The organism is Halobacillus sp. BAB-2008 (genome assembly GCF_000328325.1).
In the GTDB taxonomy this organism is placed as follows: domain Bacteria; phylum Bacillota; class Bacilli; order Bacillales; family Halobacillaceae; genus Halobacillus.
Genome location: NZ_ANPF01000071.1, coordinates 1 through 55700 on the forward strand (window position 1 = coordinate 1; position 55700 = coordinate 55700).

At 46.8% G+C, this 55700-nt stretch carries 67 protein-coding genes, 1 tRNA gene and 1 other annotated feature (1 of these 69 running past the window's edge); of the genes, 24 read left to right on the plus strand and 44 right to left on the minus strand.

Translation table 11 applies throughout. The features are described from left to right. Positions 1-450 precede the first annotated feature (450 nt). Positions 451-618, plus strand: a complete 168-nt coding sequence (locus D479_RS20295) for a hypothetical protein (RefSeq protein ID WP_081594843.1) — start codon at positions 451-453, stop codon at positions 616-618. A gap of 84 nt (positions 619-702) precedes the next feature. On the opposite strand, the gene D479_RS15240 is transcribed toward D479_RS20295, so the two are convergent. Continuing rightward, positions 703-775 (minus strand) — tRNA-Val (locus D479_RS15240). Between the two features lie 251 nt (positions 776-1026). Between D479_RS15240 and D479_RS15245 the strand changes: the two genes are divergently transcribed. The 4 genes from D479_RS15245 to D479_RS15260 all read left to right on the plus strand — a co-directional run bounded on the left by D479_RS15245 (position 1027) and on the right by D479_RS15260 (position 3530). After that, positions 1027-1755: an alpha/beta hydrolase-fold protein gene (locus D479_RS15245; RefSeq protein ID WP_008638700.1), complete on the plus strand. Its 729-nt coding sequence runs from the start codon at positions 1027-1029 to the stop codon at positions 1753-1755. A gap of 38 nt (positions 1756-1793) precedes the next feature. Then, the gene (locus D479_RS15250; protein ID WP_008638702.1) at positions 1794-2309 is read left to right on the plus strand and encodes a YjcG family protein; all 516 of its coding nucleotides are present in this window, start codon (positions 1794-1796) and stop codon (positions 2307-2309) included. A gap of 9 nt (positions 2310-2318) precedes the next feature. Then, complete coding sequence (locus tag D479_RS15255; RefSeq protein ID WP_008638703.1) at positions 2319-2738, plus strand: GNAT family N-acetyltransferase; 420 nt, start codon at positions 2319-2321, stop codon at positions 2736-2738. Positions 2739-2852: 114 nt separating this feature from the next. Next, on the plus strand, positions 2853-3530 hold the full coding sequence (locus D479_RS15260; protein ID WP_008638704.1) for a DUF421 domain-containing protein: 678 nt from the start codon (positions 2853-2855) through the stop codon (positions 3528-3530). Here D479_RS15260 and D479_RS15265 read toward each other — a convergent pair. The 5 genes from D479_RS15265 to D479_RS15285 all read right to left on the minus strand — a co-directional run bounded on the left by D479_RS15265 (position 3510) and on the right by D479_RS15285 (position 5637). Then, entirely contained in the window at positions 3510-4421 is a 912-nt protein-coding gene (locus D479_RS15265; RefSeq protein ID WP_008638705.1) for an MBL fold metallo-hydrolase, read from the minus strand. The two genes, D479_RS15260 and D479_RS15265, sit on opposite strands and share 21 nt — an antisense overlap. A 22-nt stretch (positions 4422-4443) precedes the next feature. Continuing rightward, positions 4444-4731, minus strand: coding sequence for a hypothetical protein (locus D479_RS15270; RefSeq protein WP_008638706.1), 288 nt, complete (start codon positions 4729-4731; stop codon positions 4444-4446). A 47-nt stretch (positions 4732-4778) separates the two neighbouring features. Continuing rightward, complete coding sequence (locus D479_RS20800) at positions 4779-4943, minus strand: hypothetical protein (RefSeq protein WP_193743891.1); 165 nt, start codon at positions 4941-4943, stop codon at positions 4779-4781. A 50-nt stretch (positions 4944-4993) separates the two neighbouring features. Next, entirely contained in the window at positions 4994-5320 is a 327-nt protein-coding gene (locus D479_RS15280) for a DUF1360 domain-containing protein (RefSeq protein WP_008638708.1), read from the minus strand. A 68-nt stretch (positions 5321-5388) separates the two neighbouring features. Next, complete coding sequence (locus D479_RS15285; protein WP_008638709.1) at positions 5389-5637, minus strand: hypothetical protein; 249 nt, start codon at positions 5635-5637, stop codon at positions 5389-5391. Positions 5638-5827: 190 nt separating this feature from the next. Between D479_RS15285 and D479_RS15290 the strand changes: the two genes are divergently transcribed. Continuing rightward, positions 5828-6331 carry a CotY/CotZ family spore coat protein gene (locus D479_RS15290; protein WP_008638711.1) on the plus strand — a complete coding sequence of 168 codons (504 nt, stop codon included), beginning with the start codon at positions 5828-5830 and terminating at the stop codon, positions 6329-6331. Positions 6332-6370: 39 nt separating this feature from the next. Here the strand turns inward: D479_RS15290 and D479_RS15295 are convergent, their stop codons facing one another. From D479_RS15295 to mgtE, 4 genes are all read right to left on the minus strand, one after another. Beyond that, on the minus strand, positions 6371-6910 hold the full coding sequence (locus tag D479_RS15295; protein WP_008638713.1) for a CotO family spore coat protein: 540 nt from the start codon (positions 6908-6910) through the stop codon (positions 6371-6373). 152 nt (positions 6911-7062) lie between these two features. After that, positions 7063-7842 carry an enoyl-ACP reductase FabI gene (gene fabI, locus D479_RS15300; RefSeq protein ID WP_008638716.1) on the minus strand — a complete coding sequence of 260 codons (780 nt, stop codon included), beginning with the start codon at positions 7840-7842 and terminating at the stop codon, positions 7063-7065. 115 nt (positions 7843-7957) lie between these two features. Further along, the gene (locus D479_RS15305) at positions 7958-9820 is read right to left on the minus strand and encodes a monovalent cation:proton antiporter family protein (RefSeq protein WP_008638718.1); all 1863 of its coding nucleotides are present in this window, start codon (positions 9818-9820) and stop codon (positions 7958-7960) included. Between the two features lie 114 nt (positions 9821-9934). Continuing rightward, positions 9935-11299 (minus strand): magnesium transporter, encoded by a 1365-nt coding sequence (gene mgtE, locus D479_RS15310; RefSeq protein ID WP_008638720.1) that lies wholly within the window; start codon positions 11297-11299, stop codon positions 9935-9937. A gap of 248 nt (positions 11300-11547) precedes the next feature. Here mgtE and prpE point away from each other — a divergent pair, with 248 nt between their 5' ends. Continuing rightward, on the plus strand, positions 11548-12279 hold the full coding sequence (prpE, locus tag D479_RS15315; RefSeq protein ID WP_008638722.1) for a bis(5'-nucleosyl)-tetraphosphatase PrpE: 732 nt from the start codon (positions 11548-11550) through the stop codon (positions 12277-12279). Positions 12280-12336: 57 nt separating this feature from the next. Here prpE and D479_RS15320 read toward each other — a convergent pair whose 3' ends face one another. Genes D479_RS15320 through D479_RS15330 form a run of 3 tightly spaced genes read right to left on the minus strand, consistent with a single transcriptional unit; the run spans position 12337 to position 14673 of the window. Continuing rightward, the gene (locus D479_RS15320) at positions 12337-13224 is read right to left on the minus strand and encodes an RluA family pseudouridine synthase (RefSeq protein WP_152413406.1); all 888 of its coding nucleotides are present in this window, start codon (positions 13222-13224) and stop codon (positions 12337-12339) included. Continuing rightward, the gene (locus D479_RS15325) at positions 13214-14020 is read right to left on the minus strand and encodes an NAD kinase (RefSeq protein WP_008638727.1); all 807 of its coding nucleotides are present in this window, start codon (positions 14018-14020) and stop codon (positions 13214-13216) included. Before D479_RS15325 ends, D479_RS15320 begins: the two co-directional genes overlap by 11 nt. A gap of 14 nt (positions 14021-14034) precedes the next feature. Continuing rightward, positions 14035-14673, minus strand: coding sequence for a GTP pyrophosphokinase family protein (locus D479_RS15330; RefSeq protein ID WP_008638730.1), 639 nt, complete (start codon positions 14671-14673; stop codon positions 14035-14037). A gap of 132 nt (positions 14674-14805) precedes the next feature. Between D479_RS15330 and D479_RS15335 the strand changes: the two genes are divergently transcribed. The 4 genes from D479_RS15335 to D479_RS15350 all read left to right on the plus strand — a co-directional run bounded on the left by D479_RS15335 (position 14806) and on the right by D479_RS15350 (position 16997). Continuing rightward, positions 14806-15387 (plus strand): CYTH domain-containing protein, encoded by a 582-nt coding sequence (locus D479_RS15335; protein ID WP_008638731.1) that lies wholly within the window; start codon positions 14806-14808, stop codon positions 15385-15387. Positions 15388-15447: 60 nt separating this feature from the next. Next, positions 15448-15846 carry a globin gene (locus D479_RS15340; protein ID WP_008638732.1) on the plus strand — a complete coding sequence of 133 codons (399 nt, stop codon included), beginning with the start codon at positions 15448-15450 and terminating at the stop codon, positions 15844-15846. Beyond that, a complete protein-coding gene (locus D479_RS15345) occupies positions 15843-16730 on the plus strand; it encodes a ClpXP adapter SpxH family protein (RefSeq protein ID WP_008638733.1) in 888 nt (295 codons plus the stop codon). The genes D479_RS15340 and D479_RS15345 overlap by 4 nt, the downstream gene beginning before the upstream one ends. An 87-nt stretch (positions 16731-16817) precedes the next feature. Next, positions 16818-16997, plus strand: a complete 180-nt coding sequence (locus D479_RS15350; RefSeq protein ID WP_008638734.1) for a hypothetical protein — start codon at positions 16818-16820, stop codon at positions 16995-16997. Positions 16998-17058: 61 nt separating this feature from the next. On the opposite strand, the gene pepF is transcribed toward D479_RS15350, so the two are convergent. From pepF to mecA, 3 genes are all read right to left on the minus strand, one after another. After that, the gene (gene pepF, locus D479_RS15355) at positions 17059-18879 is read right to left on the minus strand and encodes an oligoendopeptidase F (RefSeq protein ID WP_039871602.1); all 1821 of its coding nucleotides are present in this window, start codon (positions 18877-18879) and stop codon (positions 17059-17061) included. 73 nt (positions 18880-18952) lie between these two features. Continuing rightward, complete coding sequence (locus D479_RS15360) at positions 18953-20080, minus strand: competence protein CoiA family protein (protein WP_008638736.1); 1128 nt, start codon at positions 20078-20080, stop codon at positions 18953-18955. Between the two features lie 95 nt (positions 20081-20175). Continuing rightward, the gene (gene mecA, locus D479_RS15365) at positions 20176-20868 is read right to left on the minus strand and encodes an adaptor protein MecA (RefSeq protein ID WP_008638737.1); all 693 of its coding nucleotides are present in this window, start codon (positions 20866-20868) and stop codon (positions 20176-20178) included. A 299-nt stretch (positions 20869-21167) separates the two neighbouring features. On the opposite strand from mecA, the gene D479_RS15370 reads away from it, so the two are divergent. Continuing rightward, positions 21168-21833 carry a TerC family protein gene (locus D479_RS15370; RefSeq protein ID WP_008638740.1) on the plus strand — a complete coding sequence of 222 codons (666 nt, stop codon included), beginning with the start codon at positions 21168-21170 and terminating at the stop codon, positions 21831-21833. A 69-nt stretch (positions 21834-21902) separates the two neighbouring features. Here D479_RS15370 and spxA read toward each other — a convergent pair whose 3' ends face one another. From spxA to D479_RS15410, 8 genes are all read right to left on the minus strand, one after another. Beyond that, entirely contained in the window at positions 21903-22298 is a 396-nt protein-coding gene (spxA, locus tag D479_RS15375) for a transcriptional regulator SpxA (protein ID WP_008638741.1), read from the minus strand. Between the two features lie 286 nt (positions 22299-22584). Next, positions 22585-23175 carry a GNAT family N-acetyltransferase gene (locus D479_RS15380; RefSeq protein WP_008638742.1) on the minus strand — a complete coding sequence of 197 codons (591 nt, stop codon included), beginning with the start codon at positions 23173-23175 and terminating at the stop codon, positions 22585-22587. Positions 23176-23370: 195 nt separating this feature from the next. Further along, positions 23371-24594: a putative glycoside hydrolase gene (locus tag D479_RS15385; RefSeq protein WP_008638743.1), complete on the minus strand. Its 1224-nt coding sequence runs from the start codon at positions 24592-24594 to the stop codon at positions 23371-23373. A 166-nt stretch (positions 24595-24760) separates the two neighbouring features. Beyond that, the gene (locus D479_RS15390) at positions 24761-25702 is read right to left on the minus strand and encodes an ATP-binding cassette domain-containing protein (protein ID WP_008638745.1); all 942 of its coding nucleotides are present in this window, start codon (positions 25700-25702) and stop codon (positions 24761-24763) included. Continuing rightward, a complete protein-coding gene (locus D479_RS15395) occupies positions 25699-26757 on the minus strand; it encodes an ABC transporter ATP-binding protein (protein ID WP_008638747.1) in 1059 nt (352 codons plus the stop codon). The genes D479_RS15390 and D479_RS15395 overlap by 4 nt, the downstream gene beginning before the upstream one ends. 16 nt (positions 26758-26773) lie before the next feature. Then, on the minus strand, positions 26774-27907 hold the full coding sequence (gene opp3C, locus D479_RS15400) for an oligopeptide ABC transporter permease (protein WP_008638749.1): 1134 nt from the start codon (positions 27905-27907) through the stop codon (positions 26774-26776). 5 nt (positions 27908-27912) lie between these two features. Then, positions 27913-28839, minus strand: a complete 927-nt coding sequence (gene opp3b, locus D479_RS15405) for an oligopeptide ABC transporter permease (protein WP_008638751.1) — start codon at positions 28837-28839, stop codon at positions 27913-27915. Between the two features lie 183 nt (positions 28840-29022). Further along, the gene (locus D479_RS15410) at positions 29023-30702 is read right to left on the minus strand and encodes a peptide ABC transporter substrate-binding protein (RefSeq protein ID WP_008638753.1); all 1680 of its coding nucleotides are present in this window, start codon (positions 30700-30702) and stop codon (positions 29023-29025) included. 394 nt (positions 30703-31096) lie between these two features. On the opposite strand from D479_RS15410, the gene D479_RS15415 reads away from it, so the two are divergent. Both D479_RS15415 and trpS read left to right on the plus strand, forming a co-directional pair. Continuing rightward, entirely contained in the window at positions 31097-31468 is a 372-nt protein-coding gene (locus tag D479_RS15415) for a DUF3899 domain-containing protein (RefSeq protein WP_008638755.1), read from the plus strand. A gap of 54 nt (positions 31469-31522) precedes the next feature. Next, positions 31523-31719 (plus strand) — a binding site (T-box leader). A 60-nt stretch (positions 31720-31779) separates the two neighbouring features. Further along, a complete protein-coding gene (gene trpS, locus D479_RS15420) occupies positions 31780-32778 on the plus strand; it encodes a tryptophan--tRNA ligase (RefSeq protein WP_008638757.1) in 999 nt (332 codons plus the stop codon). 30 nt (positions 32779-32808) lie between these two features. Here trpS and D479_RS15425 read toward each other — a convergent pair whose 3' ends face one another. Together D479_RS15425 and D479_RS15430 are read right to left on the minus strand one after the other, a co-directional pair. Beyond that, a complete protein-coding gene (locus D479_RS15425; RefSeq protein WP_008638759.1) occupies positions 32809-33570 on the minus strand; it encodes a YjbA family protein in 762 nt (253 codons plus the stop codon). A 91-nt stretch (positions 33571-33661) separates the two neighbouring features. Beyond that, positions 33662-33862: a hypothetical protein gene (locus D479_RS15430; protein WP_008638761.1), complete on the minus strand. Its 201-nt coding sequence runs from the start codon at positions 33860-33862 to the stop codon at positions 33662-33664. A gap of 157 nt (positions 33863-34019) precedes the next feature. Here D479_RS15430 and D479_RS15435 point away from each other — a divergent pair, with 157 nt between their 5' ends. Further along, a complete protein-coding gene (locus D479_RS15435) occupies positions 34020-35033 on the plus strand; it encodes an LCP family protein (RefSeq protein ID WP_026578362.1) in 1014 nt (337 codons plus the stop codon). A 124-nt stretch (positions 35034-35157) separates the two neighbouring features. On the opposite strand, the gene fabF is transcribed toward D479_RS15435, so the two are convergent. Together fabF and D479_RS15445 are read right to left on the minus strand one after the other, a co-directional pair. Continuing rightward, positions 35158-36399, minus strand: coding sequence for a beta-ketoacyl-ACP synthase II (gene fabF, locus D479_RS15440; protein WP_008638763.1), 1242 nt, complete (start codon positions 36397-36399; stop codon positions 35158-35160). Between the two features lie 21 nt (positions 36400-36420). Then, positions 36421-37359, minus strand: a complete 939-nt coding sequence (locus D479_RS15445) for a beta-ketoacyl-ACP synthase III (protein WP_008638764.1) — start codon at positions 37357-37359, stop codon at positions 36421-36423. A 173-nt stretch (positions 37360-37532) separates the two neighbouring features. On the opposite strand from D479_RS15445, the gene D479_RS15450 reads away from it, so the two are divergent. After that, positions 37533-37724, plus strand: a complete 192-nt coding sequence (locus tag D479_RS15450; protein WP_008638765.1) for a hypothetical protein — start codon at positions 37533-37535, stop codon at positions 37722-37724. Positions 37725-37924: 200 nt separating this feature from the next. On the opposite strand, the gene D479_RS15455 is transcribed toward D479_RS15450, so the two are convergent. Both D479_RS15455 and D479_RS15460 read right to left on the minus strand, forming a co-directional pair. Further along, positions 37925-38875 (minus strand): BMP family ABC transporter substrate-binding protein, encoded by a 951-nt coding sequence (locus D479_RS15455; protein WP_008638766.1) that lies wholly within the window; start codon positions 38873-38875, stop codon positions 37925-37927. A 98-nt stretch (positions 38876-38973) separates the two neighbouring features. After that, positions 38974-39468: a hypothetical protein gene (locus D479_RS15460; RefSeq protein ID WP_008638768.1), complete on the minus strand. Its 495-nt coding sequence runs from the start codon at positions 39466-39468 to the stop codon at positions 38974-38976. 132 nt (positions 39469-39600) lie between these two features. Here D479_RS15460 and D479_RS20300 point away from each other — a divergent pair, with 132 nt between their 5' ends. Continuing rightward, positions 39601-39774, plus strand: a complete 174-nt coding sequence (locus tag D479_RS20300) for a YjzD family protein (protein ID WP_008638770.1) — start codon at positions 39601-39603, stop codon at positions 39772-39774. 150 nt (positions 39775-39924) lie between these two features. Then, on the plus strand, positions 39925-40734 hold the full coding sequence (locus tag D479_RS15465; RefSeq protein WP_008638772.1) for an undecaprenyl-diphosphate phosphatase: 810 nt from the start codon (positions 39925-39927) through the stop codon (positions 40732-40734). A 74-nt stretch (positions 40735-40808) separates the two neighbouring features. On the opposite strand, the gene moaD is transcribed toward D479_RS15465, so the two are convergent. The 5 genes from moaD to D479_RS15490 all read right to left on the minus strand — a co-directional run bounded on the left by moaD (position 40809) and on the right by D479_RS15490 (position 43250). Continuing rightward, positions 40809-41042, minus strand: a complete 234-nt coding sequence (moaD, locus tag D479_RS15470; protein WP_008638774.1) for a molybdopterin converting factor subunit 1 — start codon at positions 41040-41042, stop codon at positions 40809-40811. Then, positions 41039-41500: a molybdenum cofactor biosynthesis protein MoaE gene (locus D479_RS15475; protein WP_008638776.1), complete on the minus strand. Its 462-nt coding sequence runs from the start codon at positions 41498-41500 to the stop codon at positions 41039-41041. The genes moaD and D479_RS15475 overlap by 4 nt, the downstream gene beginning before the upstream one ends. Continuing rightward, positions 41500-42018 (minus strand): molybdopterin-guanine dinucleotide biosynthesis protein B, encoded by a 519-nt coding sequence (mobB, locus tag D479_RS15480; protein WP_008638778.1) that lies wholly within the window; start codon positions 42016-42018, stop codon positions 41500-41502. Before mobB ends, D479_RS15475 begins: the two co-directional genes overlap by 1 nt. 78 nt (positions 42019-42096) lie before the next feature. Then, positions 42097-42411, minus strand: a complete 315-nt coding sequence (locus tag D479_RS15485; RefSeq protein ID WP_008638780.1) for a metal-sulfur cluster assembly factor — start codon at positions 42409-42411, stop codon at positions 42097-42099. A gap of 74 nt (positions 42412-42485) precedes the next feature. After that, a complete protein-coding gene (locus tag D479_RS15490; protein ID WP_008638782.1) occupies positions 42486-43250 on the minus strand; it encodes an alpha/beta fold hydrolase in 765 nt (254 codons plus the stop codon). Positions 43251-43430: 180 nt separating this feature from the next. On the opposite strand from D479_RS15490, the gene D479_RS15495 reads away from it, so the two are divergent. From D479_RS15495 to D479_RS15500, 3 genes are all read left to right on the plus strand, one after another. Next, the gene (locus tag D479_RS15495; protein ID WP_008638784.1) at positions 43431-44246 is read left to right on the plus strand and encodes a Cof-type HAD-IIB family hydrolase; all 816 of its coding nucleotides are present in this window, start codon (positions 43431-43433) and stop codon (positions 44244-44246) included. Positions 44247-44339: 93 nt separating this feature from the next. Continuing rightward, complete coding sequence (locus D479_RS20805) at positions 44340-44486, plus strand: hypothetical protein (RefSeq protein WP_008638785.1); 147 nt, start codon at positions 44340-44342, stop codon at positions 44484-44486. Positions 44487-44488: 2 nt separating this feature from the next. After that, positions 44489-44692, plus strand: a complete 204-nt coding sequence (locus D479_RS15500; protein WP_008638787.1) for a DUF3813 domain-containing protein — start codon at positions 44489-44491, stop codon at positions 44690-44692. Between the two features lie 149 nt (positions 44693-44841). Here the strand turns inward: D479_RS15500 and D479_RS15505 are convergent, their stop codons facing one another. Continuing rightward, positions 44842-45270, minus strand: coding sequence for a hypothetical protein (locus D479_RS15505; RefSeq protein WP_035388518.1), 429 nt, complete (start codon positions 45268-45270; stop codon positions 44842-44844). Positions 45271-45286: 16 nt separating this feature from the next. Next, positions 45287-46114, minus strand: coding sequence for a DUF2785 domain-containing protein (locus tag D479_RS15510; protein ID WP_008638791.1), 828 nt, complete (start codon positions 46112-46114; stop codon positions 45287-45289). Between the two features lie 129 nt (positions 46115-46243). Here D479_RS15510 and D479_RS15515 point away from each other — a divergent pair, with 129 nt between their 5' ends. After that, positions 46244-46507 carry a NifU N-terminal domain-containing protein gene (locus D479_RS15515; RefSeq protein WP_008638793.1) on the plus strand — a complete coding sequence of 88 codons (264 nt, stop codon included), beginning with the start codon at positions 46244-46246 and terminating at the stop codon, positions 46505-46507. Positions 46508-46551: 44 nt separating this feature from the next. On the opposite strand, the gene D479_RS19980 is transcribed toward D479_RS15515, so the two are convergent. Together D479_RS19980 and D479_RS15530 are read right to left on the minus strand one after the other, a co-directional pair. Next, positions 46552-47484 (minus strand): BsuPI-related putative proteinase inhibitor, encoded by a 933-nt coding sequence (locus tag D479_RS19980; protein WP_008638795.1) that lies wholly within the window; start codon positions 47482-47484, stop codon positions 46552-46554. 62 nt (positions 47485-47546) lie between these two features. Then, a complete protein-coding gene (locus D479_RS15530) occupies positions 47547-48398 on the minus strand; it encodes a YitT family protein (RefSeq protein ID WP_008638797.1) in 852 nt (283 codons plus the stop codon). 188 nt (positions 48399-48586) lie between these two features. On the opposite strand from D479_RS15530, the gene D479_RS15535 reads away from it, so the two are divergent. Then, complete coding sequence (locus D479_RS15535) at positions 48587-49447, plus strand: DegV family protein (protein ID WP_008638799.1); 861 nt, start codon at positions 48587-48589, stop codon at positions 49445-49447. Between the two features lie 76 nt (positions 49448-49523). Here the strand turns inward: D479_RS15535 and D479_RS15540 are convergent, their stop codons facing one another. From D479_RS15540 to D479_RS15555, 4 genes are all read right to left on the minus strand, one after another. After that, complete coding sequence (locus tag D479_RS15540) at positions 49524-49727, minus strand: hypothetical protein (RefSeq protein WP_039871604.1); 204 nt, start codon at positions 49725-49727, stop codon at positions 49524-49526. Between the two features lie 67 nt (positions 49728-49794). Beyond that, positions 49795-51177 (minus strand): alpha-amylase family glycosyl hydrolase, encoded by a 1383-nt coding sequence (locus D479_RS15545; RefSeq protein WP_008638802.1) that lies wholly within the window; start codon positions 51175-51177, stop codon positions 49795-49797. A gap of 103 nt (positions 51178-51280) precedes the next feature. Then, the gene (gene asnB, locus D479_RS15550; protein ID WP_039871606.1) at positions 51281-53122 is read right to left on the minus strand and encodes an asparagine synthase (glutamine-hydrolyzing); all 1842 of its coding nucleotides are present in this window, start codon (positions 53120-53122) and stop codon (positions 51281-51283) included. Positions 53123-53399: 277 nt separating this feature from the next. After that, on the minus strand, positions 53400-53759 hold the full coding sequence (locus D479_RS15555; RefSeq protein WP_008638804.1) for a YisL family protein: 360 nt from the start codon (positions 53757-53759) through the stop codon (positions 53400-53402). Positions 53760-53977: 218 nt separating this feature from the next. On the opposite strand from D479_RS15555, the gene D479_RS15560 reads away from it, so the two are divergent. After that, positions 53978-55174 carry an ornithine--oxo-acid transaminase gene (locus D479_RS15560; RefSeq protein WP_008638805.1) on the plus strand — a complete coding sequence of 399 codons (1197 nt, stop codon included), beginning with the start codon at positions 53978-53980 and terminating at the stop codon, positions 55172-55174. 188 nt (positions 55175-55362) lie between these two features. Here D479_RS15560 and D479_RS19985 read toward each other — a convergent pair whose 3' ends face one another. After that, positions 55363-55700, minus strand: partial view of a GDYXXLXY domain-containing protein gene (locus D479_RS19985; RefSeq protein ID WP_008638806.1) — the 3' portion only. Its footprint extends 163 nt past the window's final position; 338 of the gene's 501 nt are visible here — the last part of the coding sequence; its start codon lies off the right edge, out of view; the stop codon is at positions 55363-55365.

Below are 55700 nucleotides of genomic sequence, written 5' to 3' on the forward strand. Positions count from 1 at the left end.
AGGGGAGAAATAAAAAAATGGAGAGAAAAATGTACAAAATTGTAAAAAGAATAAGAGTATTTAATGAAGCGAATCAAAGAAGGAACTAAGAACCGCACGGGGCTTTTAAAAGAAATAGTATTAACGGAATATAAGGGAAACTAACAATCCTTCGGGATTTTGTTCGTCCCTATCGTACCCGACCAAAAAACAAGCTACTGTCAGGTATGAAACACACTGTGTCAGCTTCTGTAATGATTATAGTAAAGAAGCTAAACATGGAAAACCTACGACTAAAAATGAAGGTGGAAGAATACTGGAACGAACCTAATCACTCATGGCTATTTTGCAATGAGGATGGCACGCACTTCTACCCTACGACTCCTACCACCTGGTGACGTAGATTTATGAAAAGAAAGAATATACGTTACATTCGCTTACAAGATCGATCTTCGGCACACTTCAGCAACGATGCTCATTAACCAAGGAGTAAACGTAAAAGTCATTTTAGAAAGGTTAGGATATGCGGATATAAGAATTACGATGGCTACTTACGGTCATGTGTTAGAGGCAGCTGATCAAGGAGCGGCTAATAAGATGGATAGTGTTTTTTCGAAGAGCAAGGAAGGGGTAATTTAAAATTTCGGCCACAGGTGCTGAAATAAATAGAAATGACGCAGCCTCTCCTTTTGAGAAACTGCGCCATTCCAGCACTTTGTAAGATGATTCCGATTGGGCTCGAACCAACGACCTCCACCCTGTCAAGGTGGCGCTCTCCCAGCTGAGCTACGGAATCGTATGTAGTATTTTGTCGGCGTTTCCTGCTGACAAGTAATAATATACTATGGATCGAGAAAGATGTCAACGGATATTAAAAATATTTTTAACAAAATGTAAATTCCCTTCTTTTCCTCCATTAAATCCTCCTTTCTCTTCCATTCAACTTTTTACACAATAGTATGATAAAATAAGTGAGAACACGTTTACATTGGATATAGGAAGGGAAATTTTTTGTGAATTTCCCTGTTGTGAGGAGGTGGCTGGAATTTGGGTAGGGAAGGATCCATGACAGAGTATGAAATAGAAAGTGTCTACTTACAGGAGACGATGAAGCTGAAGGTGTACAAGCCGAAGAATTTCTCCTCCTTGTATAAATACCATTTCTGTATCATGCAGGATGGAAACGACTACTTCCAAATGGGACGGGCGGCGACACTCAGTGATAAGCTGCACCGCGACAACCGGATAGAGAATACGATTTTCATCGGCATCCATTATCAGGATAAGTACGACCGCCGTGAAAAGTATCATCCGGACGGTTCACGTCAGGGCGATTATGTGAATTTTCTCATTCGGGAAGTCGTTCCGTTTCTTGATGAAGAGCTCCCCGGCTACCATATGGGCCGTGGACGCACGCTTGCCGGAGATTCGCTTGCCGGCACGCTCGGCTTGATGACGGCAGCCAAGTTTCCGAATATTTTCGGTAATGTTATTGCACAGAGTCCTTATGTGGATGAGCATGTAATGGAGGTACTGGCGTCCGCCCGCGACTTCTCCGCGCTTACGATCGACCATACGATCGGCAAGGAAGAAACATCCGTTGTCACGACAGACGGAGACACGCTGGATTTCCTTACTCCGAACCGCGAGCTCCGCGACTTTCTTGAACGTCAGCCGCTCAGCTATACGTATCATGAATTGGACGGAGATCATACATGGGGCTCTTGGCAGCAGGATTTTGAACGTGCTTTGTTGAACATGTTTGGGAAAGAATAATGGAAACATATAAAGGAAGAATCAGGAGGGTTAGCCTAATGAAATACGGCATTGCAGTTTTTCCATCGAAAAAAGTCCAGGATGTGGCGAATTCTTACCGCAAGCGTTACGATCCCCATTATGCGCTTGTTCCCCCGCACATTACGATGAAGGAGCCGTTTGAAGCGGATGAGGCGGAAATTGAAAACACCATCATCCCTGAATTGAAGGAAATCGCTAAAGAAACACAGCCTTTCTCCTACGGCGTCTATAAAGTCAGCTCTTTTTCACCGGTGACCAATACTATTTATTTGAAGATCGATCCATCCGAAGAGATCTTCGCTTTGAACGATAAACTACATGCCGGCCAGATGCCGGAAGAGCGTGCGTATCAATTCGTTCCGCACATCACGATCGCCCAGAAGCTTTCGGATGAGGAATTCTCTGATGTATACGGCAGCCTGCGTATGCTTAAATTCGATCTTCAGGATGAAGTGGACCGCTTCCAGCTTCTTTATCAATTAGAAAACGGTGCATGGAGCGTTTATGAAACGTTCCGCCTCGGCCAAGGGTGATCTGCTTTGATGGACATCGTTAAAGTCACCAAAGACAGCCAGCGTCAGGATGCTTATTATGTCAGGCGCACGGTTTTCGTAGAGGAACAGCACGTCCCGGAGGAATTGGAGATTGACGAAATGGAAGAATCGGCGATTCACTTCGTCGGATATGAGAGCGGAGAACCAGTCGCCGCGTCCAGACTCCGCTTCGTGAACGGGTATGGGAAGCTCGAGCGAATCTGTGTCATGAAAGATCAGCGCGGCCGTTCATACGGCAGAAAGATGATCGAAGAAATGGAAGCCGTGACGCGTGAATACGCGTACGACAAAGCGAAATTGAATGCACAGACCCAGGCAGAGAAATTTTATGAATCGTTAGGATATGTCACCATATCCGGGGAATTCATGGATGCCGGCATCCCGCACGTGACCATGGTCAAAAACTAAGCTGAGAAAAAGCCGCCTTCCCGGCGGCTTTTCTTTTGCCTTCTACTTCTGTTTAAGCATACATTTTTTTGACTACAATGGAGCGTATAAGAAGTTATAAGGGATCGTGACAATATGGATTATATAAACATCACAATAGAAACACTGTTCGGCTTTGTCGCCCTCTTCATCATGACAAAAGTACTCGGTAAATCACAAATTACACAGATTACGGCGTTCGACTTCATCGCGGCTCTTGTCCTAGGGGAGCTGGTCGGTAATGCTCTCTATGATCCGGAAGTCGGCGTCCTTGATATCGGGTATGCCATCCTATTATGGAGCATTCTTATCTATACGACGGAAATCATCACGGAGAAGTTCAAAGGGACAAGGAAACTGCTTGAAGGTATGCCCTCCCTGATCATCTACAAAGGAAAAATCGACAGAGAGCAGTTGAAGAAAAACAAACTCGATCTCGACCAGCTCCAACACCTGCTTCGTTCGAAAGACGTGTTTTCCATGAAGGAAGTCCAGTATGCTCTTTTGGAAACGGACGGTACGATGTCTGTTTTGAAGGCATCGCAGTTTCAGAACGTGACGAGGGACGATATGAAACTGACACCGGAAGAGGTGCCGCTGCCGAGGACCATCATCAGCGACGGTGAGATCATTTGGGACAACCTGATGGAAGCTGGTTTTGACGAAGCCTGGCTCGAGCGCCAGCTGAAGGCACAGAATTACAACGAGCCTAAGGAAATCATGTATGCAGAATATACAGACGGCGACAAACAGTTATATATTCTCAGCATGTGAAGCAGAGTGGAACATCCAGCGGTTCCCCTCCACGCGGTCCTCGATGAGGCCCGCTTTTTTTAATCCGATCAAATAGGCCGTAACGGCCGTCCTATATAAAAGAAACTGGGAAAGCCCCTTCGTTTCCACTTCGTACCGGCTGCACATCGCCGTGATCACCTCTTCCTGTGATACTCCGTCACGGCTTCTGATAAATCGATGCAGCCAATGGAGAATTCCTTCATGATAGGCGATATTTGCATCAATTACAGCCGTATGATCTGTTTCATACTCCCCGTGCCCCGGAAGGGATCCTTCACATGGAATATCCCGAAGCTGCCGAAGACTCTCCAAAGCAGCATGTGCATCTGTTAAATAAGGGATTTTGTGCTTATGTAAGGTATCGGTGCCGAAATAGCTGTCGGCCGCATATAACACCCCTTCCACTTTAATACCGAGCTGATGATAGCTGTGGCCCGGAAGAAAAAACGCCTCCCCTTCCATCTCCCCTATTGGAAATTTCCCTGCACCTACCACATCGTCTATCCGAACAGGCGGCCCCTGCAGAAACTTATTGTTGAGCTCTGGAACCGGATCGTTGCCACCGGACAAATAAAGCGGCTCCAGCTGCGGATAGCGTAAGACAGCCTCTTCAAGCGGAGCAGCCATCGTATGGACATCATACTGTTCCTGCACATACGATGCGCCTCCGTAATGATCCGCGTGTGCGTGCGTAATAAAAAGGTGCGTCAATGGAAGATCCCTTTTCCTGATCTCCTTGAGCACCTTTTTTATAGAAGAGCGGTCGAGTCCCGCGTCTATAAGCAGACCACTCTCCCCTTTATTTACATAGCCGATATTGACGGAACCTTCCCAGTAGAAACAATGGTCGTTTATCGCAGTAAATGACACGTCCTCCACCCTTTCAGCGTTTTCATACTTCTTCGCTGAAACGGCGTCCTTTTCCTGTCATTTCCGAGAAAACATTTTCCACTTTCTTCGGAGACGGCTGCTCGGATGCATGAAAGCGGCCGGATGTGTATAGCGTTGAGAGCGGTTCATACTTCTGCTTTTCTACCTCCGGATGATCACCGTGTCGGAGCTTTGATGCGAGGTCCGCCTGAAAAACCTTCTCTATGCCATATGATGTCCGGTGTGCTTCCACGACCCGTTCCTGATAATCCTGATACTGATAGAAATGGACCGGCAGAATATATCCCATCCTGCTCCCTCCTTTTTCTTTCTATACCCGCATTCCGCCTATGCTACTCACTCAAAGAACCCTTCCATTTTTCCTATTTGTTTATTCAGGAAAGCTTCCATGTCCGTCATCCGCTTATCGAAGCGCCCCTCCCAGGCTTGGAAGTCCTTCTCCCACTGGCCGAATTTCTTCTCCGGTTGACGGATGATGCCATAGTTTTTCGACGTTTCCATATTTATTTCCTGCAATACATCAAATAACGTCTTATCCTTTTTTTCCTCACTCACAGCCGATCGGTCCACAAGTACAACATCGACTGGATCCCGGCGACGGCTAACAGCCAGATGAGCCATTCTCCGTAAGGAACAATCATATAGAAGAGAAGCATTAACAGCGAGGACCAGACACCGACACACCACTGGCAGCTGAGACCTTCCCCGATAAACCCTTTCGGTTCAATCCACTCTTCCTCGATTCCCTCTTCATTCTTGACGATTTTTGTTTCCATAAACGGTTTACGGAGCCATTCAAAGATATAGTCCGCGACCAACAAACGGGTCAAACGGAAGCTGGCCAGACCGATCAACAGAAATTCAAACACACTTAACATATACCTTCATCCTCTCCATGAAGAAAAAGCCACTACGCTTTTGGTAGTGGCCGACAAACCGAAACGGATCAGAACCAGCGGAATCCTCCGCGGCGATCTGAAGATTCATCATCTTCTTTTTTATGGTGTTTTTCTCTGGAGCTGCTTTCTTCTGCAGCCTCTTCTCTATGCCGGCGTCCCCCGAAAAATGGATCGACGAAATCGTCTCTGTCCTTTTGACCGTGATGGTCAGGACGATGGTGCTGTGGTTCGATGATGACGTTATCTGCTTTAATGATAAGATCCTTCACATGGATGACCTTTTTCTTTTCAGACATTCCATTCACTCCTTATTCGAATTCACTGTTAATCTATGGCGTTTGCCCTGATTGGGTATAGTCGTCTGCCCATCCATGGAAAAAAACTTGCCGTTTTGTTGAAAAGGGTCAAATGCCCACACCGACAAAGCGCACCGACATATTGTAGTAAAGACGATACGTCAATGCGTATGGAAAGGGGAAAATAATAATGAGCTGTGGTAAAAATTACGATTCAGGCTCTTGTGTAATCGATATTCTTAAAGATATCGTCGATGCACAGAACGATGTGATGCATGATTGCACAACAAGCTGTGAGCGGTCAATCGCTGATCTTCTAGGTGACACGGGCGGAGGTTCCGGATTCGATACGGTTCCTGTCATCCTATACTGCAAAGATGGATGCAAACCTTTCAAAGGATACGGTTCTAAGCGAAGCGGAGAAGGCTGTGACGTAAGAGGAAGCTTCTTCTTCCGCGTTAAATCCGTAGACAATGACGGATGTGCAATCCTCGAACTTCTATTCGCCGACCGTTGGCACCGCGGGGATGACGAAGAGAGTGGAGACGAGGACTTCCGTGGAAAACACGACTGCGATCCTAAATCTCCAGCAGACCAAAGCTGCCGCAACCTGCGCGCTTCCGGAATCTGCATCACGGTTGATTTGAACTGCTTCTGCCACGTAACTTGTCTGCCGGCAGCAGCCACACTATAAAACAAAAACCGCGCCCACAAAGCGCGGTTTTTTATGCATTTAGAAACCGAGAAGACGGATGTCCGTTATGTCCGCAAAGGGAACCGTCCGCTCGAACGGCCGCTGGAACACTTTCATATGCACCACACCATCCTGATAATCGGTGATGTAGCCTTTGTACTGCTCTTCCGCTGTTTTCACTTCACACTTCATCTTCGGCACGTGGGGAGAAAGCTTGAAGAAATAGTTCACTTTCTCTTCCAGGGACAACTCATGGAACCCCTGCCTTCGTTCCCGCGACGTAGGAGTCCGCTTCTCTTCCTGTCCCGCTTTACTGGCAGGAGGATCGCCGGGTGCTTGTTCCTCCTCCTTCTTGAGCTTCGACAATTCTTCCACATGCGGTGCTTGTTGACGGCGCATCCTTGTCTCTTTCTCTTGAGCCGATGTTTCTTTCGCTGCCGGTTCCGCTGATGGCACACTCGCGTCCACCGACTTCCGCTGCGTCCGGAAGCTCGTTTGCATCGGAACTTCCGCCGGCTTCAATTTTGGCTGTACAATATAAAGCATTGGCTGCTGTGCAAGGCGTTTCTCTTCGGCCATAGGGATCTCTCCTTTTCCATTCGATCATCATTCTATGTATATGCCCAAGTTCCCTTTCATGTTCACTTTTCCTGCATTATGACAAAACCTTTCCATCAAAAAAACGCCTTCCTGATTAGAGAAAGGCGTTTTTCCTATGATTAATTGGATTTTCAGTAGGCGACGGTACTGAAGCCGCCATCAACGTGAATAATTTCTCCGGTCACTCCGCGGGACAAATCACTCATGAGGTAATACCCGGTATCCCCCACTTCCTCCTGCGTCACAGGACGGCGGAGCGGAGCACGTTCTTCAATGACCTGAAGAATCTGATTGAAGTCCCCGACACCTTTGGCGGACAAAGTACGGATCGGACCTGCCGAAATGGCATTGACGCGAATGTTGTGTTTGCCTAAATCATTGGCCAGGTACTTCACGCTCGCATCCAGACTAGCTTTGGCTACACCCATGACGTTGTAGTTCTTCACGACCTGTTCTCCGCCGAGATATGTCATCGTAAGGATGCTGCCGCCCTCCTTCATCAACGGTTGGGCTGCCCGTGCAACAGCCGTTAAGGAATAGGAGCTGATGTTATGGGCCGTCAGGAAACCGTCCCTGCTTGTGTTCAAATACTCATTCTTCAGCTCTTCCCTGTTGGCGAAAGCGATACAGTGCGCAAGTCCGTGGATGACGCCTACATCTTGTCCGATTTGTTCAAATGTCTGGATGATCGCTTCATCGTCCGTTACATCACACTCATATACAAGGGATTCCGGTCCGCCTTCCAATGTATCAGCAAGGTCTTGCACAGCTTTCTTGAAACGCTCGGATGCTACGGTGAAAATGAGACGTGCTCCTGCCGCATGCAGCGACCTTGCTATTCCCCAGGCGATGCTCCGCTTGTTAGCGACACCCATGACGACGTACGTACGATTTTCCAAAGAAAAATTCATCCGTTAAATCCTCCTAAATTAGCATTTGATATTAGTACCTGCTCCTATTTTAACGGAAAGGCTTACATATGACAATGTACAAAAAAGAGCCTCCCAATCATTGGGAGGCTTCTTCTCAGCACCATTCACAGTATTCTAATTCTGCTTTTAATTCTTCTACATATTCATGGGAACCGGTGACAATCAGGCGGTCACCCATTTTCAGTTCGGTATCTCCATGAGGGACGATGGAATCTTTTCCTCGGAAGATACGAACCATAATTACGTCCCCGGTGAAAGGAAACTCACGGAGGTGAGTGCCGTTATAAATGGAATTATTCATATTGATCTGATACAACGCGTTCTCCTGAGTTGTGAGGATATCCAGGACATTCGGCGCTTCGATCATGGCTTTAAGCAATGCTTTCGTCGACAGGAATACAGAGAACACACTTACGTTCAAGTCCTTCATTTCCTGAGCGAGGTCGGTGGATTCGATTCTTGCGATGACGCGCTCGACTCCCTGCTCTTTCGCAAAGCGGGCAATCTTGGCGTTCCGCTCTTCATCCCCTGTCGATGCGACGAGAAGGTCGACATCGAATACTCCGATTTCCTTCATCTGCTCGACATCATAGTCATCGAGCTCCTTGATATCGAAGCACTGCCTCGTAATCCGGTCATCAATCTTATCCATTTTCATATGATAGAGGTGCGTTTCATACGCGTTGACGTCAAGCTCTCTCACGACCGGCAGCGTCATCCGGTTGGAACCGACGAAAGAAACGACCGTTTTGTGGTCTTCCTCTTCAAATCTGCCGTAGATTTTCTTGAAGAGAATCGGTCCGATCAGGCATGTCAAGACGGCGACGAGAATCAGCGCGCCTTCCATCTGATCATCGATCATTCCTTCACGCTTCCCGATCGCCGCTGCAGCGATGACAAGGGAAAGCGTCGAAGTGAGGATGAATCCCGAACCGAATACGGTCTTCATGTCATACCACTTGCTGAGAAGCAGGGCAGGTACGACCTTGGAGACGAGCAAGGCCAAGAACAAGAGCGGTATTAAAAGAAGCACTCTCGTATCTGTAAACAAGCTCCAAATATCGATTTCCACACCGACCATTACGAAGAAGATCGGAATAAGGAAACCGTAACCGAAGCTGTCCAGCCGCTTGACCATTTCCGGGTTTGGAGACAATAGAGATACTAACGTCCCGGCAAGGAACGCACCGAGGATGTTTTCTGCCCCTACCTGTTCCGACAGGGCTACAAGCAGAAGGATCAGCGTGAAGACCGCACGGGTATCGATCTGAATCGTCCCTTTGGTCATCGTTTCTACATAGGACTGATGACGGAACTTCTTGCCAATGTAATAGAAAAGCACACCGGCTGCGAACAGAATCAACAAGAGCCACGTATTTCCTCCGCTCTCTCCATAAATGGAGACAAATACCGCAAGGAGAATCATCGTCACCAGGTCTGCAATGACGGCGATCAACAGAATCGTCTGTCCGATCGTTGTCTTCATCATTTGGGCATCTTTCAAAGTAGGAACGACGACACCAAGGGATATTGTTGAAATAATCAACGTCATTAAGAAGGCATTATCGATGAAGCCGGCCCATACGAAGGCGAACGATAAGGCCAGGGATATGACGAAGATCCCCAGGAATACAAGCGTCGCCACCCAGACCGGGTTCGGAGCACCAGTATTTTGGTTTTCCGGTTTTGCTTTCTTTTTCTTTCTTGCGAAAATCGAAAAATCAATCTCCAGACCGCTTAAGAACATCAGGAAGATGAACCCAAGCGTCGAGAGTATTTCAAGCCAGCTCCCCTGATCAACGAGGTCAAATCCACTTTGACCAATGATCAAGCCGACGATAATTTCAGCTACTACCACCGGTATCATCGTTAATTTAAATCGGTGTAGTAAAATTGGTGTAAGGAATGCGGCGATAATGACAATAACGAGCGAAGTTACTGAAGCACCATGTTCCATACGTACCCCCCTCTCCAACTATTCCTAGTTGATGATTTTTTATATTTATCATCTTCTTTCTTCTATACTGCCTATTCCTTCATGTTTTCATTTCCCAATTCTTTACGTATCTGCTTAAATAAGCAGGTTCATGAAGGCGGTGGCCATTCCGAAATAAATAAGAATGGAAATTAAGTCGTTCAGCGTCGTAATGAACGGGCCGGAAGCAACTGCCGGATCGACGTTCAGGCGGTGCATGATCAGCGGTACAAGGGAACCAGCCAACGTAGCTACAATCAGCGTCAATAGAATGGATAGTCCAACGAGGACACCCAGGAAAAAGTTCCCCTGCCATATATATACAATCAACATCATGAGAACACCGCAGACAATCCCGCTGATTAAACCCGTTCCCGCTTCGCGCATCATCATTTTGATTTTTCCCTGTTTTTCAAATTCACCAGTTGCAATACCGCGAACGGCGACGGCAAGCGCCTGTGTGCCGGTATTCCCCCCCATTCCTGCAATCAGGGGAATGAAGATCGCTAAAATGGCGACTTTATCCAACGTTTCTTCAAAACGACCGATCAGACTGGCGGTCAAACTGCCGAGGAAAAGCAGAATGATCAGCCATGGCAGCCGTTTCTTCGCTGAGGAAAAGGCATTATCATCCGGACTGTCAACATCAGAAATGGCGGCGAATTTAGAATAGTCATCACTCGCCTCTTCTTCCATGACGTCCATAATATCATCGACGGTGATGATTCCGAGCAGATGGTCCTGGAAGTCCACGACCGGCAGGGCCAGGAAATCGTAGTCACGAACCATCCGTGCTACTTCTTCCTGATCATCTCCCACTGAGACCGATACCACCCGTTCATTCATCACGTCGGCAATCAGCCAGTCTTCTTCCGAAATAATCAAATCCCTTAAGGAGATAACTCCTGCAAGACGCTTATCCTCATCAATGACATACGTATAGTAAATCGTCTCGGCGTCAGGTGCTTCGGTTCTTAAATGGACCATCGCTTCTTTGATGGTCATGGTCGCATTGACCACGACATATTCCGTCGTCATGATCGACCCGGCTGTTTTTTCTTCATAATGAAGCAGATCCTTGATTTCATCCGCTGCTTCTTCGTCCATGATCGTCAAGAAGCTTGCCACTTTGTCCTTATCCAATTCATTAAAGATGTCGACTGCATCATCGGCGGACATTTCTGCAAAGACCTGGGCGGCGAAGGTCGGATCCATTTCGGAGAAGAACGGTTCAATCTCTTCATAATCAATATGTTCCATAAAATCCGCTACTTCTTCCGGTGACAGGTACGTATAAATCTGCAGACGAACGTCTTCGTCCCTGCCTTCGAATATCCTTGCTTGATCATATGGATGTAGTTCCAAGAACTCCGCCCGGAACTGATCGATATGATCATTGAACAGCGCATCTTTGATATTCGCCCAGACCTGCTGGCGTTCTTGGTCATCTAAGTGTTCCATAAGCAACCCTCCCCGGCGTCTATTTCATTTTTGACCGTTTAATCTTAATGGCGTAAAGCCCTTTTGTCAACGGAAGTCATTTTTTTGTCATTTTTCTTTTTGCTTCGACCAAAATCCTGCATAATCGTAGTGTAACAGAAGCCTGCTCAGGATGGGAGCGAAATACTGAATGGCGGCTGGAGAAAAGGTTTACAATTGATTAGGATGGGAAAAATAGGAGCGATATATAGAAGAAGGGACGAATTTGAATGGCCTACGATATCATTGGAGATGTTCACGGATGTCTCGACGAACTGAAGCAGTTGTTTGCAGAGCTCGGGTATGACTGGCATTCCGGAATACCGGTACATCCAGAAGGACGCATACCCGTATTCGTCGGTGACATAACCGATCGGGGACCTGATTCGATCGGCTGCATCCGTCTCGTAACGGAGCTTGTCGAACAGGAGAAAGCCCTCTATGTACCAGGCAATCATTGCAACAAGCTCTACCGTTTTTTTCTTGGTAACGGTGTTCAAGAGAAACACGGACTGGAAACAACGACAGCAGAATACCGCAGCCTGCCGAAGGAAGAACAGAAGGAGATTAAACATCGGTTCAAACAATTATATGAGCAGGCACCGCTCCACCTGATACTAAAAGATGCACATGCAGTAGTGGCCCACGCCGGTATCCGGGAAGAAGATATCGGTCGAAAAAGCAAACGAATAGAGACATTCGTCTTATATGGCGACATTACGGGAGAAAAGCTTCCAGACGGAAGGCCGGTAAGGCGGGACTGGGCTCAGGAATATCACGGAGACCGCTGGATCGTTTACGGCCATACCCCGGTCCGTGAGCCGCGATTTGTCAATCAAACCGTAAACATCGACACCGGCTGTGTTTTCGGCGGGGACTTGACGGCCTTTCAACTTCCGGAGGAAACGATCGTCCGTATCCCTTCGTCTATGCCGTTCATGGAAGAGAAATTCCGCTATTAAAAAATCCGAACGACTTTGCTTTCTTCCTGTAAGGCATGCAAAGGGTCGTTCGGATTTTTATTTTTCTTTCATGTAACTGCTCCATATGGAAGGGGCTTTAGAATCGAAGCTCATAGACTCTCCTGTCCAAGGGTGCTGCAATTTAAGATGATAGCAGTGAAGCGCCTGCCCTGCCAGCTTATCTGCTTGTCGCGCCCCATAAAGGGTATCACCGACCAGCGGATGCCCGATATGTGCCATATGGACACGAATTTGATGCGTTCTTCCCGTCAACAGCTGAAAGGCAACTTTGGACACCTTGCCACCCGTCTCCAGCACATCATACATCGTTTGTGAAGGCTTCCCTTCCGGGTCAACCGTTCTTCGGATGATGGAATCGTCCGCTCTCTCAATAGGTGCGTCGATTAACCCCTTTTCCGGTTCCGGTAGGCCTTCCACCAATGCTTGATAAAAGCGGTCCACCAGTTTAGCCTTTCTCGTCAGCAGCATGTGACTGTATGCATGTTTCGCGACCAGCATCAGCCCCGATGTGTAGGTGTCGAGTCTCGTGACAATATGGACGGTGCATGGGTGACCGATTTCCTCATAATAAGCAATCAGATGACTGGCAATGGACGGTTCCTTTTTGTAAGGAGGAACGACGGCAATGCCGGACGGTTTATCCAATACAAGAATATCCTCATCTTCATAAAGGATAGCAAGCGGACCTTCCACCGGCTCAATTGCTCCCCGTTCTTCTGCAGGGAACAGGATCGTGAGCGTCGAGGCGCCTTTCAAAGGCTGCCACATTTCCGCTTCTTTTTCATCGATGAAGATATGTCCGTTCATGCGGACCCGCTTAAGAAGCTGACGGGAGAATCTGCCCTTCCCCCGCAGGAAGTCCCTTACCGATCGTCCCGCGTCGGACGGGTCGATGTCCCACTTCTTTTTGATATTACTGCTCATGCTCATCTGCGACAAAGGAATCGTGAACCCTTTTCCAGAACGGGAACGGACGGAAGCGGGCGAAGCGAACCTTCTCTTCTGCTACACGGAACTGAATCGATTTCACATCTTTGTACGTACGGGAAATATGATCGAGCGTGAAAAGGAAGCTCCGGTCGTTCTTCGGCTTGAACATGCAGGTGTGATGGCTCGGCAGAATCAACGGCGAGCCGATCGTCCGGAAGACACGGTTGTTGATGGATGCCATTTCCGCAATCTGGAAGGCTTCCAGCGACGGATGAAGGATGGCTCCTCCCAATGCTTTGTTATAAGCCGTACTACCGGAAGGAGTCGATACACAAAGACCATCTCCACGGAACGTTTCAAAATGATCGCCTTTGATCTCGATATCCATGACCACAGATCCTTCTGCCGTCTTGATGGTACACTCATTCAAAGCAAGGTAGCGATCTTCTTCTCCGCCTCCGTGCGGACGGATCGTTACTTCCAGGAGAGGGTACTCCACCACTTGGAACGGTGTTTTGGCGATTTCAATGATCAACTTCTCCATTTCTTCCGGCATCCAGTCGGCATAGAAGCCGAGGTGGCCGGTATGGATACCGATGAAGGCTGTTTTATCAAGGCGGTGGACATAGGTGTGGAAGGCTTCCAGCAACGTACCGTCCCCTCCTACAGAAATCGCTAAATCCGGTTCCTCTTCGCTGTATTCCAACTGGAATTCGGTTAAATAGCTTTTTATTTTGCTGCGGATTTCATTCGATTTCTTATCTCCTCTGGACAAGATGGAGAACTTCATCGGTGACCACTCCTTTACGAATTGTTCGTATTCTTCTTTTGTTCTTCTTTCTTCATGAAGACGCGCTGCGCTTCCTGGACTTCGCTCTTGATCTTTGACATCTCTTCATCCAGCTGAAAGGCAGCTTCTCCAGCCCGCTTCAGGCGGGACTTGATTTCTGAAGGTATTTTTCCCGAGTATTTATAATTCAATGAGTGCTCGTTCGTCGCCCAGAAGTTCATCGCCAGCGTGCGGATCTGAATCTCTGCCAACACTTTCTTCTGGCCGTGGATCGTTTCCACAGGATAGAGGATGACGACATGAAAAGAACGATATCCACTGTCTTTCTTGTCCGAAACATAGTCCTTCTCCTCGACGATTTCAAAGTCCTGCCTGTTCCGCAGCATGTCGACAACGGCATAGATGTCGTCCACGAACTGTGTCATCACACGTACGCCGGCTATATCCTGCAGTTCATCTTCAATATTCTCCGGATTGATGCCCTTCCGTCTTGCCTTCTGGACAATGCTTGACCGGGGCTTGACTCGGCCTGTTACGAATTCAATCGGCGACTGCTCTTCTTCGTACTCGAACTGCTTCCGCATTCCCTTTAATTTGATTTTTAATTCTTCCACCACTTGTATATAAGGTGCCATAAATATTTCCCAATTCATTCAGCGCCCACCTTTATGTATCCAATCTTCATAGTAATTATGTGCGTTTTCTTTCCTATTCATTGTATCATAAAGTATAGCGACGGAATAAGCAGTACGTCTGACTATTTCCCATAATCAGGAGGTTTTTACATGTCCCAGGAAATTGAAATCGAATTCAAAAATCTGCTAACAGAAGCGGAGTATAACCGTATTTATCAGTTTCTCCCATTCGAATCGGTTGAACTTATGGAACAAACCAATTATTATTTTGAAACAGGTGACGGGCAATTGCGGGGGAAGGGCGCTGCACTAAGGATCCGCAAGAAAAACGGCTCCTGGACCATGACTTTGAAAGAGCCTCACAAGGACGGACTTTTAGAGACTCATGCACCTTTGACAGAAGAGGAAGCGAACCTATGGATCCAGAACAAAGGTCCGAAGAAAGCAGATATCTCCCGTCAATTGGAGGGGCTCGGCATCGATCAGGACCGCCTTCACTACCTCGGTTCGCTTACCACACGGAGAAAAGAACTGCCTTATAACGGAGCTCTTGTCGTTCTTGATCACAGTCTTTATTACGATAAGGAAGACTACGAACTGGAAGTGGAAGCTCCATCGAAAGAGGCAGGTTTACAGGTCATCAAGCAAATTCTGGAGGCGTGCAAGATTCCCGAACGGCAGACAGATAATAAGATCAAACGCTTCTACCAAGCCAAGCTGCAATCAGAATAGTTGCCGTCCACACCTCCCCATTGCTAAAATGGACTCACAGACAGGACAGGAAGGGATTATATGCAACAACGTGGTACGATTTTCGATGAAATAGGAAAAGATAAAATCGATCAGCTCGTCGAGGCTTTTTATGCACGGGTACAGAAGCACCCGGACTTAGTACCGATTTTCCCCAATGATTTCAGCGAAACCATTCGTAAACAAAAGCAATTTTTGACACAGTTTTTTGGAGGTCCGCCCCTCTATGTAGAAGAGCACGGTCATCCGATGCTCAGGGCGAGACACCTGCCATTTGAAATAACTCCAAAGAGAAGAGATGCCTGGCTGTCATGCATGTCGGGAGCCATGACGGAAGTGGGCATAGAAGAACCCCACCGCTCCTTCATGTTTGAGCGATTAACGATGACAGCCAACCATATGATGAATACACCTGAGGATGAGAAAGGAGAATCGATGTGAGTTGGAAAAGCTTGAGCAGTGAAAAAGAGACAAATACCACAACAAGCGGCTTCTTCGATTTATTGAAACGGCCTATAGAAATTTATGTCTTCATCGATCCTCTCTGCCCGGAATGCTGGTCCATGGAACCTTTTCTCAAGAAGCTCAACATCGAATACGGCCGCTTCTTCACCATAAAACCGATCATCAGCGGCAAGCTGGCTAATCTGCATCAAAATAAAATGAAGAAACCGGAAAATCTGAAGCAGGCCTGGGACCATACGGCGTCCCGTACAGGTATGTGCTGTGACGGCGATGTCTGGCTGGAAAATCCCGTCGCTTCCCCTTTCGCAACGGCTCTCGCAGTCAAAGCAGCGGAATTGCAGGGGAAAAAAGCAGGCATGCGCTTTCTTCGCAAAGTACAGGAATATGTATTCCTTGAGAAGCAGGACATCTCTGATGAGAAGGTACTCATCGAATGTGCGGAACAGAGCAAACTGGATGTCAGGGAATTCAAGAAAGACATCCATTCAGATGCTGCGAAACGGGCCCTCCAATGCGACTTGAAGCTCGCTCATGAAATGGAGGTTGATTCCACGCCGACCATCGTCATTTTCAATGAGTCAGAAGAAGACGCCGGACTGAAAATTACCGGACTGTATGCTTACGATGTGTACGTGAAAGTGTTGAAAGAAATGCTTCAGAAAGATCCAAAGCCTGGTGTAAAGCCCGCTTTGGAGGATTTCTTGCAACACTATCGCTTCGTAGCGAATAAGGAGATCGCCGTCGTGTACGACTGGACGGAACAGGAAGCGAAACGGGAAATGAAGAAGTTGGTCCTGAAGCAGAAAGCAAGAGAAGTGCCTGTCAAACACGGTACTTTCTGGAAATATATGAACTCTTGAACAGTAACAGCTCCCGCATCCAGCGGGAGCTGTTTTTACATAGAATCCCCCTGACAAGCATAGGATGATTCAAGGAGGTGTGTCTGTATGATGAAACTATGGATGGCGGTCCTTTTTCTTCTTATCATTCTGATGCTTCTGCTGCTTCACCTGCTCGCCTTAATGAAGATGTTCCCGTTATACGTCACATCGCCGCTCCTCTTTGCAGCTATCTACCTGACTATTTCCCTGTTTACTCACAAGAAAACCTTCCGAGGTTTTAAATGAGCACGCTACATAGTTTTTCAAAAAAAGAAGCGCCCGGAGCAGCCCGGACGCTTCTTTTCCTTTATGCTTTCTGCAGCAATTGTTCCATTTCATTCAACTTCTCTTCAAACACGTCCAGTGCAGCAAGAATCGGATCTTTGGAGGTCATATCTACGCCGGCGCGTTTCAACACCTCGATCGGGTAATCACTGCTGCCCGCCTTAAGGAAGCTCTTATAGCGGTCGACCGCTGGTTCGCCCTCTTCCAGGATCTGCCCCGCCAGTGCCTGTGCGGCTGCATAACCTGTAGCATACTGATAGACGTAGTATCCCATATAGAAGTGCGGGATGCGCGCCCATTCCAATCCGATATCGTCATCAATGACGATATTGTCACCGAAATACTTCTTATTCAAATCATAATAGATTTCTGTCAGCTTACCGGCTGTAAGAGCCTCCCCGTTCTGGGCCTGAATATGAATTTCATGCTCGAACTCCGCGAACATCGTCTGACGAAAGACGGTTCCCCGAAAGCCTTCCAGAAAATTATTCAACAGGTACAGCTTTTCCTTGTCACTGTCAACTTTGTTCAAAAGATGATCGTTCAACAGCGCTTCATTACAAGTAGATGCAACCTCTGCCACAAAGATGGAGTAGTTACCGTAACGATATGGCTGGTTCCGGTGCGTGTAGTAACTGTGCAGGGAGTGGCCGAGCTCGTGAGCAAGGGTGAACAAGTTGTTCACGTTGTCCTGCCAGTTCATAAGGATGTAAGGGTTGGTACCGTAGTGGCCCGAGGAATACGCACCGCTCCGTTTTCCTTTATTCTCTTCGACATCGATCCACCGATCTTTAAATGCTGACTGAAGGATCTCTCCGTACTCTTCTCCAAGCGGTTTCAGCCCGTCCAGCACAAGCTTCTGCGCTTCTTCATAAGAAACTTCCATTTCCGCATCCTTAACAAGCGGTGTATATAAGTCGTACATATGCACTTCATCCAACCCGAGGACCTCTTTACGCATTTCTGCATAACGATGTAATAAAGGCAGGCGTTCATGAACCGCTTCAATCAAATTGTCGTATACGGATTCAGGGATGTTGTTGTTATCAAGCTTCGCCTGACGAGCCCGGTCATACTTCCTTACCGTCGCATTGAAATTATTCTTCTTCACATGCCCGCTGAGCGTGGAAGCGAACGTATTCTTAAAGGAACCGAACGTGTCGTACATCGCTTCAAACGCACGCCTGCGTACATCTCTGTCATCTGATTTCAAGAATCCGACATAGCGGCCGTGCGTGAGCTCCACGTCTTCCCCCTTCTCGTTTTTAATCACAGGGAAAGTAATGTCCGCATTGTTAAGCGCTCCGAAGGTCTGGGAAGGATTCGCCCCGATTTCCGAAAAACCAGCCAACAGCTTCTCTTCCTGTTCACTGAGCACATGTGCCCGCTGCCGCGTAATCTCATCAAGGGTGTGTCTGTATAATTCCAACGGCTTGTAAGTATCAAGGTATCTTTTAACCGTACCTTCCGGCAGCGCAAGAATTTCAGGAACGATGAAGCTCATCGCAGAGGCGAGTTTGGTAAACAGCGATTCCGCTTTCGCATTCATCTCCTGATAATGAGAGTTCGTCGTATCCTGATCGTTCCTCATATGGGCATAAGTATATAGACGGCCGATGCGATTCGAAATTTTGTCCTGGAAATCAAGCAGTTTGTAAAGCTGCTCGGCCGATGCTCCTAAATTCCCCCGATAGTTGTCCAGTTCGGGAAGCATTCCCTCAATCGCTTTCAGCTCTTCATACCATTTCTCATCCGTTTCAAATATAGCTTCGAGATCCCACGTTTTTTCTACAGGAATCTCCTCACGTTTTGGTAATTGTTTCGTTGAAGACATGTCCAACATCCTCCTTCATAAAAAGATCATCTTATAATGGTTTCTCGATTTTTCAAGTAATCCCTTCACAAACCGAAACATTTTATAAACGCCCCAGCTGTGCTAAGGTTTGTTCGTCTTCCTTTAGTCCGGCTTCCATATGGGTATGGAAGGTCAGCTGCCTGTTCTTCACCCACTTATTCTTCCCTGTTTTACGCACGATATTTAAAGCGTGGAGCTGCTCTAAATACTGCATGGAAAGCGAAGGCTGATAACCATTGATCGTCTCTGGGACTTCCACTTCGGGTAATTCAATGATTGTTTCATACGATGCAGGAAGAAAATGTTCAATCAAAAGTTTCGTCTGCCATAGATACGCCTTCCCTCCCAGCTGTACCTGTCCCGGCACCGGGAGAAATGCAGCACTTGGAATCAAAGAGAAGTGAAGACCTTTTAAGTACAAATACTGGCGGTATTGACGCTCGGAAGAACTTTCCTCTTTACGGTAAACCGTGCGATTAACATACCACATCTGCTGTAAATAATCATGGAAAACGTTTCTAGGAAAGGGGGCTGGGGAGGAGAATAACTGCGGAAAAGAGAGGTGTGAAAGAGGGACTTTCTTTATGCTGCCTATCGTCATTCCCATACCGAGAGAGCCTTGCGGATAGACGAGAATTATCTCTTGTTTAGAAATATCGAGAAAAAACAGTTGGTACCCGTGAGGGAAGTGATACATGCAAGTACGGAGGAAATCATTGAGGATAAAGCGATGGGGGCCTTTTTGACAAAAGTGACGGCTGCTGAGAATCCACAAAGGGAAGATTCCCATCGATTGATACGCTTTTGTTCGTTTTATAATGTCTTTTTGGGGAATGCGTGAACATTGGTACTCCAAGGCGATCCGTCTGCGCGGCAGAGTCAGCAATACGTCCGGGCGCTTCCCATTCGAAAGCCTCTTCTCTATTGCTGCCTCCTGCCCCTGCTGTTTAAGCCAGTGGAACAGCTGCCACTTTCCGCGCTCATGCTCCTCTGTTTCCCCTCCACTCCCTGCCGCACACTCACTGTCAGGACGATGGGCGAAGTGCGGGGTCACCTTATTTCCGGCTCTGATCAGGACTGGCTCCTTACATACAGGGCAATGGTACGTGTCGTTTCTCATGGAATCAATCATACTTTTAGATACTTGGTACAGGGATAGAATTTCCCCTTTGCTGTCTAACGCATACATCAACAGCTTCACCTCCACCCCTACCTTTCGACAAAAGAAAGTCCTTCCCCTTTTTATCAAATAAAAAAAGCACACAAAACTGTGTGCTTCTTGCATCAATCAACAGGGAAGTGCTGTTTGATGGAAGATAAGGCGTCTGCTTCGAATATGGTTTTCCCATACTCTTCAAGCCTGTGTATAGTCAGAGAAGATTCCTGGCCATACTCCATCAATTGACTCAGAATATTTTCCTGGTCGTCATCACTCATATTTTCATCTTGGAATTGAATATATAGATAGTATCGATCCTCGAAATGGAACAACTTCTGCTCCATACTTTCCGGTGAAGATACGTAGTGACTTAATTGAATGATGTCTTCGAAATCCTGGAACTTCAACGTAAATGCTAAAGGCTCGTCAGAATCGATTTCCTCATCCTCATCTTCATCATCCTGATCATCTTTCGCATGGAATTTATCATCCAATAATGATTCCAGCTTATCGTCAATCGGCAGATCGATTTCTTTCCCGTCTTCCTGAGGCAGTTCAAGCTTTTGGCCGTCTTGAGACACTTGGGCTTTCGTGACAATTACCTCTAGGCCTTTGTCCATTGCCTGTACTTGAATCCAAAGCGGACCATCCGCGTGGAAATTCTCCTGGTCGTTGACTTCATCCATCATTTCCCAGAACAACTGCTCACTGCGCTCACGGTTATACCAGATCTCTTCTCTGTCGAAACCTCTTTGCTCAACATCTTGATATGTTACGTAAAACTTCACGGTGTTTTCATTGATACGTTCAATTTCCATAACGTCTCTCTCCCTTCTTATCATGTTTTAAGGGGGAAGGGAACACTCACCCTTGCGTTCGTTTTAGAACCTTACCCGTTAGGCCCTGGCTTCAACCGTTGAGATGTGTAGAAAGTAAGGGTTGATGTATTCCTATTGTATGACAGGAATGTCTAAATGGAAAACAAATTGCTCGAATTCAGCATATAACCATATAAGACATGAATATCATGACAATAAGGCCGTCTTACCGGGTGGTTGAGTTATCATTTTAGCCTATTCCCCTAAGTTTGTCACTACATAGCCAGGAGGATTATCACATGAACTGGGACTTGCTTGAACCACTGTTGATCATCATCAGTATCGATATTATTCTCGGCGGAGATAATGCGGTCGTCATCGCACTCGCGAGTCGAAACCTCCCCCCGGAACAAAGGAACAAGGCCATCATCCTCGGGACAGGCCTCGCGGTCGCCGCCAGGGTGCTGTTAACGATGGTTGCTCTTTATCTTCTCCAAATTCCTTATCTTCAATTAATCGGAGGGCTGTTACTTTTCTATATCGCCATCAAACTCTTGACAGACAATGACGAAAACGACCATATCAAAGCCGGTGACAGTCTGTTCGCAGCTGTTAAAACCATCGTCTTCGCCGATATCGTCATGGGATTCGATAATGTGCTTGCCATAGCAGGTGCCTCGCACAACAACATCATCCTCGTTGTGATCGGTCTGCTCGTTTCCGTCCCAATCATCGTTTGGGGCAGCAGGATTATCCTTCATTTAATGGACAAGTTCCCGATGCTCATCTATTTCGGTGCCGGCATTTTGACCTTTACAGCGGCAGAAATGGTGCTGGAAGACCGCCATGTCCTCCACTTTGCAGAGCAAATGCCGATCATCCACCAAGTGTTCGCTCCTTTCATGGTCATTTTGGTTATTACACTAGGATATTTCGCGAACAAAAGGAAGGGAACGGCGATATGAAAACCGGGCTCGAACCATATAAAAAGAAAAAAGCTGGAAAGGCTACCGCCTTCCAGCTTTCTTCATTTATTAATTGACTAAGCGTTGTGCTTCTTTCAATTGGAACGTACGAACGCTGCGTGGAAGGAATCGACGAATTTCGTCTTCGTTGTATCCTACTTGCAGACGTTTGTCATCCAGAATGATTGGACGGCGCAGCAGACCAGGGTTTTCTTGAATAAGATCGAACAAATCCTGCATCGGCAGCTGGTCAAAGTCCACTTTCAATTTTTGGAATACCTTAGAACGTGTGGAAATGATCTCTTCCGTTCCATCCTCAGTCATACGAAGGATTTCCTTGATCTCGTCCAACGTTAGCGGCTCAGAAAAAATATTTCGTTCCGTATAAGGAATATCGTGCTCTTCAAGCCAAGCCTTTGCTTTACGGCATGATGTACAACTTGGTGAGGTATAAAGTGTAACCATATAGATACTTCACTCCTCAATAATTTATGGTGTTATTTAATTACTTCTTTCTTTGTAATCAATATAATCTAACCTTGATTCTACTATAACACATCTGTCAAGCATTATCTATATAAAGTTCAACAAATATGTGACAATACGATTCAAAGCGCGTTTCCTTTAAAGAATTACCCGTTTTATCACACCGTTAAACATAAAAAACAACCATTCTGCATTTTTTTCATTTTCAACTACGTGTTTTTATTGAAAATACCCGCCTTAGGATGGCGGGTATTTGTTCTATAGATCAGTTTTTCGTTTTGTCCAATTCCTTTATGATATTCTCCACATCTCTATCTTCATCTCTGGTCAGCACTTCATCCACGTGCTGATACGATTTCCCGTAGAACTCTTCGTCCTTGTAAGTATGGATTTCCGTGTACATCGCTTTCATTTTTTCGTAAATCTCTTCTTCGGAAGCATCTTCCGGTGACCAGTAGAGAATTTCCATGGCATTGACTTCGTTCGTTGCAAGAGACCTTCGTGTATAACCAATGGATTGGGCGTGTTTAAAGCCTTCCCTTTGATAGAAGCGGAGTCTTTTCTCCGTATCCGTGTCGGTATAATCGACCGGTTCTACTTCCAGGATGATCGGCTTTCCTTTCGCTTTCATTTTCTTGATGAGTTTGTGACCAAGTCCCTGACCACGTGAAGCAGAGGAGACATATACATAGTCGATGAAAAGGAAAGTATCGAACTCGGCATACATTAAAACGTGATGCTCTCCTTCATCTTTAAAATATACGTCGCTTTTCTCTTTCAATAGTGCTTCCATGTGTTCTTTTGATTTCATTTCCTCAACAGGAAAATACTCGTTCAACTTCTCATACCAATTCATTGATCTACTCCCTTACAATTTGTCCCTTTTATTATAACGAATAATTCAACTTATGTTAAATGGCGCCGGATGCGCTCCTGCTGTTTTTAGGATATGGAACTGCCATCGATCTATTCAAACGGCCACAAGTATTAATACCCTGTTCTCAAGAAGATCAAACACCAAAAAAGGACCAGATCCCTCTGGTCCTCCCCTTTAATTCATCGGCGTATAATCGACATTGCTGGTGTAATTGTTACCGGCATTCCAAAGCAGGAATTCATCAATACCGTTTTCATTCAACGCTTTGATCTGTGCTTCCACCTCGGCTTTTCCGTACTGCTTCGTCGCTCCCGAATACAGCCACGGCGCCTCGAAATCCTGAAGCCAAGGGCGGGAGGTCGGTTTGTCATCCAGTTTCCCCAGCACTTCATTTTCCACCTTGGCATATTCATCAATTAGACGGTACGGTTCTTCGTCGGGTTTGGCAATTCCGAAGTAGGACCCCCAGTGACTTGGATAGATCATTGATGAAATGACATCGACATTGCTTGATATTTTCGAGAAGTTCTGTCCGATATTCGGAGCTTCCGGAATCGTCGCCGCATAGCCGAAGATGTCAACAGAGACATCGACATCGTAGGCTTTCAATTCACCCTTCGCATATTCGACGAAATCGGTGACCGCCTGGACTCGTTTCTGTACATGATCCATCTCCAAATCCGCATACTTCCCTTGACCGTATGTAAGGATGTCTTCCCTTTCTCCGAAACCTTCCGGGAAACGGACGTAGTCGTACTGGATTTCCTCGAAGCCGAGCTCTGCCGCCTGTTTGGCAAGCTCCACATTATACTCCCACACTTCTTCCATGAACGGGTTCACGAAAGATTCCCCTTTGCCGTTCTTCCACACTTGACCGTTTTCTGTAAAAGAAAGGTCCGGTCTTTTTTCAGCGAGCAGACTGTCCTTGAATACGACAACACGTGCGATAGGATAGATACCTTTCGATTCAAGCTCCTCAAGCATCGCCCGCGGATCATCGATGAACGGCTCCGCCACTTCTGCATAAGGGGACCCTTCTTCCGGCTCAAACGTGATGTTTCCATGGTCTTCTTTAATATCGATTACCATGGCATTCAATTCTGTATCCTCCACGAGCTTCGTAAGTTCTTCCATCTTCGCACCGCCTGCTGAAGGACCTGTTACATAAATCCCCCGGACGGCATCCGGATACTCGAAGTCAAGTCCCGACTGATACGTGAACCTTGCTGCTTCCCCGGAATCCGGCAAGGCTTTAATTCCAAGCTGCCGTTCCGTCATGATGCCGGCTTCTCTTACTTCTTTATTATCTTCCTCTTCTGCCTGGACATAAGAGAACGGAAGAACCACTCCTGCCAGAATGGCAGCCGCACATATCCCAAGCCTGCGAAATTTCCTCATTAATAACCTACTCCCCTATCCTCTAGATACTCTTCATTATAAAGAAGGTTGTAATTATATAACAGGGATGGAAACGAATTTCTTCCAATTTTCTACAAACCCCTGCTCCAACGGACACGGCCGCAAAAATAAAGACACCTGCCGAATCGGCAGGTGTCTTCTTTCTTTATTGATGTACGACACCATATTCTTTCTGGTATTGCTCGAATTCCTTTGTCGTACATAACACGAAGTGACCTGGACGGACTTCACGGAATTCCGGCTCTTCACTCGTATCATGCTTGCTAGGGTCATACGTGAAACGCTCACGGTTGCGCTCATAATCCGGATCCGGAAGAGGGATAGCGGACAAAAGCGACTGCGTGTACGGGTGGATCGGATTCTTGTAAAGATCATCTGCATCAGCAAGTTCCACCATTTTACCGAAGTACATAACCCCGATTCGATCACTAATGTATTTCACCATGGAAAGGTCGTGGGCGATGAACAGGTACGTCAAACCTTTATCCTTCTGAAGTTTCTTCAACAGGTTGACCACCTGTGCCTGGATCGACACGTCAAGAGCAGAGATCGGCTCATCGGCAATGATGAAGCTGGGTTCTACTGCAAGCGCCCGTGCGATTCCGATTCTCTGGCGCTGTCCGCCGGAGAATTCATGTGGATAACGGTTGGCGTGCTCTTTGTTCAATCCGACCGTTTCCAGCAGTTCATATACGCGCTCACGTCGAGCTTTATCGTTCTCTGCAAGTCCGTGAATGTCCATCCCTTCAGCGATGATGTCCTCGACTTTCATCCGCGGGTTAAGAGACGCATACGGATCCTGGAAGATCATCTGCATTTCCCGGTTGAATTTTTTCAAATCCTCCCGACTTTTCTTACCGTGGACGTTCTCTCCATCGAAGATGACCTCTCCGTCTGTTGCATCATAAAGACGGATGATCGTGCGCCCGGTCGTCGATTTCCCACAACCGGACTCTCCAACAAGCCCGAACGTTTCGCCTTTATAAATATCAAAGTTCAAACCGTCTACAGCTTTGACGACACTGTTCCGACCAGTTTGGAAGTGCTGCTTCAAATTCTTGATTTCAAGTAGTTTCTCTCGTGTCATACACGTTCACCTTCCGATTCACTCTTTGACTTCGCCATACCTTCCATCCGCTTCTTAACTGCAGCAGGCGGATCGATATCCGGAGCATTTTCATGCAGGAGCCACGTTGCTGCATAGTGGGTATCACTCACCTTGAACATCGGCGGCTCTTGTTCGAAGTCAATCTTCATTGCGAATTCATTTCTGGCTGCAAACGCATCGCCTTTTGGCGGATGCAAGAGATCGGGCGGAGATCCCGGAATGGCATAAAGCTCTTCATCTGCACTGTCCAAAGACGGCATAGAGCCGAGCAGTCCCCATGTGTACGGGTGTTTTGGATTATAGAAGATATCATCTACCGTACCGATCTCTATGATCTTACCAGCGTACATAACAGCAACTCTGTCCGCGACATTTGCAACGACGCCGAGATCGTGTGTAATGAAAATCGTAGCAGAATCTGTTTTCTTTTGAATCTCTTTCATCAACTCAAGGATCTGTGCCTGAATCGTTACATCAAGGGCTGTGGTCGGCTCATCCGCGATCAACAGTTTAGGGTTACAGGCAAGGGCGATAGCAACGACAACACGCTGTCTCATTCCACCTGAGAATTGGTGCGGATACTGCTTTATACGGTTCTCCGCATCAGGGATTCCGACAAGCTCAAGTAATTCGATCACGCGTTTACGCGCTTCGGTCTTACCCATTTTTTGGTGCTTGATCAAGCCCTCCATAATCTGGTTTCCGACTTTCATCGTCGGGTTCAAAGACGTCATAGGGTCTTGGAAAATCATAGATATTTCTTTCCCGCGGATTTTCTGCATTTGCTTTTCGCTCATTTTCACCAGGTCACGGCCTTCAAAAAGGATTTCTCCTTCTTTGATGCGCCCGGGCGGCTTCGGAATCAGCTGCATCAGTGCTTTCGTCGTTACAGATTTACCGGAACCGGATTCGCCGACAATCGCCAGCGTCTCCCCTTTTTTCAAATCGAAGTTAACCCCACGTACAGCTTTTACTTCACCGCCGTAGGTGTCAAATGATACATGCATATTTTTTACTTCTAGAAGTTTTTCCATCTTGTACACCTACCTCCTACTCGCGCATCTTCGGATCAAGTGCATCACGAAGACCGTCTGCAAGCATATTGAATGCAATCATGATAAGCGAGATTACAATCGCCGGGAACAACAGGATGTGCGGATAAATCTGAAGGGATTTGAATCCGTCATCAATCAGCGTTCCAAGTGATGCTGTCGGCGTCGGCAGTCCGAGACCGATGAAGCTCAAGAAGGCTTCGAAGAAAATGGCACTTGGAATCGTAAACATCGTATTGATGATAATCAATCCGGTTACGTTCGGTACCAAGTGTTTTCTCAGAATGCGATTATCCTTCGCTCCAAGCGTTTTCGATGCGAGCACAAATTCCTGGTTTTTCAATTTCAGCACCTGGCCTCGTATGATACGGGCCATCGATATCCACCCGGTGATCGTCAAGGCTATCGTGATGGATAAAATACCCGGCTCGAGTATTAAAATCATCAGGATGACGACAACGAGGTTCGGAATTCCCATCAGAATTTCAATGACACGCTGCATATAGTTATCGACGCGGCCGCCGTAATAACCGGAAATACCACCGTATGCAACCCCGATTACCATATCAATCGCTGCTGCCAGTAAGGCGATATACAAGGAGATCCTCGTTCCCATCCAAGTCCTTGTCCACAAATCACGTCCAAGACCGTCTGTCCCGAACCAGAATGATTCATCATTCATATCTTTAGCACCGTAAACGTCGTATACGGCCTCCACCTCTGCAGGCTCCCCGTTGGAACCATCATTCAAAACTTTCGTCTGAATGAAATCTTCCTGGTTGTTGAAACGCATCATCGCTTTCGTTTCAGCTTGTTCAACTGTACCGGCGCTTTGTACGGAAGTCAGCGTACCATCCATACCAAGCCAGCCGAGCCCTTCCACTTTAGGTGGCATCTTCGCACGGGACAAATCCTGCTCATACTGTCCATAGTCATTCATGTATGGACCAAAGATCGCCATGACACCTAAGGCAATCAAAATGAACAGCCCGATCATCGCACCTATATTCTTGCGGAGGCGGATGAAAGAATCCTGCCAGAATGACAGGCTGGGTCTTGAAATACCTTCGTTATCCTGTTCTTTCGTATTGACGGGTACAAATAAATCTTTCGATGGTTTTTGATTATCCATATGGACTACTTCCCTTCTGCCAGTCGGATTCTAGGATCAATGATTCCATAAAGAAGATCAATGATTAAGATAATGACAATAAACAGGAAGGAGATTAACAAGGTTGTCCCCATGATAATCGGAAAGTCATTCGTATTGATCGCTTTAACGAATTGTTCACCAATCCCAGGTACGGCGAAAATATTCTCGATGACAAGTGTACCGGTGATCAAGCTGACCGCAAGCGGCCCCAGTACTGTAATAAGTGGAATCAACGCATTCCGGACGCCGTGTTTCAATACAACTCCGAATTTGTTGACACCTTTCGCACGTGCCGTTGTGATATAGTCTGAGCTCATGACTTCAAGCATTTCCGTCCGCATGAAACGAGCGGCAATTGCTATCGGGAATATGGCAAGGGCTACGGTAGGAAGAACCGTGTACTCCCAGCTTCCCCAAAGAGCAACAGGGAACCATCCAAGTTTTACACCGATGTAATATTGAAGAATACCTGCAAATACGAAAGAAGGGATAGATTTCCCGATGACTGCAATGAATGTCGATAGGTAATCCATGAACCCATTATGATAAATGGCCGATATGATTCCGAGAAGCATCCCGAAAATCGTACCGATGATCATCGCTTGCACGCCGAGCTGCATAGACGGGCCGACCCGTTCCATCATGATCGTCGTCACTTCACGATTATCGAATTGGAAGGAGATCCCCAAGTCACCTTGAGTCAAGTTGACCATGTAATTAAAATACTGTACAGGAACCGGGTCATCCAATCCGTACTTCTCCAACACAACCTGCTGTTGCTCTTCTGACAATTTATCTGCAGCACTTAGGGGAGTACCTGGTAAAAACTTCATCAGGAAGAACGTAAAGGTTGCAATAAGAAACATCGTTATAACCATATAGACCAATCGTTGTAGTATATAACGTGCCATATGAACACCTCCGTTTAAGTAAACCCTATCTCTTATTTTTCTATCTCTGTCTAAATTAACTGAATTTTGTTTATAATTAGAATATTTCCTTTTCAGGGAAAAAGAGAGCATATGCCAACGCGCTGGTCATATACTCTCTCCCTTATAAAAGAAACTTATATGTGGTTAGTATGGTGCGCGCTATTATTTACCTTCGATATAAGCATACTTGTAAGTGTAGTCAGGTCCCATCGGGTTGACGATTACACCTTTAAGATACGGCTTATAAAGTTGTGCCTGAGCACGTTGGTAAAGTGGAGCAAGGACTGCATCTTCCTGGATCAAAAGTTTCTCCGCTTCAAGGAACGCTTCGAAACGCTCAACCGGCTCAAGAGCTAGTTCGTTGTTCGCTTTTTCAATCAACGCATCATATTCTTCGCTGGAATAACCAGTCATGTTATTTCCACCGTCTGTTACCCACATGTTCAAGAATGTGTTCGGATCGATGTAGTCAGGACCCCATCCGGAGTTCTGAAGCTCATAGTTCATGCTTGTGTCACGCTCAAGACGCTCTTTGAAAGGTACGGAAGTGACGTTAACAGTCAAGCCTTCCAATTTCTCAAGCTGGTCTTTGATGTAAGCATCCATCTGCTTGGCAACTTCTGTATCGCCGCCAAGGTATTCCAATTCAAGTGTATCTTGACCAAGCTCTTCTTTAGCCGTAGACCAAAGCTTCTGCGCTTCATCAAGGTTGTACTCGATCAAGTCACCGTTAAGATCGCGGAAGTCTTCTCCGGATTCCGGATGGTTCGCGAACTTGGCAGGAATGTCACCAACTGCAGGGATGGAACCGTTGTTCAGAATAACGTCAACCATGCTTTGACGGTCGATCGCCATTTGAATCGCTTTACGTGCATTTACGTTACCAAGAATTTCGTTTTCCTGGTTCATCTTCAAGTAGAACAATGTCGGCTCTTCTTTGACGCCGAACTCTTCAGAAGTCTGGTACTGATCGACGAACTCGGAAGAAAGGTTCACACGATCGACTTCCCCAGTTTCATAAAGGTTTACAGCCGTTGCTGTATCTTTAACAACTTTGACGTTGATTGTATCAAGCTTCACGTTTTCTGCATCCCAGTAATCTTCGTTCTTCTCAAGCGTCCAGCCTTCGCCGTGGTTCCACTCTGTCATAACGAATGGTCCGTTATAGACAAGCGTGTCCGCTTCAAGCGCATATTGATCGCCCTGTTCTTCAACGAATTTCTGGTTCAATGGAAGGAACGTACCGAACGTAGTCAAAGACTCGAAATAAGGAATCGGTTTTTCCAACTCAACTGTCAATGTATAATCACCGTCTGCTTTTACTCCAAGATCTTCAACTGGAGTATCGCCGGCAGCAATTGCTTCTGCATTTTTGATTACGCCACTCATCATATATGGACCATACTCGGAAGCAGTATCCGGGTTAACCGCACGCTGCCATGCATATACGAAATCGTTCGCTGTTACAGGATCGCCGTTTGACCAGACAGCGTCCTCACGAAGAGTGAATGTCCAAGTAAGACCGTCTTCACTTACTTCATGTTCTGTAGCGATACCAGGTTCCGCTTCTGCACCTTCACCAAGACGATAAAGCCCGTCCATTGTAGATCCAAGGAATTGGAACGCTACTGCGTCCGTAGCAAGAGAGGAATCCATTGTAGGAATCTCTGCTGTGTCATAAAGGTTAAGTACTTGCTCGCTGTCTGGTGATGCTTCCCCATCAGACGAGCTGTCGGATGAATCGTCTGAAGAACCAGACGTATCGTCCCCGCCGGAACATGCCGCGAGGAACATGCTTAGTACCAGTGCCAGTACTAGCAGTAACCAATTTGTCTTTTTCATGTAGAAAATGACCTCCCCTAAAAATTTTCTAAAAATTTGCCGTGGCTCGTTGTCCACATATCGAATTATACAAGTTTTCTAACTATTTTGCATTACCTAATTTTTCGAAAAGACACAGAATTCCCATCATTATTACGTTTCAATGACACTAAATGAGTCTTTTTACCTAGTTTATTTTACAATGTTAAAGACTGAAAATAACTAATTATAAGGACTAATGTATAAAAATGATTAGGTATCGGGAAAGGTTATTATTTATCCCAGTTCCTCATGAAAGGAAATGCATACCCCATTCAAAATAGAATTTTCAGTCTATTGAATCCGCTTTACAATTCCATAAGGTAAGGGTACATGCTATAATTGGTACGAATTTGTATGAAAGGTGTGACCTTTGTTGAGTATCATAAGAAATAAGTGGCTGATGATTCTTTTTAACTTCGCCCTGGTCACAGGACTCTTCTTCCTGTTGTCTCCAGAGCATGATTTATTCCATTATATAAATCAATTGTTCTATCTTGCTTATTTCTACTTGTTCATCGGTATTCTTATGTGGGTGATCCGAGGCGGGTTCTTTGACGGAATCGCATACGGCTTTCGCCGGTTTTACAGTACGATGTCCAAGCAGAAGGATTATCTGGACGATTGGAAAGAGAAGCCGCTTCCCTCCCAAACGATCGGGCGGTCCTGGCTGCGCTTCTTCCTCTTTCAGGGAAGTGTATTGACCGTAGGACTTCTTGCTTTACTCGTTTTTTATTATCAGGGATGAAGAGTTGATGGAATGCGATTTCTGCGATATAATTAGAAACTACTTAAATAGGACTGAAATGCTTGGATGAAGGATAAGTACATCTGTCTCCCCATTCATACAGAGAGGTTGCGGCTGGTGGAAGCAATCATGGGAACGGGTTGGAATTGGGCCTCGGAGCATCTTTTGACGTAAATCGGCGTTAACGATTGAAGCTGACCTGTATCGCATACAGGTAATTAGGGTGGCACCGCGGTATATTCGTCCCTTCCATGTTATTGGAAGGGGCGTTTTTGTATGCAGAAACGAATAATTCATAGAGGTGATGACAAATGAAGACAATCTTTTCAGGGATTCAACCAAGCGGAACGTTGACACTAGGGAACTATATCGGAGCAATGAAGCATTTCACAGAATTGCAGGATGACCACAACTGTTACTTCTGTATTGTGGATGAACATGCTATAACCGTTCCACAGGACCGGCTGGAACTCCGCCGGAACATCCGCTCTCTTGCGGCGTTATACCTGGCTTCCGGTATTGACCCGGATAAATCAACGCTGTTTATCCAATCCGAAGTGGCCGCACATACGCAGCTTGGGTGGATGCTCCAGTGTGTCAGCTACATTGGGGAATTGGAGCGGATGACGCAGTTTAAAGATAAGTCGGCCACGGGAAGTAAAGAAGGAGTTTCTGCCGGCCTGTTGACTTACCCACCGCTGATGGCATCCGATATTCTTCTGTACAACACAGATATCGTCCCAGTCGGGGAAGATCAAAAACAGCATTTGGAGCTCACACGTAACCTGGCGCAGCGCTTCAACAATAAGTACAATGACATTTTCACAGTGCCGGAAGTACGGATTCCAAAAGAAGGCGCACGCATCATGTCGCTTCAGGATCCGACGAAGAAAATGAGTAAATCGGACTCCAATCAGAAGGCATTCATTTCCATGCTGGACGATGAGAAGAAGATTCTTAAAAAAATCAAGAGTGCCGTGACGGATTCCGATGGAGTTGTCCGTTACGATAAAGAGAATAAGCCGGGCGTCTCCAATCTGTTGACCATTGAATCCGTCTGCAGTGGTACACCGATCGCTGATTTGGAACAGAAGTACGATGGGAAAGGCTACGGAGACTTTAAACAAGGGGTGGCTGATGCTGTCATCGCTGTACTGAAACCGATTCAGGAACGTTATGAAGCACTGATCGATTCCGATGAATTAGACGATATACTTGATCAGGGAGCAGATAAAGCATCGTATGAAGCACAGAAAATGCTTCGTAAAGCAAAAAAAGCAATGGGCCTCGGTCGCGTGAAGAAGAAGTAAAGAGAAAAAGCCAGAATTGAGTGGTGTTACTCAATTCTGGCTTTTCATATGCTGTGAAACACGTTCCTGTTCACCCTGCCAAATCGTTTCAAAGAAAGGCTGCCCTTTTACCATCTTCCGGCACAGCTCCTCATGAATCATCGACCAGCCTCTGCACGTACCTTCATATAAACGGTCCCACGCTTCTTCTGTAGAAAATTCTTTGATAATTGGATATTGGGACGGATCCCATTCAGTCAGCCAATATCTGATTTCCTCTGGATGATCCGAGTGTTTCAACTGATCGAGCGCCATCATCAACAACTGCTTCAACTGCCGTTCTCTACGCGTCAAACCGGACATTTTTCCTGGTGGAAGTGAAAGAATATGATGCTCCTTCCACGCACTTCCTTCTATTGAATAGGTTTCCGGTACTTTTCCCTGAACCATCTCGAATACTAAACGCTCCTGTCTAGGTATGAGACGGCTCTTCTTCACGGGAAGAGTATAACCAATCGTGTCAAAGACAATGATGTCCTTTCCATTCGTGACGACAGCTGCGTATTCGACCGTGTGCCGCTCCTGATTTTTCTTCATGTACGTCTTTCGGTGGATCGCTTGCAGAAAGGATGCCGGCAGGTCTTGTAGATCGTTCTCAATAAAATGGAAAAGTTCATCATTCACCAGAACTAAGGGTATCTGATCGATCAACTCGATCCCATCTTCTTTGCGCCATTCATGGAACCGGCACACGTTATACCCATTCTCTTCACCTTCGAACCAGTTCACCCACAGATCATGCATGTATAACATTTCGGACCCTCACTTTCACTTCAGTGATCTCTTTTGGTTACATTATGACCATTGGTGGCTTTTTTATTCTTTACAACCATATTTTAGAAAATTAATCTTTCATGAGAAGCAAAGCTGTCGTAATGAGCAGGATGCCGGCAGGGAATAAGTAACATTCCACCCGGGTCCGAATCAGAATAAAGAACTCTATCCAACTCATACCGGCCGGGACGAGGTTCAAATACGTAATCGTCACCGTTCCACCGGCGACGGCAAATCCGAATCCAGTTAAAAGCAGCAGCCAATACCACATCCGCCTCATCCCCTTCTCCTTGTCCTCCTATGAATATCTTATGAATGTTAGTCATGGGACATGCGGGTATTTGCTCTTAAAACCTGGTCTTTACTTCCTTTCCATTTAAAGGTACATTTATATGGAACAGGTATCATGGACGAAAGGATGATGATCGTTGTCACAGAAACGCACCTTGCGAAAAAGGCGGAGAAAGCGCCGTAAACGCAAGGCCATACTTGCAATCCTGTCTTTAACGTTCTTATTGTTTATTAGTTATTCTGCCTATGAATATTTATCCGGGAAGCATGAAGCGATGGAAAATCAGGCTTCAGCGGAAGATGGAGAAGGAATCGATTTCGAGGAAAGCCCCTACAAGGATTCTTTCCGGGGCGTCGATAACGGAGACGAAAAGATGACGATTCTGCTGTTAGGAACAGACCAGCGAGGAACGGAAACGGCTCGGACAGATACGATTATGCTGGCTGAATATAATAAAGAGAATCAAGATGTAAAGATGGTATCCTTAATGAGAGATACGTACGTGGATATTCCAGGGCACGGATACAACAAGCTCAACGCAGCCTTTGCCATCGGTGGTCCTGAGCTTCTCCGGGAAACGATTGTAGATAATTTCGCAGTTGAACCGGAGTACTATGCGATCGTTGATTTCAAAGGATTCACCCATATTGTGGACACGCTCGCTCCGGACGGTATTGAAGTGGATATCGATAAGGATATGTACTACGAAGCCGGCGGTGACGGCACAAAAATCGATTTGAAAGCCGGAAAACAGCAGCTTGACGGGGAAGAATTGCTCGGCTACGTAAGATTCCGCAGTGATATCCGATCGGATTTCGGTCGTGTGGAAAGGCAGCAGGAAGCAATCGGATTGTTGAAAGATCAGCTGGTATCCTTCAGCGGTGTCCTGAAAGCACCACGCTTAATCGGTACGGTCCAGCCTTATATTGATACAAATATCGAAGGGACCAAGGTGGTGGATATAGGGAAGGATATCCTGCTTCACCCTCCCGAAGATATCGAGACACTCAGCATTCCGACAACGGACAACGTTTGGAACGAACGAAAAGAATATCCAATCGGATTAGTACTCAATCATGACGAAGATAAAACACAGAAGACGCTCCGCGCCTTTCTGGACGGAGGTACGGAAGAACCCGAGAGCCCTTGAGGCTTTCGGGTTTCTTTATTTGCTGACAAAGGTGTGATGGAACATCTAAACCCATGTGATTCTTCCTTCTAATAAAGGATAATAAGACAAAAAACCCGACAGCCTCGTGGCTGCCGGGTTTTAATCAGTCTTGGTATTTCTGGAAAATCAGGGTCGCGTTGTGACCACCAAACCCAAGCGAGTTACTCATAACCGTATTTACTTCCTGTTTTCTTGCTTCGTTCGGTACGATATCAAGATCACACTCCGGATCAGGTGTTTCATAATTGATCGTCGGTGGCAGAATGCCGTCATTGATGGCTTTCAGTGAGATGACCGCTTCCACTGCTCCTGCCGCTCCAAGCAGGTGACCCGTCATTGACTTCGTCGAAGAAATAGCAAGCTTCTTCGCGTGCTCTTGAAAGACAGTTTTCGTTGCAAACGTCTCAAACTTATCATTAAGCTCCGTGGACGTACCATGGGCGTTTACGTAATCGACAGCTGTCGGTTCAAGACCGGCATCTCCCAACGCCTGTTTCATGGCACGGGCCGCTCCATCGCCTTCCGGTGCCGGTGATGTGATGTGGTAAGCATCTCCCGTAGAGCCGTACCCTGTAATTTCACCATAAATTTTCGCACCACGCTTCTTCGCTGACTCCAACGTTTCCATAATAAGAATTCCTGCGCCTTCTCCCATGACGAATCCGTCACGGTTCTTATCAAAAGGCCGGCTCGCTGTTTTCGGATCCTCATTCAAGGAAAGCGCACGCGCAGCGGCAAAGCCTGCGAAGGACATTTTGTTCATTGGTGCTTCCGTCCCGCCGGCAATCATGATGTCAGCGTCTCCACGCTGAAGTACCTTGAACGCATCACCGATCGAGTTGGCGCCGGATGCACATGCCGTAACGGTACAAGAGTTAATGCCTTTCGCACCTAGAGAGATAGATACTTGTCCAGCGGCCATATCAGGAATCATCATCGGGATGAAGAACGGGCTGACACGACGGTATCCTTTCTTCTGGAACGTCTCGAACTGGGATTCATATGTTCCCATTCCTCCAATACCGGAACCGATCCAGACTCCCGTACGAGGTGCAATCTCATCCGTAATTTCAAGGCCGGCATCTTCCACCGCCATGTGGGAAGCGACCATTGCATATTGAACAAATGGGTCCATCTTCCGTACTTCTTTACGTTCGATGTACTTGGAAGGGTCAAAATCTTTGAGCTCTGCCGCGACGTGTACCGGGTAGTCCTCTTTGTTTACTTTCGTAATTTCGCCGATTCCAGAAACACCGTTCTTAATACTCTCCCACAATTCGTCTACTGAGTTACCGACGGGGGTCACCGCCCCCATTCCGGTAATGACTACTCGTCTTTTATCCATGACTATTCTATTCCTCCTTGGTTACTTGCCCCATCGAAGGGCAACGGCTCCCCATGTGAGACCGCCGCCGAATCCGACAAGAACGACTAAATCGTTTTCTTTTATTTTACCTGCCTTCACATCTTCTGACAAAGCGATTGGAATCGATGCAGAAGATGTGTTGCCGTAACGCTTCACAGCTGTGGACATTTTCTCTTCCGGAATGCCCAGGCGCTGCCTTGCTGCTTCCATTATTCTTATGTTTGCCTGGTGCGGGACTAAGTAATCGACATCCTGCTCACTAAGGCCGATTTTTTTCACGACATTGACAGAGGATTCCGGCATCTGGCGGACAGCAAATTTGAATACTTCCCGTCCATTCATGTAGATGACATCTTCCGGTGTCTGATAGAGGTTCGATCCTCCGCTACCGTCGGATCCAAGTTCGAAGGAAAGGATCCCCTTATCTTCACTTACCGGGCCGATGACAGCAGCTCCCGCTCCATCTCCGAAAAGGACGCACGTATTTCGATCGGTCCAATCCGTAATCTTGGAAAGTTTCTCTACACCTACCACCAGCACATTCTTATAGGCATTTGTCTCAATATACTGTTTGGCCGTGATAACCCCGTACATGAATCCTGCACACGCAGCACTAAGATCCATCGCTGCTACTTTAGGTGCGCCGAGGCTTTTCTGAAGCTTTGTCGCTACAGATGGAAATGGTGTGTCCGGAGTAACGGTGGCAACGAGGATCATATCCAGTTCTTCCGCTTTCATATCCGCATCTTCCAGCGCAGCTTCAGCTGCACGAAGTGCCAAGTCGGACGTATCCATATCGTCGGACGCGATCCTGCGCTCTTCGATCCCGGTACGTGTCCGGATCCATTCGTCACTTGTATCGACTATTTTCTCTAAATCTTTATTTGTAAGAACTTTTTCCGGTGCGTAGTGCCCGACACCTAAGAATCCTGCTCTCATATGTTCATCCCCTTAAGGTAATATCTGAATATCTATTATCAATTCTTATGACTTGGTACTAATTTTAATTCATCTCCATTTATTCTGCAAGTCGCAAAAGGAGCGAAGCAGTGCGCAGCCCACAAAATATAAGGGTTTCTGTCATAAACTGCATGTAGAGGGAGGTGCAGTGGATGGAGAATAACAGAAAGTCTCCTTTCGATAATTTCTGGGGGTTTAATCCGTCAGAAGAGCGCAAAGAGAAAACGACAGAAACAGAAGGTCAATCCAAACCAAACTGGCCCGATTTGTTTGAAGAAGCATCAAAAACTTGGAAATCCGTGTCACCGATGATCAAGCCGATGTTCGACCGTTTTAAGAAATAACAAAAAAACTCGGGGGCAAAACTCCCGAGTCTTTTCAGATTGCTGAGAAACTTAAACGGATAAGAAAAGATTAATACATAGGCAGCAATGGTTGAAAGAAAACGTGGCTTTGAAAAATACAAGGGCAATCCCGCCCCTCACATCCCCCAACCACTTCTTCATCATGCTGAAAAACTGGCGAGTAAACAACTCCCGAGTTTTTACCGGTTTGGCAATTCTCCTGTCTCTTCATAATAAGCGACTGCTTCATCCATCTCTTTCTGAAAACCGACAGGAACATCAGAGCTGTAGGTGCCCATTTCGATCGCTCCTTCTTGAAAATCAAAGGTCAGCGACCCTCCCGTCAGGTTTCCGTCGACATATCGCTCCATCACCAGTTCATACACTTCATCAATCCGCTGGATGGTACTTGTTAATACGGCGTTCTCTGCAACGGAAGACCGGTCTTTCACATAACCGATGGCATACTTCCCGTCCTGCTCTGCCTGCTTGATGATGGAGATATCGAATAAATCACCCGCAGGGTAAAAGACATCCGCGCCATTTCTCTGCATCGTGCTGTAAATTCCAAGAGCCGTCTGTGTGTCACTCCAACTGTTGGTGAGAGACACAGAAACATCTGCTTCCGGATTCTGATAGAGTACCCCCTCATAGAACCCCTCTAATTCCGGCTGCCATTCGAATGCGCCGATCAAACCGATTTTATCGGATTTTGTCATCTCTCCAGCAACCATCCCTGCGAAGAAGCCCATCGCCCGCGAACTGAAATTAAGGCTGGTGACATTATCCGCTGAGAATTCACCATTAAAATAAACAAATTCCACATCAGGAAAAGAAGCATGGAGCTCTTTAAAGTGACTCTCATAAATATTTCCGTGCCCGAAGATGATATCTACGCCCTTATGGACAAGATCCTCGACGGCCGCTGCCGTCTGATCATACGTTTTTATATTCTCCTTATAATAGACGTCCGCATCAAACTCTTGCTCAATCATCTGAAGCCCCTCATATCCACGCTCCCCGAAGCCTTGATCATCCGCCGTCGTTTCGAGCAGCATGCCGACGTCTGAATGTTCGCCGTAGCCCGGGAATGATCCGCACCCTGCCAGAAGAACGAGGACGCATAGAAATAGGCCGTATCTTCTTTTCATTGTCAGCACCCCTGTACAAACCCGCTGGTTCCTTCTTTTATCATTATTCTACATGTTTCGATAGAAGAAAGTAAAACAGCGATTAGTAAAAAACAGGGTCAGACACGTTCCAGGAGCTTCCGACAGCGCCAGGTTGCTTCCACTCTCTCCTCCAAAGACTCCTCTTCCATATTCCGGGTGAGGTAGGACGGAAGCAGCGTCTTAACGAAGTCTCCGACGTACACTGCTTCCGTCTCCTCTATCCATTTTCTTAAATCTCCTTTCTCCTGGAATGAATGGTCCGCCATCGGCATCCACTCTCCATAAAGAGCCGGGATTTCCACTCTCTCCTCTCCTTCGGATGTCACAATCCTCACCTTCCCTTTCTTGATATCCACCTCGACTTCTGATCCACTATTATGCATATGGTTCTCTTTGTCCGATTTCTGAAAAAAGTGTTGAAAGTTACTGTTTCTGCCGACGTACATATATAAAAGATCACTCCGCTTGTCTTTGATCGGATCGATCCCTATAACTACATGCCCTTCCTGAAGAAGCTCTTTACACACGTGATACCCTATCCAATGAAAACTGGGATGGACAACGACTACCACAGCTCCGCCCCCTTCCTCTTACTGTTACCATTTTATTCACACTTCCCTTGAATCATGAAGCGATTTCATATTTCTTTTTCTTCCTCGTTCTGCTAAGATAGACGTTAGAATGGATAAATGAGGTGAACATTGATGCGGATGATTTGGACGATTGTTTGGGCCTTTCTTTTAAGCTTCATGTCTGCTTATGTAGTCAGTAACATGTCAGGAAGCGACTTTGCTTTCTCGCAGGTAATTACGATGACCATCCTTTTCACCCTTGCTGCTGTGGTATTGGGAGAAGGTCTCATCAAAGACGAAGCGTAAGTAGTAAACGTTGCTATCAATCGATGGCAGCGTTTTTTTCATACCGGATACCATTTTCCCTGTACAAAAATGGTCGGCATTACTCATTACATAGCAACTCGACAGCGTTATAGTGAACGGGTGAGTTTTTACTTTCAGGAGGATTTAATGATGGAAGAAATTTGGCTTTTGATTAAATATTTGTTTTTAGGAATATTCCAGGGTTTCACAGAACCAATACCGATTTCCTCAAGCGGGCACCTGGTCATCGCACAAGACCTTCTTGGAATTAAACTAGAAGGACTGAGCTTTGAAGTACTCGTCAACTTCGGATCCTTGATCGCCGTTTTGATCATTTACCGCGAGGATCTGCTCCGGCTGATCCGGAATGGGATCGGGTACATCATCAGTCGTGATGAAAGACAGAAGGATGACTTCGACTTCATCATTTATTTGATCATCGGTACGATCCCGGCAGGTGTGTTGGGTATTCTGCTCGGCGATGCTATCGAAGGCTTATCAACCGTTAAAACAGTGGGGATCACCTTGATCATTACCGGTATTGCCTTATGGCTGATCCGCAACATGCGCGGTCGCAAGGGAGATGCCCAAATGACTTGGAAGGATGCTGTCATTGTCGGTTTAGGACAGGCAGTCGCTCTTATACCGGGAATCAGCCGATCCGGTGCTACAATCGTCGCCGCCATGTTCTTAGGAATGAAACAGGAAACCGCACTTCGCTTCTCTTTCCTTTTATACATTCCGGTGAGCCTTGGAACGATGCTCCTCTCCATTGAAGATGTATTCGCCAGTGCGGATTCAGGAAGCGTGTGGCTTGCGTATGGGCTTGCTTTTCTTGCGTCCATCGTTGCCTCCTACTTCTCTCTCCGTTGGTTCATGAATATCATGGCCAAGGGAAACTTGAAGTATTTCGCCTTTTACTGTTTCATCGTCGGTGGACTGGTCGTTCTATTCCTGTAAAAAGTATTCAGAAAGAAAAAAGGCTCCGCGTTTCCATAACGCGGAGCCTTTTCTCATATAGGGGATGTATGGCTTTATCCACCGCTTACAGGAGGGATAAAAGCTACCGTATCTCCTTCTTTTACGATCGTTTCTTTTTGAGCGAATTCTTCATTGACCGCTGTCATACTTGTCATAACCTGTTCCACACCAAACTCCTGCCGCACCGTTTCCTTCAAGTCCTCTACTGTTAAACCCGCCGCATCAAAGGACCATTCTCCTTCACCGATTTGTTCCTTTAAGCCAGCAAAAAAAAGAATACGATTCACATTCCATCCCCCTTCCCTGGTACACCGGGGACGATTTCTTTTTGATCCCCGATCCAGCTGTCGCCATCTTCCCAATGTTCTTTCTTCCATATTGGGACAATCTCTTTTATCCGTTCAATTGCGTATCTGCTCGCCTCATAGGAATCAGCCCGATGCGGGGTCGAAACAGCAATGACGACCGCGATATCGGATATTTCAAGACGGCCGGTCCGGTGGACGATCGCCGTTTGAATGTCCAGCCATCGTTCTTCCATTTCCCGGGCAATCTGCTCGAGCTTCTTCTCCGCCATAGCGGTATAAGCTTCATACTCCAAGTAGAGCGTCTGCTTTCCTTTAGTAAACTCCCTGACCGTTCCGATGAACGTATTGATGGCTCCTGCTTCCGGCCTTGTAACTGTATGGACAAGAGAACCGACATCAATCGGTTCTTCTGTGATCCAGCACCTCTTCTCCCCCATCAAGATTCCCCCTTAGCAAGTTCCAGCACTTCCGGTAAGCGTTTTCTCCAATCTTTCAGAGCGATAACGGAATGAGAGACATGAGCCGTCAACGTTTCATCCCACGTGATGACGAGCTTGATGTTTGTCAAGTTATCCAACAGTTTCAAGTCTTCCACCCTTTTGATGATGACCGCCTTCGGGTAGTGCTCTTCCTTATATCCTTCCACCGTAATTAAATCAGGCGAAAAATGGCGGTAAATATCCACTAGATGGTCCAGAGCGAAATCATCATCATGGGACAATTCCATCTGGAACCGGCGCGGGCTGTCTACCCCTGTTAAGAATGAGCCGCATTCATGAAGACGGTAGCTGTCCGTTTCATGGTGCATCACTTTTAACGGCTCTTCATGAGTATGGTGCTTGATTGCCGCGATTTTCTCGCCACGATCCGTACCATAGGCGATCAAATCCGACAATAAGGTGGTTTTTCCACTGTTTTTATATCCGACGATTTGAAACACTGGTGCACGTTCCATATCTCTCCCCTCCTTCATAAGCGTAATATGTAAAAACCCCTGCCGTGTTACCTACGGCAGGGGCGGACCATCCTTCGATCAATCCGGAATACCAAGAGCGATTTTCGCGTAGCGACTCATACGATCCTTCGTCCAAGGCGGATTCCAGACAATATTCACCGATATCTCATTTAGTTCAGGAAGGTCTGCAAGGCAGCGCTTTACATCCTGTTCAATGTGACCGGCCAGCGGGCAGCCCATCGCAGTCAAGGTCATCGTTACCTTTGTATTGCCATCCTCATCTATATCGACGCCATAGACTAAGCCTAAGTTCACGATATCAATGCCGAGTTCCGGGTCAATGACATTCTCAAGGGCACCCATTGCGTTTTCTTCTAATGCAGTTCTATCCACTTTTGTTCCCCCTTCACAATTGTTCAAACCTTATTATAAACAAAAATCCTGCCGGGACAAAATATTCCCTACCATCAAAGGACGAGTTCCAGCCAGTTGACCAACTCAAGAATGGCGAAACGGCTGACTTTATGATCACGCCCGACCTCTCTCAAGAAACGGATATTCTCCGGATTCTTATATTGGCTGATCGCATCATTATAGAAATCATAGGAGTGCTCAAATGGAACAACAGGATCGGCATCTCCGTGCCAGAAAAAGAGCGGCCGGCTGTATAGCTTATCCTTCTGCAGGGATAAATCGATGCCTGCAAGCGAATGATAGAGCTCATCTAACTCCTCTTGTTTCAGAGGCAGCTCGTATCCGTTGTTTTTTACATCTTCAATAAGCTTCTGAGCGAATTCGACCGGTTTGGGTGAACCCATCATGACCGCAGCCGCCTGAATCCAGGGGTACATCGTCAAAGCAGCGCTCGTAGTGATTCCCCCCATCGATGTTCCGCCGATACCAATTCTGCGGTTTTCGAGCAGTTCCATGCGATCGAGTTCATCTTTCATATCCTGAAGCTCTTTCAAGTTTTGATACACGATCTCCCAAAATTTGAGGCTGAGCTCTTCTTTGGACAAATCCTCCTCGCGTTCGCCATGATACGCGCTGTCCGGGAGGATGACGCGGTACCCCTTCTGCGCAAGCAGATAGGCTTGCGGGAGGTTATGTTCTTTCGCTGAGGTGAAGCCGTGGAAATAAATGAATACCGGGAGCGCCTCGTTCTCTTGGGAAGAGTCGACGACTGTCAGTACTGGTATATCTTTCAATGTGTTCCGATAAACTCCGATCATTGCCATGGTTCCTTTCTGAAAATCTTTACCTGTGCTTTAGGCGCGATTAATAAATTTCCTATATAATACACATCGTAACACTGCTGTCATCAATTTGGAAGTCATAGGCAGCGTTCACAGAAATTCTTTACAACCTGCCTGAGAACCCGCTACACTATACATACAAATGAGGTGAAGCTAATGAAACAGCATTTGATTGCGTTGGATCTAGACGGAACATTATTGACCGATGATAAAGTCATCAGTGGCAAAACAAAAGAAACCGTGCTTCAGGCCATGGACCAAGGCCATATCGTCGTAATTGCGACAGGAAGGCCGCACCGGGCAAGTATCGATTTCTATCACGAACTTGGTCTGGATACTCCAATGGTGAACTTCAATGGTGCGTTCATCCACCACCCTAAGGACCATAAATGGGATGCGCTGCATTCTCCGCTCGGCATAAGAACGGCGCATAAAATCATTCATACCTGTCAGGAACTCGGTGTAAAGAATATTCTTGCGGAAGTGAAGGATGACGTTTACCTCGACAGGCACGACGAAGAAATTCTGCGGATTTTTCAAACAGATATTAAGCCGACCGTTGGAAGGCTGCAGCATCACTTGAAAGATGACCCTACTTCCATTCTTATCCACCCGGAAGAAGAGAAAATCAAACGTCTGAGACAGGAACTGGATCAGCATGCAGAATTGATCGATCACCGGAAATGGGGCGCGCCGTGGCACGTTATCGAAATTGTCCGGGCCGGTATGAACAAAGCGGTCGGTCTTGATAAAATTGCGCGCTACTTCCATATCCCGAAAGAACGGGTGATCGCTTTCGGTGATGAGGACAACGATTTTGAAATGATCGATTATGCGGGGATAGGCGTCGCCATGGGGAACGCCATCGATGAGCTGAAAAGCATGGCCGATCACGTCACCGCTACGAATGAACAAGACGGCATCGGAACGTTTCTTAATGACTATCTTCAAATAAACAAACGGGCGATCTAGGTACATTTTTCCTCGTGTAAAAAACCGCCCTGCCGCCATACTAAGCTTGAACGTGAAAGCGTTCAGGCTTTTTTATGACAGGAGGGTCTTGTCATGGAGCAGCAAAAGAATGACAATCGCAACGAGAAACGCGGGTCGGAAGTGCCATCCTTCGATGAACGTAAATTGGAAGCGGAAAAGCTGACAGATGCGGATCGAAAACAGATGGAAGCCGATCAGCACACCGTAGGAGGGTTTTAACGATGGAAAGAAACCTTTTTGAAAATGCGCGCGAAGCGGTCAACCGTTTCACTCAGCGTCGTGATACGAACGGCGCCAGCCAAGAGGATATGAAAGCCGCTAAAGATGCTATCCAGTCTGCATATAGCCAATGTTCTCAAGAAGAGAAACAACAGCTACAGCAATTGGAGCAGCATATCGAAGCGCATAACAACAGCTTGCGATAACAAGGAAAGGCCGGACTATTTCCGGCCTTTTTTTTATTGCGAGTACGTTTATTTTTCATGTAAGCGGGTACAGTACATTACCCCCTAATGATTTTCTAAAACAAAGCAGCGCCTGATACTTATACATATCAGGCGCTGCTTTGTTTTATTCAAGTGCGGAAGCGGCTGAAGGACATCTTCAACGTGATGGCATACAAAGCATGACCGATAAGCCACTGTGTAATGGCCGCCCCATCAGTCAGACCCGGCGTCTCTTTCACAGCAAGGATCGTGAGTGGAACATAAGTAAATGCAGCAAACAGTGTCAGTCCGACGGCAAGCAGCCATCGATTCCGATTGGTTTTACGCAGGCGATACATCAATAAGTACGCATAGATGATTCCGATTGCCCACGATATGAGGATATGGAAAAACCATTCCATAAAGACAGGCCAATCGATATCACCTAGGACAGGGATGAAGTCTACATTCATAAGCAGCGTGTACACTCTCATTCCTGTCACCTGCTCTACAAACCACAGGTACAGACCCAGCACAATTCCTGATGTCGTTCCGATAAAGAGACCCCAACGAATCATACGCTTCCCCCACATCTTAATAGGCTTCCTGTTTCCTCAATTCCCGCAGCAGATTTTCTAAAACCTGTTTAAGTTCCCGGTAATCGCCGTCGAGCATTCGGAAGTACAGCGCTCTTAAGAAGTGTTTGCTGTTATTGATGATGATATCCTCATCGGGATCTTTCCAGCTTTCCCGCTCATAAAGGAGTGATTCCAGCCATTCCACTCTTTCCGCATGACTGATTTTCCGGAACATCATCAATACCGCCGTCACCATCCGTTCTTCCTCATCAAACAGATACGGTTTGTCGATCATGAATTTATCGCGGATGATCGGAAGCATATCGAGAATGTCTTCCCTTGTAATTTCTTCACACGCTGCCGTACTGTATACCGCATCCGCTGCATGAGCCATTGCATGAGCCCAACCTTTGTCTTTGACGCAGGCACGGGTATCTTTCTCCTGGGGAACATATTTCTTCAGGCTGTCCCAAACCCGCCGGATATCTTCTTCTTTCAGGAACGGATCTTCCCGGTGCTTGTCCATGATCGGTGGAATCAGAAGCACGGAATAGCTGCGCTTGAACACGGCGTCTTCTTCATTTTTGGACATCGCTATCCGGTAAAACAAATAATTTTTATTTAAAATCGATTGGAGAATATTCTTTAATTGTTCGTTGGTGTAATGGTTTCTGGCAATAAAGGATGTAAAAACCGGACGAATAAGATCCTCCCTGAGAACAGGATGGACAGATCCGATTTTTTGTAGCATCATAGTCGTGAGCTCTTGTAAATTCTGGCCGTCCTGCAATGTATAATCATTGTCTTTGATCGGCTGCAAGACATCGATTAATCTCGTTTCCATAACACACCTCCTGAAAAGTGATATCATTGTATCACAGATGCGGCCGGTTCTGAATTGAAGTGTTTTACTATTTAGGTGGGCGCGATTTTTTGGTAAGATAAGAGCAGAGTGAAGAAGGAGGATACGATGATGGCTATACAAGTACAAGAAACACCTAATCCAAATGCTCGTAAATTCACGGTGGAAAAGCTTATTTTCCAAGGAGACGGCAGCGTTTCCGTTATGCCGGGACAAACGAGTGAACATACAATCATGAACGATTTGATGGAGCTCGACGGCGTCGACAACGTCTTTGGTTTCCAAAATTTCATCACGGTCAACAAACTTCCCCAAGCCGACTGGGACGAGTTGAATCCAAAAGTGAAAAGCACGCTCGAAGAACACGGATATTGATTTCAAAAAAACCACCATACCCTCGTATGGTGGTTTTTTTTCTATTAGAATCGATCCAGTGGAATGTAGTTCAAGTTCTCAGGCAGACCGTCCCCATTTTCCGTAAACATAGTGAGGGTGATCGTGCCGAAGTCCGGAAGTTTGTCCTCTGGAATGGTGACACTTATTTCAAAAGGTGTCCAGGAAGACGACGCTCCTACCTGTTTTTCAGAAGGCTCCACCTGCACATTATGTCCATCTTCCACGGTATAAATGAAGGTACCGTTGGAAACATTGGCTTCTCCTTTAACCACATAGGATCCATTGTCTCCTGACACGGTAAGAGACCGGAACGTTTCCCCATCTCCGCTGTAACTGTCCTCGACGGGCGGAGCTGCTTCCTCTGTCTCTTCCGAAGGCGTCTCTTCCTCTGTCGACGCCTGATCCTGATTAGATTCTTTCTTATCCGGCTGCACCGTGAATTCCTGCGTCACTTGGAACGGATTCGCCTCGAGGGATTGGTCATTGATGGTATGTACAAGGATTGTCATCGTAACCTCATACTTCCCGGGCTGTTCGATCCCTTTCCACGTATCCTCAGCCTGATACGTGCCTCCGCCGGCAAGTTCTTCCGTCGTCAGCGCCTGTGTGAACATTTGACCATCGGAATACTTGTACACCGTTTCTCCTGATACATTCTTCACTTCCACTTCGTATTTCTGACCGGAAGTAAAGCCCAAAATCACTGGATCTTCTCCTGTATTTTTAAGCGAGAATTCGAAGGTTGCTGCGTCGCCGGATGCATTTACTGCCGCATCCATTTCAATCTGATCGAGCAATGTCTCCATATCAATCTCCGCCTCCATATCCGGTGAAGCTGATGCTTCCGTCTCTTCTTTTTCTTCTCCGTCTGCTTCTTCCTGGCCTGAATCATTTGTACAGGCAGCCACCAACAACAACAAGAGGGCCCCTAACAAAATGGCAAGAAATTTTTTCATTTCGCCACTCCCTATCTATTCTATTCAATGAATAAGACGTCCTCCGGATGGAAAACGTTACATCATTTATCATCTTTTCGGAAGAAACCGAAGATACCTGTCGTTTGAACGATGTTGGTAAACGCCTGCGGGTCCACTTCCTGGATAATATGCTGCAAATCATACAACTCGTATCTCGTAATAACCATGACAAGCATATTCTTATCCTGTTGGGTGAAGGCTCCTTTGGCAGGCAGCGTGGTAATTCCACGAACCATGCTTTTATGGATTTCCTTCTCCAGGGCGGCAGCCTTTGTCGTGATGATCATAGCCGTCAACTTCTCGTGACGCGTATGGATCGCATCAATGACCCTTGTCGTTACGTAAAGAGTTAATAATGTATAAAGCGCGTTTTCCGGTTCATATAAAATACCGGCTACCGCAATAATTACACTGTTAATGATAAGAAAATAAATACCGATCGGGCGGTCCTTCATACGGGACAGCACCATGGCGATGATGTCCAGGCCTCCGGTGGAAGCACCCCATTTCAACGTGATCCCGACACCGGCTCCACCGATAACACCGCCGAACACGGCGTTCAGTATAATATCTCCGGAAAGCTGCTGCACGGGGATGACTTCGAGGAACAACGTCGTGAACGCAACAGAAATGGCGCTGTAGACGGTGAACCCTTTCCCTACCTTATACCAACCCAATATGGCGACAGGGATGTTGAGCACTAACAGAACAAGTCCCGTACTCACACCAGGAATGCCCAGAAAATCACTGGAAATACTCGTCAAGAGCTGGGAAACCCCCGTAAATCCGCTTGCATAAACATTTGCCTCTATTAAGAATAAGTTAAGGGACAACGCATTTAATAACGATCCCAGTAAAACAATTAATATTCTTCTAATTTCTACAACAAACAATCGTAAACCTCCTTGCCTTCCTGAATTCATCTATTCATTTTTATCACCGACAATTCGTAAAATCAAGTCAAACTTTGGAGAACTTTGCAAAGTTTTCGCAAACATGGTTTTTGGAGGAATTTGTTTTGACTATAAAGCGCGACTATGCCTAAACTGATAGTACTATAATAATATAGAAGGTGACGTTTATGACTGTACAAATAGTATGTGATTCGGCTGCCGATCTGGACTTGGAAACGACAGACCGTTTATCGATCCACTCCCTGCCTCTGAAGGTTATTATGAACGGCGAGGAATATGAGGACAGAACGTCGATCGAACCAAAAGAAGTTTATGACCGGATGCGCGCGGGGGAATCATTGAAGACAGCGCAGGTATCCCCGCAGGCTTTCCGTGATGCTTTCACCAGCTATGCGGAAGAAGGACAACCATTCATTTATTTCGCTTTCTCATCGGAACTGTCCGGTACCTATCAGACTGCCAAAATGGTCGAACAGGAAGTAAAAGAAGAGTACCCGGAAGCTGTCTTTGATGTCGTAGACACGAAAGCAGCCTCACTCGGCTACGGTCTTGTCATAATGAGAGTGGCCGAAATGGCAAGCGACGGTGCTTCTTATGAAGAAATCCTTAAGACAGGGACATATCACGCCGAGCATATGGAACACATCTTCACGGTTGATGATCTGGAATACCTCCAGCGAGGGGGTCGGGTAAGCCGGACTGCGGCCTTTGTCGGCGGTCTTTTAAAAATCAAGCCGCTCCTCCACATGGAGGATGGGAAGCTGATTCCGCTTGAGAAAATCCGCGGCTCGAAGAAAGTTCTGAAACGAATGCTGGAAGTTATGGATGAACGCGGCGTGGATTTGAGCGGCCAGCGGATCGCCATCAGCCACGGGGACGACGTGGAGCGCGCAGAACAGCTTGCTGCTATGATCAAGGAACAGTTCGGTGCCGAAACCATCCATATCGGCTATGTCGGAGCCACGATCGGTGCTCATGCCGGACCTGGAACCATCGCGTTATTTTTCCTGAATGATCGTTATCAATAAACATTCCCTATAAACGGAGCCTTTAGTCCATGTAACCGCCCCCTGCAGGAAAACAACAGCCGGAAATCAAGTAATATCACTTGGTTTCCGGCTGTTCTCTTGTACTCCCGATATCCAATCGACCTTTGAGCTGATTGATACCCAATTGGGCGATATGATTGTTCGTTTCCAACTTCTCACAGGTCAATTGATCTATGAAAAAGACAGAGGATGGATTGGCGCGTCCCCCGGAATTCAAAGCAGCCATTTCCTTTTCCATATCCTCCACACGCTTCATCAATCGATCGATTTCCTGCTCATTAACGGAATGACGGAAGTGACTTCCTAAATGAAAAACCGTGGAGTACTCACTCCACGGTTTGATCCTTCCTATTTTTAATACTTATCATCGTGACACTGAGTACGAAGATAAGCAGTACTCCTCCGACGAATCCGATGAAAAGCCAATTGTAGCCTTTATCTGCTTCCACCACAAATACGTCCGCCGTCTCCCTCTCCATGCCGATTCGGTAGACGCCGTCCCGCTGTTCCCGGATAATGCCGTCCTCCAGCAGACCGCTCAGTTGCAGACCGCCTTCCAAGTGATCCAGCTCCATCGTCTTCGTAGCTTCTGCATTATTGATGGCTACGATCAGCCGCTCTCCTTCATAGGACCTTTCGTAAACAAGCAGCCCATCTTCGTTATACAGCTCATGAACGCTCCCCTTCGTCAGTGCAGGGAATTCCTCCCTCATGGAATGGAGTTTTTCAATCCGCTGACTGAGGGCTTCCTCTCCTGCTTTAAAATTCATCATGGGTATTTCAGACGGATCCCCGCCATCATCCAAAGGGATCTCGGAACCGTAATAAAAGCGCGGCGTGCCAGGAATCGTATAGAGGTACGTCCAGGCAAGCTGGAGCCGGGTAACCGGATTCTGTCCCTCTTCCACCGCTTCATGCGTAAAACGTGACCCGAGGAAGTCATCCAGTTCCCAAATCTGTTCTCCCTCTCCAAGCGCCAGCGGCTCAAGCGATGCTCCCGCCGCTTGGAAAACATCCCGGAGCGTTTGCTGTTCTTCCTTCTCTTCATCGTAAGTTTCTGAGAATACCAGGAGGTCATTTTGAGGAGCAGCTCCCCCGGAAGTAATCAAGCGAAAACCGTCGACTTCGGTTTCTTCTTCCCATTTCTTCCATACCTCGCTATAATAATCTGCTACCTCCGGATTGGAAGTATCAAGCTTCGGGAGTCCGTCGAACCAGGTGTCGCCTTCCAGCGTTTCCTCCAGAAACCAGTTGGATTTACGTTGGTCTTCGAGCCACGGGTGAGCGTTACCTACAAAACCGTACGGCATGTCAAAGATGACCTTCATTCCTTTTTCATGGGCTTCTGTCACCAGCTTTCGCGCGTCTTCCATCGTACCGAAGTGCTCTTCCACCGTCTCATAGTCCGTTACTCCGAAGCCATGAAACCCGTCCGTTTCGCTAGACATGATCGGTGATAACTGAATAGTCGTAAAGCCTAGTTCTTTTATGTAGTCCAACTGGTCTCTTACCCCGGACAAGTCTCCCCCGTGATAGGCGGAAGGGTCCTCCAGGTCCAACTCCCCGTCATTCGCTGTCGATCCGTTCATGAAACGGTCCACCACGATATAATAGATACTTTCCTGCTGCCACTTCTCTTCTGCCTGTACTGTTAAAGCGCTGCCAAAAAACAGCGGGATCAGTAGAAAAGCGATGATCATCCTTTTCATCCGGACGCCTCCTTCCTCTTTTTAGGTTAGCGGTCGCAGTCGTAAAGGTCAATTTATTCTGACAATCTTTTCAAAAAACAAAAAAGCCGCTTGAGACAGCGGCTTACAGTTGAACCTTGTAGGTCCGGAGCCAATGATCGATTTGACATAAGTGCGCGATCAGCTGAGGACCGGTCATCAATTGCCCGAACCACGGTGTATCAATGGATTTCCCTTCCGACTCCTTCAATTTACGTACTTCTTCCCTGTCGAATATGTTGAAGAGAGGAGCACCCTGGTCACTCAGGACATCGTCCATCCATCGGCATACTGCTTTCGTGTAATCCGGGTGGAAGGTCTTCGGATACGGATTCTTCTTCCGGAACAAAACCTCATCCGGGAGAATACCTCTCAGCGCTTCACGCAGCAATCCTTTCTCCTGATTCTTATAAAACTTCATGCTCCATGGTACATTCCAAACGTATTCCACCAGGCGGTGATCGCTGAACGGAACCCGTACTTCAAGACTCGCCCCCATACTCATCCGGTCTTTCCGTTCAAGCAGCGTCTGCATGAACCAATTCATATTTAAATAGGACATCTCTCTATGTTTGCGGGCACCTTCCGATTCGCCTGCAAGAACCGGCGTTTCCGCAATGGTTTCCTTATATCGTTTGAGCATATACCATTCAATATCAATATCACCCTTAAGATCGCTGCGAACGAGAGAGACGCGTTCATCCAGTGACCGGATCCACGGAAAACCGTTCCGCTCTTTATCTTCTTTCCGATAGAACCAAGGATAACCGCCAAAGATTTCATCCGCACATTCCCCAGACAGCGCCACCGTCACATGGTTCTTAATTTCCTCACAAAACCAAAGGAGAGAAGAATCTACATCGGCCATCCCAGGTAAATCTCTCAACTCAACGGCCCGTTTCAAGCGCCCCACCAAATCCTCTGTTTTCGCTTCCATTACAAGGTGATCGGTGCCGTGCCTGTCACGGACCATATTGATGAAGGCTTCATCCCGGTCCGGCTGAAAAGCGTTCTTCTTGAAGAATTTATCCTGGTCTTTATAATCAATCGAGAATGTCTGCAAAGCCCCGCGCCGTTCCTGCTTGTATTGTTCTGCTGCCACCGCTGTAATGGCGCTGGAGTCAACCCCGCCGGACAGGAAGGTTCCAAGCTTCACGTCTGAGATGAGCTGACGTTTGGACGCATCCATGAATAATTCCCGCACCCGCTCTACCGTCTGTTCGAACGTGTCTTCATGCGGTTCACTTTTCACGTTCCAATACCGACTGGTCGTGAATCTGCCTTTTTCCCATACGGCACTATGACCGGGGCGGATTTCCTGAATCTCTGTAAATATCCCTTCCCCAGGTGTACGGGACGGTCCAAGGGATAGAATTTCATGTAGGCCGTTTCGATCGACCGTCGGGCGGACGTCGGGATGCGCAAGAATGGCCTTCATTTCCGAAGCGAACAAAACGCCGTTACCTCTGTCACTATAGAACAACGGTTTAACACCGAGACGGTCGCGCGCGAGAAAAAGCCGCTGTCTTCGCCGCTCCCAAACACTGAAAGCAAAAATGCCGTTCAAACGATCGACACAATCAGGTCCCCACTCCATGTAACTGACGAGAACGACCTCCGTATCCGAATGGGATGAAAAACTCCACCCGCACGCTTTCAGTTCCCTCCGGACGTCCTCGGTATTATAAAGCTCTCCATTATAGCAGAGAACGAACTCTTCGTCCCTTGCCTTCCGGATCATCGGCTGTTTTCCACCTTGAGGATCGACGACGATCAAACGCTGGTGTCCGAAGGCAGCCGGACCCTCTATCCATTTCTGATAATCATCCGGTCCACGGTGCTCCAGTGTTTTCGCCATATCTTCCAATATCGCTGTTTTACCATCGGTTTTATGTGCTAGATCCACCCATCCGACAATGCCGCACATCTGATCCACCATCCTTTTCATAACATGCGTTCCATATAAAAAAGCATCACAACTCATTCTATGAACACGTCTTACCTGTTATGCGGAAGGCAGCCTGCTCTGCCGGCAGAAATAAACGTCATAAAACTATTGACAACACAATTGAGAATGATTATCATTATAAGTATCAAGTGATCCCGTTATCCCCCAAGTAACGGAGAACATCAGACAAATAGTTTTGCCCCCTTTTTATAAAAAATAAAACGCTGCCTGCAAATAAGCAGGCAGCGTTATTTTTTTATGCCGGCAGAATTCCCATCGGCAAATAGCCGAATCCGAGAATGATTGCCAGAATGACCGCAAGGACAAGCTGTCCCCACCAGATGCCGGCAGGTTTGCCCTTCGTCGTCTTCACACACGCCATTTCCATCGCCGTAATTGCCCATAAACCTGCAAGTACTTTAATGATAACGAGCGCCCCGTAAACGGAGTAGCTGGCGAACAGCGATCCACCGGAATATAGAATGAGCAGGTAATCCAACCGAAGGATCATATGGGAGATCTTCGCCGCTTTCGCTTTTCCGCTCTTCGTGAATGAAACAACAAGGATGATCAGCACGAGTGCGAGTACCCATGAAGTGATATGTAAGTGAGCCATGTTCTTCTCCTCCTTTGCATAAGTATCTATTGCTATGATACCACGATTGTTTCGATATATCCTATCAAAAAGTGTTCCTTTCCCAATTACACTCCCCTCCATTTCGTGCATCCCGCACCCTTTCACAGGACTATTTGACGAAACCTTTCCAATAGTAAGAAAACAGAAAGGAAACCTGTTATAATGATGGAAGATTCAAATGAATTTGGAGGGATAGCATGTCTGTAATCAGTAGTCGTCACATTATTGATCAAACCCAGGAATACGGAGCGAAGAATTATCACCCGCTTCCGATTGTCATCGCAAGAGCCGAAGGCGTATGGGTGGAAGATCCTGAAGGAAATCGTTACATGGATATGTTAAGCGCTTACTCAGCCGTGAACCAGGGACACCGTCACCCGAAAATCATCCAGGCCTTGAATGACCAGGCCGGACGTGTGACGCTCACTTCACGTGCTTTTCATAATGATCAGCTCGGGCCGTGGTACGAGAAGATCTGCAAATTGACGAACAAAGAGATGGCCCTGCCGATGAACACAGGTGCAGAAGCGGTGGAAACAGCGATTAAAGCGGCACGCCGATGGGCTTACGAAGTGAAGAACGTACCCGATAACAAGGCGGAGATTATCGCTTGTACCGGTAACTTCCACGGCCGGACGATGAGCGCCGTTTCTCTCTCATCTGAAGAAGAATACAAGCGTGGTTTCGGTCCGATGCTTCCTGGAATCAAACTGATTCCTTACGGAGATGCGGAAGCTTTAAAAGAAGCGATCACCGAAAATACCGCTGCCTTCCTCTTTGAACCGATTCAAGGGGAAGCCGGTATCGTCATTCCTCCGGAAGGATTCCTAAAAGAAGCGTACGACATCTGCCAAGAAGCGAACGTCCTTTACATTGCCGATGAAATCCAGGCAGGTCTTGGACGGAGCGGCAAGACGTTCGCCTGCGACTGGGAGGATGTCACACCGGATATGCTGATTCTCGGTAAAGCACTTGGTGGAGGAGTCTTCCCGATTTCCTGCGTTGTCGCTGACAAAGATGTCCTCGGTGTATTCAACCCAGGCTCGCACGGTTCGACATTCGGAGGGAACCCACTCGCTTGTGCGGTGTCTGTCGCTTCTCTGGAAGTATTGGAAGAAGAGAAACTCGCAGATCGTTCCCTGGAACTCGGCACCTATATGATGAAGGAATTGAAATCAATCGCTAATCCGAAGATCAAAGAAGTTCGCGGAAAAGGGTTATTCATCGGAGTTGAACTGACTGAGCCGGCCCGAAAGTATTGTGAACAGTTGAAAGAAAAAGGGCTGCTTTGCAAAGAAACACATGAGAACGTCATCCGCTTCGCCCCTCCGCTCATTATCGACAAAAAAGATCTGGACTGGGCGATTGAACAGATCAAATCCGTCTTATCCTGATAAAAAAGAGACAGCTCTGATACAGAGCTGTCTCTTTTCATTGTCAAGAACCGTTAAGGCAAGGAATACGATCCATAAGTTAAAGAAACGAATACAGGTGAGACCCAGGAAGAGCCCGGCGATCAGGAATCTTCCTGTCCATCCCCTGCAAAGCACCCCTCTTCTCTCTCCCTTGAACAATTCCCACTTTATTTCACTTCAGAAATCTTCTTCTGCTTCCAGGGAGCTAGAACGATGTCGACAAATAACGTTTCCCGTCGTTCCAATAAAAGACCGGTATTCTCTTGAACATGATTTCGGCTTAACCCGATGTCGACATGATAGTTCGAAGAACCGCTGTCATACCTCTCGTATTTCGCTTGAAGTACGACTGCTTTTTCCGTTTCAGGCCACATCGTAGTCGCTCGATCCAGCTCATAAATACCCTCTCCCGAATCTCGTAAAATCAGGAAAACCCGCTCTCCCTCCTTCAACTCTTCTTCCACTTTCCAACGATCCTCAGGAATTGTCTCTACTTCGTATTCGA

Bases quoted from the DNA above. Each gene is read 5' to 3' on its own strand.
- D479_RS20295 (WP_081594843.1), top strand. From the start codon at position 451: ATGCTCATTAACCAAGGAGTAAACGTAAAAGTCATTTTAGAAAGGTTA.
- D479_RS15250 (WP_008638702.1), top strand. From the start codon at position 1,794: ATGAAATACGGCATTGCAGTTTTTCCATCGAAAAAAGTCCAGGATGTG.
- D479_RS15255 (WP_008638703.1), top strand. From the start codon at position 2,319: ATGGACATCGTTAAAGTCACCAAAGACAGCCAGCGTCAGGATGCTTAT.
- D479_RS15260 (WP_008638704.1), top strand. From the start codon at position 2,853: ATGGATTATATAAACATCACAATAGAAACACTGTTCGGCTTTGTCGCC.
- D479_RS15270 (WP_008638706.1), bottom strand. From the start codon at position 4,731: ATGGGATATATTCTGCCGGTCCATTTCTATCAGTATCAGGATTATCAG.
- D479_RS20800 (WP_193743891.1), bottom strand. From the start codon at position 4,943: ATGGAAACGTCGAAAAACTATGGCATCATCCGTCAACCGGAGAAGAAA.
- D479_RS15280 (WP_008638708.1), bottom strand. From the start codon at position 5,320: ATGTTAAGTGTGTTTGAATTTCTGTTGATCGGTCTGGCCAGCTTCCGT.
- D479_RS15285 (WP_008638709.1), bottom strand. From the start codon at position 5,637: ATGTCTGAAAAGAAAAAGGTCATCCATGTGAAGGATCTTATCATTAAA.
- D479_RS15290 (WP_008638711.1), top strand. From the start codon at position 5,828: ATGAGCTGTGGTAAAAATTACGATTCAGGCTCTTGTGTAATCGATATT.
- D479_RS15295 (WP_008638713.1), bottom strand. From the start codon at position 6,910: ATGGCCGAAGAGAAACGCCTTGCACAGCAGCCAATGCTTTATATTGTA.
- fabI (WP_008638716.1), bottom strand. From the start codon at position 7,842: ATGAATTTTTCTTTGGAAAATCGTACGTACGTCGTCATGGGTGTCGCT.
- D479_RS15305 (WP_008638718.1), bottom strand. From the start codon at position 9,820: ATGGAACATGGTGCTTCAGTAACTTCGCTCGTTATTGTCATTATCGCC.
- mgtE (WP_008638720.1), bottom strand. From the start codon at position 11,299: ATGGAACACTTAGATGACCAAGAACGCCAGCAGGTCTGGGCGAATATC.
- prpE (WP_008638722.1), top strand. From the start codon at position 11,548: ATGGCCTACGATATCATTGGAGATGTTCACGGATGTCTCGACGAACTG.
- D479_RS15320 (WP_152413406.1), bottom strand. From the start codon at position 13,224: ATGAGCAGTAATATCAAAAAGAAGTGGGACATCGACCCGTCCGACGCG.
- D479_RS15325 (WP_008638727.1), bottom strand. From the start codon at position 14,020: ATGAAGTTCTCCATCTTGTCCAGAGGAGATAAGAAATCGAATGAAATC.
- D479_RS15330 (WP_008638730.1), bottom strand. From the start codon at position 14,673: ATGAATTGGGAAATATTTATGGCACCTTATATACAAGTGGTGGAAGAA.
- D479_RS15335 (WP_008638731.1), top strand. From the start codon at position 14,806: ATGTCCCAGGAAATTGAAATCGAATTCAAAAATCTGCTAACAGAAGCG.
- D479_RS15340 (WP_008638732.1), top strand. From the start codon at position 15,448: ATGCAACAACGTGGTACGATTTTCGATGAAATAGGAAAAGATAAAATC.
- D479_RS15350 (WP_008638734.1), top strand. From the start codon at position 16,818: ATGATGAAACTATGGATGGCGGTCCTTTTTCTTCTTATCATTCTGATG.
- pepF (WP_039871602.1), bottom strand. From the start codon at position 18,879: ATGTTGGACATGTCTTCAACGAAACAATTACCAAAACGTGAGGAGATT.
- D479_RS15360 (WP_008638736.1), bottom strand. From the start codon at position 20,080: ATGTATGCGTTAGACAGCAAAGGGGAAATTCTATCCCTGTACCAAGTA.
- mecA (WP_008638737.1), bottom strand. From the start codon at position 20,868: ATGGAAATTGAACGTATCAATGAAAACACCGTGAAGTTTTACGTAACA.
- D479_RS15370 (WP_008638740.1), top strand. From the start codon at position 21,168: ATGAACTGGGACTTGCTTGAACCACTGTTGATCATCATCAGTATCGAT.
- spxA (WP_008638741.1), bottom strand. From the start codon at position 22,298: ATGGTTACACTTTATACCTCACCAAGTTGTACATCATGCCGTAAAGCA.
- D479_RS15380 (WP_008638742.1), bottom strand. From the start codon at position 23,175: ATGAATTGGTATGAGAAGTTGAACGAGTATTTTCCTGTTGAGGAAATG.
- D479_RS15385 (WP_008638743.1), bottom strand. From the start codon at position 24,594: ATGAGGAAATTTCGCAGGCTTGGGATATGTGCGGCTGCCATTCTGGCA.
- D479_RS15390 (WP_008638745.1), bottom strand. From the start codon at position 25,702: ATGACACGAGAGAAACTACTTGAAATCAAGAATTTGAAGCAGCACTTC.
- D479_RS15395 (WP_008638747.1), bottom strand. From the start codon at position 26,757: ATGGAAAAACTTCTAGAAGTAAAAAATATGCATGTATCATTTGACACC.
- opp3C (WP_008638749.1), bottom strand. From the start codon at position 27,907: ATGGATAATCAAAAACCATCGAAAGATTTATTTGTACCCGTCAATACG.
- opp3b (WP_008638751.1), bottom strand. From the start codon at position 28,839: ATGGCACGTTATATACTACAACGATTGGTCTATATGGTTATAACGATG.
- D479_RS15410 (WP_008638753.1), bottom strand. From the start codon at position 30,702: ATGAAAAAGACAAATTGGTTACTGCTAGTACTGGCACTGGTACTAAGC.
- trpS (WP_008638757.1), top strand. From the start codon at position 31,780: ATGAAGACAATCTTTTCAGGGATTCAACCAAGCGGAACGTTGACACTA.
- D479_RS15425 (WP_008638759.1), bottom strand. From the start codon at position 33,570: ATGTTATACATGCATGATCTGTGGGTGAACTGGTTCGAAGGTGAAGAG.
- D479_RS15430 (WP_008638761.1), bottom strand. From the start codon at position 33,862: ATGTGGTATTGGCTGCTGCTTTTAACTGGATTCGGATTTGCCGTCGCC.
- fabF (WP_008638763.1), bottom strand. From the start codon at position 36,399: ATGGATAAAAGACGAGTAGTCATTACCGGAATGGGGGCGGTGACCCCC.
- D479_RS15445 (WP_008638764.1), bottom strand. From the start codon at position 37,359: ATGAGAGCAGGATTCTTAGGTGTCGGGCACTACGCACCGGAAAAAGTT.
- D479_RS15450 (WP_008638765.1), top strand. From the start codon at position 37,533: ATGGAGAATAACAGAAAGTCTCCTTTCGATAATTTCTGGGGGTTTAAT.
- D479_RS15455 (WP_008638766.1), bottom strand. From the start codon at position 38,875: ATGAAAAGAAGATACGGCCTATTTCTATGCGTCCTCGTTCTTCTGGCA.
- D479_RS20300 (WP_008638770.1), top strand. From the start codon at position 39,601: ATGCGGATGATTTGGACGATTGTTTGGGCCTTTCTTTTAAGCTTCATG.
- D479_RS15465 (WP_008638772.1), top strand. From the start codon at position 39,925: ATGGAAGAAATTTGGCTTTTGATTAAATATTTGTTTTTAGGAATATTC.
- D479_RS15475 (WP_008638776.1), bottom strand. From the start codon at position 41,500: ATGGGGGAGAAGAGGTGCTGGATCACAGAAGAACCGATTGATGTCGGT.
- mobB (WP_008638778.1), bottom strand. From the start codon at position 42,018: ATGGAACGTGCACCAGTGTTTCAAATCGTCGGATATAAAAACAGTGGA.
- D479_RS15490 (WP_008638782.1), bottom strand. From the start codon at position 43,250: ATGATCGGAGTTTATCGGAACACATTGAAAGATATACCAGTACTGACA.
- D479_RS15495 (WP_008638784.1), top strand. From the start codon at position 43,431: ATGAAACAGCATTTGATTGCGTTGGATCTAGACGGAACATTATTGACC.
- D479_RS20805 (WP_008638785.1), top strand. From the start codon at position 44,340: ATGGAGCAGCAAAAGAATGACAATCGCAACGAGAAACGCGGGTCGGAA.
- D479_RS15500 (WP_008638787.1), top strand. From the start codon at position 44,489: ATGGAAAGAAACCTTTTTGAAAATGCGCGCGAAGCGGTCAACCGTTTC.
- D479_RS15505 (WP_035388518.1), bottom strand. From the start codon at position 45,270: ATGATTCGTTGGGGTCTCTTTATCGGAACGACATCAGGAATTGTGCTG.
- D479_RS15510 (WP_008638791.1), bottom strand. From the start codon at position 46,114: ATGGAAACGAGATTAATCGATGTCTTGCAGCCGATCAAAGACAATGAT.
- D479_RS15515 (WP_008638793.1), top strand. From the start codon at position 46,244: ATGGCTATACAAGTACAAGAAACACCTAATCCAAATGCTCGTAAATTC.
- D479_RS19980 (WP_008638795.1), bottom strand. From the start codon at position 47,484: ATGAAAAAATTTCTTGCCATTTTGTTAGGGGCCCTCTTGTTGTTGTTG.
- D479_RS15535 (WP_008638799.1), top strand. From the start codon at position 48,587: ATGACTGTACAAATAGTATGTGATTCGGCTGCCGATCTGGACTTGGAA.
- D479_RS15545 (WP_008638802.1), bottom strand. From the start codon at position 51,177: ATGAAAAGGATGATCATCGCTTTTCTACTGATCCCGCTGTTTTTTGGC.
- asnB (WP_039871606.1), bottom strand. From the start codon at position 53,122: ATGTGCGGCATTGTCGGATGGGTGGATCTAGCACATAAAACCGATGGT.
- D479_RS15555 (WP_008638804.1), bottom strand. From the start codon at position 53,759: ATGGCTCACTTACATATCACTTCATGGGTACTCGCACTCGTGCTGATC.
- D479_RS15560 (WP_008638805.1), top strand. From the start codon at position 53,978: ATGTCTGTAATCAGTAGTCGTCACATTATTGATCAAACCCAGGAATAC.